The organism is Ochrobactrum sp. S1502_03 (assembly GCF_044435015.1).
GTDB lineage: Bacteria > Pseudomonadota > Alphaproteobacteria > Rhizobiales > Rhizobiaceae > Brucella > Brucella chromiisoli.
Map to the genome: position 1 here is coordinate 1 of NZ_JAYEXN010000017.1, position 56509 is coordinate 56509.

Sequence of the window (56509 nt, forward strand, 5' to 3'; positions counted from 1 at the left end):
AATTTAAAGTTACGGGCCCGCGCACGCTAAACCTTGCAACCTAAAGGAGGGGTACTTTTTGGACGCCGATAAGGGGTCCCGTTTAAACGCCGATTGACAAGCTTTCCGTGTCGGTGAACTTCACCGCCAACTCGCGTGGAGACAGATCGGCATGATCCAGCGCCATGGTGATGATACGGTCGCGGACATCGTCGGGAATGCGGTTCCACACCCGTGACGGCACGGACGTCCGGTCCTCCAGCCCCTCGACGCCATGGGTCAGGAAGCGATCATACCAACGGTAGAAGGTCGGCCTTGGAATGCCGAGCTTGTCGAGTGTCTGCCTGGCTGACAGGTGGGACTGTTCGACGAGCCGGATGATTTCCAGTTTCTCGGTGGCGGGATATCTCATTCGTCGTCGCCCCCATCCCCGATCATGCTTTTTTTGAGCAGGCGGTTTTCCAGGGTGAGGTCAGCCAGCGCCTCCTTCAGGTCCCGGCTCTCACGGCGCAGCGCCTTGACCTCGTCACTGGTCGCCGAGCGGGCGGTGTCACCGGCAAGCCGCTTCTTGCCCGCCTCGAGGAATTCCTTCGACCAGCTATAATACAGGCTCTCGGCGATCCCCTCGCGGCGGCAGATCGCGGCAATGCTGTCCTCGCCGCGAAGGCCCTCCAGCACGATGCGGATTTTGTCTTCCGCAGAATGGTGCTTGCGCGTGGCTCGGCGGATGTCCTTGATCGTCTTCTCGGCCGCCGGTGTCTGCGGCCCGGTTTTCTGTCTCATCTTCGCTTCCTTTGAATAAGCTACGATGAGCCGAAAATCCTCTCTTCTCAATTAAACAAGTTCTGTCTCAAAGGCGCTGATGTCGGACAGTGCACTTGATGCTCCTTCGTTCAAAATGAGAGCGGAGACGTTTCTCGGGGATGCTCGGAATCTGACGGTGGTCGAAAGCGACACAGTCGATTGTATCGTTACTTCTCCTCCCTATCTGAACGCGATTGATTACATGCGAGGGCATCGCATGTCGCTCGTTTGGCTGGGCTATCGCTTGGAAGACCTCCGTAAAATCCGTGGGAGTGCCATCGGGGCCGAGCGCGCTCTGAATAGCAAGCTGAGCGACGATTTCGTAGATATAATTATTGAACTCGGTCTAGACCAACTCGAAAACAAAAACAAATTTATGCTCGATAGATATTTTTCTGACCTGATGCAGCAAACCAAGGAGGCGTATCGAGTCTTGAAGAAGGGCTCCATTGGAACGTATGTAATTGGAAATTCAACAATTCGCGGAACTTACGTCCGAAACAGTGAACTTTTGAAGCGTGCCGGAACCTTGGCTGGATTTGAGATTTTGGGAGAAACAGAACGCGAGATACCCGATCACCGGCGCTACATGCCTATGAGGGTGATAGCTGGAAATAGTCTCGCGAGCCGCATGCGCACTGAGCATATCATTGACTTTAGAAAACCGATCTAGGCATTAATTTCTGGCATGTGACGTTGGATTTATTATGATTAATCCGACGCTGAAGTTTATCGTTTGCAGATGATCTGGTATGCGTGGCTTCACTAGATAATCTTCGTCTTATCTTTAATATTCGGCGTTTCTTTATCCGGCACTAGTGACTCGACATATCTATATGGTAAGGGTGGCGAAAGTGACTGGTTGACATGCTTTCAAATTTTTCCCAAATCTAATATTTGGGTGTTGGAGCTGGATGCGCAGACAGTTTCGGCAATTCGCGCTCGAGCAAGTGCAGGAATCGTTGTTTGCGCGCCCTTGTTCTGAACCTACGATAAAGCACGTTAAACTACGATAAGTTACGAATCCGGAAGATAGGCTTGTGCACCAACGGCAATGATCTGTTCCTCGCTGAGAGCCTTGTGCCAGTGCGAATGCCCTTGTTGTGCACCTGGGATAAAATCGATAATCAGTAAGCGAACTCCTTCAACCAGAATAATCTATAACACCATTCGCTGAATTAGGCTTGAGGAGTTGACATCGTATCATTCCGCTTATACGTATTAGTTATTCGTATAAGCGGAGGAGGTTTATGCGTCGTCGCCCTACACAGAGAGATGTTGCTTTAAAAGCCGGCGTTTCACAGGCAACCGTTTCGATGGTGCTGGGGGGCGCTAATACGCCATCCACCATTTCTGCTGAGACGGTCGGGCGTATTCATGAGGCAGTGAAGCAGTTGGGCTATGTTCCCAATCGTTTCGCTCAAGCTCTCAAGACGCGTAAGACCATGACGATTGCCTGCATCGTACCCGACATCACAAATCCGTTTTATCCGGGGCTTGTGCGTGGTGTTCAAAAGGTTGCGCAGGACAATAATTACGATGTCATTACAGCCAATACGGACGGCGAACAGGAGCGTGAGCAGCATTTTCTGCAATGGGCGCGGGAAGGGCGGGTGGATGGCGTCATCGGTGTGTTCTTCAGCTTGCGCGCGGTCGATTTCGTAGAGGTTCTGGATGCAGGCGTTCCGGTGGTGCGCATTGAATCTTCACTCAAGACAGGCGGTCCGCTCGCCATTGACGATATTTTTATCGACAACAAAGCCGCTTCGAAAGCGATGGTGGAATCTCTTATCCGTTCAGGACGACACCGTATTGCGATGGTGGCGGGCCGGGGTGGTCCGCAGCGCATGAGAATGGACGGCTATCTTGAAGCCGTGATGGAGGCCGCGCTCGAGCCACTCGTCATTGTCGATGACGCCTTTAACGATGCAGGTGGTTTTCGTGCGGCTGAAAAGGTTTTGGCGTCGAATTTTGATCCCAATGCCATTTTCGCAGCCAACGATCTGATGGCAATTGGCGTCATGCAAGCACTTCAGGAGCGTGGCATTACCATTCCAGATGACATTGCGGTGGCGGGCTTCGATGACATTCCGGCTGCGCGTTTGGTGTCTCCGCCATTGAGTACCGTGTCGCAGTTCCAGGAAAGAATTGGTGAGAAGGCCGCGGCAATATTGATCGAAAGACTAAACGGCAACCGCAACGGTGAAGGTGTGGCCTATGAGATGCCCTTTCAACTCGTTGAGCGAAAGTCGGTTTGAAAAATCTTCATGGAGGAGAACATGAGAAGGCGTACATTTCTGAAGGGCAGTTTTGCGGTTGTGGGTGCCGCCTATATTTCAATGCCTGCTTATGCCCAGGAACCTGTGACATGGTGGTATGAATCGGCCGATCCCAATCAGCAGCGCGCCATGCGGGAGGGTATCATTGATCCGTTCAATGCTGCGCATCCAGATTACAAACTGACTGTTGACTATCGCGGTAGCGAACTCGACAAACAAATGCGTGTCGCTCTTTTGTCCGGGCGCGGTCCCGATATTGTCTATACGGCAGGCCCGAGTTACGTCGCTCCTATGGCGCAGGCGGGTCAGCTTCTGCCGCTCGATGATTTTGCCAATGAATATAAATGGAACGACCGCATATTGCCGGTTTTCCTTGAAATGGGAAAGTATGACGGCAAGCTTTACGCCTTACCCAAGACGTATGAAACGCTTGGTCTGTTTTTTAATAAAACGCTGTTTGAAAAGCATGGCTGGAAAGTTCCTGCAACCATTGAGGAACTTGAAAGCTTAGCCGACGCCATGCTGGCGGAAAAAATCATTCCTTTCGCCTCGGGAAATGCGAACTGGCGGCCAGCAAACGAGCATTATGTTTCGATCGTGCTGAATGCGATAGCCGGGCCGGACAATGTCTATAAGGCGCTCAAAGGCGAACTCCCATGGACGGATGCGGTTTTCGTCAAGGCCATATCCAAGCTCAATGAATGGTGGAAAAAAGGCTATTTCGGGCCCAATTATTTCTCGCTCAGCGACGAGCAGGCCTTTGCGCAGATGGCCTCAGGGCAGGCAGGCATGATGCCGACGGGAACATGGCAGTTCCAGCGTGTCGAAACATATTTCCCAAGCAACAATGCACAAGCGGGTTTTGTCGGTTTCCCGAGTGCCGATGGTCGCGAACCGGTATTCCCGCTGGGGGTAGGCTCGACCTTTTCCATCGCGGCCAAGGCCCGCAACGCCAAGGGCGCTGCGGCGGCGATAGATTTTATCTTCTCATCCGATACCTACGAGAAGATGAATGAGCTCTGGCAGGGTGAGTGGAATACGCCGCTGGACAATCTTTCCGATGTCGAATTGAAAAACGTTCAGCCGCTTTATCTCGATACGATGAAGACTCTGGCTTCGGCCGTCGAAGCCAATCGTTATGGTTATACGACGTGGACTTTCCTGCCGCCGGCGACCGATGCCTATCTCGTCAACGGTATCGAGGAAGTATGGCTGGAGCGCAATACGGTCGAGGATTTCCTCAAGAAGCTGGATGAAAGCTTCAAGCAGGAACTGGAGCAGGGCAAGGTTCCCGCAATTCCCGCACGATGAAACTGACGATGTACCGGAATGGCCCATCGCCATTCCGGTCGCGAGGTTAGCATGCACAGATTGTATATATTGCCGACCATGATCATCAATGTCGTGATCATTCTTATTCCTGCCCTGCTGACGATGGCTCTGGCCTTTTTCCGCTGGGACGGGATCACGTCGCCGGTTTTTATCGGCCTTGAAAATTTCCGCGAATTGTGGACCGACCGCGTCTTCTGGACAGCGCTTGGCAACAACATCATCTGGACGGCGATTTTTCTGGTTGTTCCCGTGGCCATCGGTCTGGTTGCTGCGGCGATGCTGCTGGTGGTGCGGCGCGGACGCATGTTCTTTCAGGTGGTCTATTTCCTGCCGATGGTGATTGCGACCGCCATTCTGGCGCGGATATGGCAGGGAATGATTTATAGTCCGGTTTCGGGTGTCAACGGCATGCTGCAACGCATGGGCTTTCCGACACTCGATCCGCTGACGCAGCCATCCACAGCGCTATACGGTATCGCGACTGTCGATCTCTGGCACTGGTGGGGCTTTCTTTGTGTCATTTTCTTTGCCGCCCTGCGGCAGGTGCCGCAGGAACAGATAGAGGCGGCACGTATCGAAGGGGCAAGCTTCTGGCAAACCATGCGCTATGTGCTGCTGCCCGCTATCCGGCCGACGATCACGCTCATGATGATCATGACGGTCATCTGGTCATTCCTCGTTTTTGATTTCGTCTACATTCTCACACAGGGCGGCCCGGCATTCTCCAGCGAGGTTCTTTCCACGCTCGCCTATCGCAGCGCCTTTTACGATCTTGCCGTCGGCAAGGCAGCGGCGGTGGCAATCGTCATCAGTTTATTCGGTCTGATCGCAACCGCCTTCTATATTCGTGCGCAGTCCCGGGAGTTCGACCAATGAGGCTCGTCGAAAGCAAAGCGACTCTTTATCTGACCTATATGGCGCTGGGCATTCTGCTCATCATCACGCTTTTTCCGATTGCGCTTCTGGTGGTCAACTCGCTCAAGCCCGCAGCGCAGATCGTACAAAACCCGCTGGCCTGGCCGGAAACATTTCGTTGGGATAATTTTTCCCGCGCGTGGGTTGATGCCCGTTTCGGACAAACAATGCTGAATTCGGCGCTGCTTGCCGTGACGACAATCGTTCTGGTCTGCACCACAGCTTCCCTGACGGCTTATGTTTTGGCCAGACAGAAGATAAAATCTTGGAAGATCGTCACGTTCTATCTTCTTGGAACGACAACGGCACCGATCCAACTCTTCCTGTTTCCGCTTTATTTTGGCTTCGCCCATATGGGTCTCGTCAACAATGTCTTTGCCGTCTCTCTTATCTATACGGCGATCTATTCACCCTTCGCGGTCATGCTGCTGCGAACTTATTTTCTTGCGGTTCCTAAGGAACTCGAAGAAGCGGCGCTGATCGACGGCGCCAGCCACTGGCAGGTATTCACCAAGGTTATGCTGCCGATCGTCTCACCGGGAATTCTCACGGTAGCGCTGATCATAGGTCTTTATTCATGGAACGAATTCCTGATTGCGACAACCTTTTTGCAGGATTCGGATCAGGTAACTGCGGTTGTCTCCTTCTTCCTGCTGAGTGGACAATATTCCAGCGATTGGGGTGAGATCATGGCTGCGGCACTAATCATCGTTCTTCCCGTCGTCATTCTCTTCATCTTTCTGCAACGCCGCTTCATCGAAGGTATGGCCGGCGGCGCGGTCAAGGGCTGATAAGGGCAATACACTCATCATTATTCGGAGGCTAATGTGCAAACTCCCCACGACTATCTGGAACGCGTCTATGCGGGCGTTCTGGGCAAGCTGATCGGTGTCTATCTGGGACGTCCCTTTGAGGGATGGACCTATGAGAAGATCATGGAAACGCTGGGACCTATCAATTACTATGTTCATGAAAAGCTGGGCGATCCGCTGGTCGTGACCGATGATGACGTAGCCGGAACATTCACCTTTATCAGGGCACTTGAAGACTATGGTATTTCTCCCGATCTTTCGGCGGAAGATATCGGCAAGGCATGGCTCAACTATATAGTCGAAGAACGCTCTATCCTCTGGTGGGGCGGCAGCGGCAATTCGACGGAACATACAGCCTGGCTCAATCTGAAAAAAGGCATTCCCGCACCGGCCTCCGGTTCGATTGCCGTCAACGGCCAGACGATGGGCGAACAGATCGGGGCGCAGATTTTCATTGACGGATGGGCAATGGTTGCGCCCGGTCAGCCGAAGTTGGCGGCCCGTCTTGCCGAGCAGGCGGGCAAGGTCAGCCATGACGGAGAATCCGTTTATGCGGCAATGTTATGGGCGGCAATGGAGGCAGAGGCGTTTCATTCCCCAGATATAGGCCATTTGATCGATACGGGATTGTCGGTCATTCCTGCCGATTGCCTGATTGCGCGGTTGATCGCCGACATCCGCAAGTGGCATGGCCTTCATACGGATTGGCGTAAAACACGCCAGTTGATAGAGGATCAATATGGCTATGCCCGTTATCCGGGCAATTGCCATGTCGTCCCCAATCACGCCCTGATGATCATGACCATGCTTTATGCGCATGACGATTTTCAGAAGGCGCAGATGATCGTCAATACATCCGGATGGGATACCGACTGCAATGCCGGCAATGTCGGATGTCTGATGGGCATCATGCACGGTCTTGACGGGATCGAGGCCGGTCCTGACTGGCGCGGACCTATCGCCGACCGACTGCTGATTTCCTCCGCCGACGGCGGTAATTCGATCAACGACGCGGTACGCATCGCTTATTACATCACCAATCTGGGATTGGCTTTACAGGGTAAGGCAGCCCTGCCCGCACCGAAGGATGGCGCACGATTCCACTTTTCTCTCCCCGGAAGCCAGCAAGGATTCCGGCCGCAGGAAAGTCTGGATGCCAACAAATCCGTTCGTCTTCTCAATGAAGAAACAGCGCAAGGACGCATGCTGGCGATTTCCTATGAGGCACTTGGTCCGGGGCAATATGCGGCGGCGACAACGCCGACATTTTCACCGCGCGAAATGCTCAAGATGCGGACCTACGATCTCATGGCGACCCCTTTGGTCTATCCCGGACAGAAAGTTCGAGCCAGACTGGTTGCCGCACAGGATAATGCGGGCGAGGTAGAAGCATGTATTCGTATCCGTAGCTATAACGCCCTTGATGAACTGACGGATCATGACGGACCGGCTGTTTCACTTGGTGCTGGCAAGGATGCTATTATCGAGTGGATATTGCCGGAACTGGACGGTCAGCCGATTGCCGAAATCGGCCTTGTGCTGAAGGCGACAGGCAAGAAGGCCGATGGAAAGGTGCTGCTCGATTATCTGCGTTGGGACGGTGCTCCGAGCTTGACGCTGCACCGTCCGGCGGGCGACGGTGATTTCTGGCGCATGGCATGGGTCAATGGCGTGAGCTTCTTCTCGAAGCGGTTCCCGGCCAGTTTCAGGATATCGCAGTCGGTCGGAGAAGGCATTGTCTCGCACGGCACCCGCGAATGGACGGATTATGCCGTAAAGACGGATATTGTCGTGCATCTTGGTAATCATGGTGGTGTGGCATTCCGTGTGCAGGGGCTACGCCGGTATTATGCGGTGCGCGTCACACGTTCAAACACAGTCGAAATTGTGCGAATCCGTGACGATAAAACTGAAATTCTCGTCAGCAAAGCCTTTGACTTCGTGATGGAGGAAACCATTCCGGTTTTGCTTCATGTGAGCGGTAACTGGTTTTCGGCGCGGGTCGGCGATGTCGATATCGAAACCGTCGACGATGGTCCGCAGGCAATCGACTGTGGCGGTATTGGCCTCATCGTCCATGAAGGTGCATTGTCAGCCGATTATCTGACGATATCGCCGAACCGATGATGAAGGTTGCTGGGCGGTCATGCCGCCCGGCCATATGTTCTTTGCCCGGTTGTAAATTGAGCCGGAATGTAGAAATGGAAAAGAAAATGGCTCCAGTCTCCATCAAGAATGTCCGTAAAACCTATGGAAACGTGACTGTCATGCAGGACGTTTCCATAGAAATCGAGGATGGTGAATTCGTCGTTCTGGTTGGGCCTTCAGGATGCGGAAAGTCCACGCTTCTCAGAATGATAGCAGGACTGGAAGACATAAATTCCGGCACCATTTCAATCGGAGACAAGGTCGTCAACGATTTGCCGCCGAAGCAGCGCGACATTTCCATGGTGTTTCAGAACTATGCGCTTTATCCGCATATGACGGTTGCGGAAAACATGGCTTTTTCCCTGACTTTGGCAAAGGCCTCTGCCGAAGAGAAAAAGCGTAAGGTCGCCGAAGCCGCGGATATACTGGGCCTTACTCCGCTTCTCGAACGTTATCCCCGCCACCTTTCGGGCGGACAGCGTCAGCGTGTCGCGATGGGGCGTTCGATTGTCCGCAATCCGAAGGTCTTTCTGTTCGATGAACCCCTTTCCAATCTCGATGCCAAGCTTAGGGTCGCCATGCGCGCTGAAATCAAGGCTCTGCATAGGCGTCTGGGCACGACCATCATCTACGTGACCCATGATCAGGTTGAGGCCATGACTATGGCCGACAAGATTGTTGTTCTGCAGGCTGGGAACGTCGAGCAGATAGGCGCCCCTCTTGATTTATACGACAATCCGGCGAACAGTTTCGTGGGACAGTTTATCGGCTCACCTTCCATGAATTTGTTGAAGGCAAGAAAGTCAGGCGAGAATTTAGTTCTTGAAAACGGACTTCATACCAATCTCCCCGCGCCAGCCAGACTCGAAGAAGGGCAGGATGTGCTAATTGGCAAACGGCCTGAACATATGGCTTTCGCTCGGGATGGCGTCGAAGGCCTCGCCGTATCGGTCAAGGTCGTTGAACCGACCGGATCTGAAATATTCGCGGTTGCCGAGCAGGCAGGTACCGAGTTGACCTGCGTATTTCGCGACCGATTGTCTATCCGGGATGGCGACCTTCTGACTTTGGATCTCGCTCAAGGACCTGTTCATTATTTTGATGCGCAATCTGGCAGTGTATTGTAGATAAAATAAGCCTCTTGATCCTTTCATGGACCTCGGAGCGAACTTATTGGCTGTTATGCAACCAGTTTCGGTTCACGGTACACGAATAATCGCAGGAATCGTTGGTTGCGAGCCCCCGCAACCAGTTAGAACCCAAAACCCTCAATCAATTCAAATAGTTGGCTGAGGGTTTTTGTTTTCCAAAAATTATCATAACACACCGAAATCTCATTTTATCAGTTATAACAGTGCCTTAGCTAAAACAGGTTCAAATCGGGGGTAACGAACCACGCAACCACATACAATTGTTATGGGTGAGACATTTTGATCTCGTCGGCTCATGGTGCAACATGCCTGTTAACGACATCGCGCTGGAAATGGCCTCACCGCAGGGCGTTCCCGTGAGCGGTCCAGGCATAACCGCTTCAAATTGCAAGATAGCCCTGGGGACGTCGGCACTCAGTCACGCCGCATCGCATTGCGACATTTTCAAAACATCCCAATCTATGACAGCCCAACCGGCCCGCTTATCCTGGTTTCACAGGGAACGCGAATTATCGGGCAATATGATGCCGGCGTGCAGTTCGGGCAGCGCCGCATCCTCCTCGTCTGGAACCGCCTGATCTTGCCCAATGGCCGCTCCATCGTGTTGGAACGCTAGCCGGTGCTGACGCTTCCGGCTATACCGGGCTTGAGGATGGCGTCTATTACCATTGGTGGGATTTGAGGAAGGCAGCCGGCCTGTCAACGCTGCTCGGCATCGGCACGGAACTGGCGACTGACTACGAGGACAGGCTGATCCGTGCCATCCGCGACGGGGCACAGGACACCATCAATCAGGCCAGGCAGCAGATCGTCCAGTGCCAGTTGCAGGTCGCGCCGACGCTAACCATCCCGTCGGGCTTCCCGGTCAGGGTCATCGTGACGCGGGTTTTAGTTCTCGAACCATACAGGGACTGACCATGACAAAGCTGAAACTCGGTCTTCTTGCCGACGACAAGCCGATGAAAGTGGCGGTGGAATTGCCCGCGCAGTTCCACGGTGACCTCATCGACTACGGCGCTCTGTTGGCCGATAGCGGTGCGCCCAGCGGGCCTGCCAGACTGATCGTGCCCTTGCTGAAGCGGTTCATCGCCACGGATCGCGGTTTCGCCAAGGCGCGGAAGCAAGTCAATCCATCAAGTAACGCCACTTGACCATGCGTTCGCCCAGATCGATGGTTTCGCCATCGATGCTGAAGCGGCCATCGCCCTGATGGTGGATGAGCCGCTTTTCCTGCCGCGCATTGTCGACCGAGATGTGCCGGACCTCCAGTACGAACAGGTTATAGCGTTGCGACCAGCCATCATCTGCGATGCGGCATTCGAGATTGGCCCAGCATTCACTCACCAGCGGCGCGCTCACGGTTTTTGCTGCGACGGGTGTCAGGTCGAAACGCTCGAATTTATCGACCGTGTCCCCTGAACAATTGCCGATATCGACCACCTTTTCCGCCAGATCGACGGTTGGCACGGCCAGCACGCATTCACGGCTTTCCATAAGCGCCTCATGGCTATGATCCCACGGACCGATGACGACGCCGACCAATGCCGGATCGTGGCTTATCATCATGTGGAAGCCCATGGTCATAAGGTTGGCGCGACCGTCCACCCCGTACGTCGATACCAGCAGGATGGGGCCGGATTCGAGAATGCGATAGGCCTTTTCAGCCGGAAATTCGTCAAACATGATACAGATCCATCGTGAATTTGATGGCACGCCGCAAGCCATGCCTGCGGTGCGCCTCATTCATGCGGTCAATCGTCGAAATCTGTGGCGTCTGAAGCGCCGCGCCAAGCATCGAGATCCTTGTGTATGGCTTCCATCTTCTGTTCGGCCAAAGTGTTTGCGATCTTGCCCGCAAAGAGATGCACCGGCGGCTCGGCCACACTTGCGGCCTGCATGATCAGCGTCGCCACTTTCTCCGGATCGCCCGCCTGCTTGCCGTCCAACTCATTCATATGCAGGTCGAGCGAAGCCTGCGCTTCAGTATAATCGGCGATGGAATGCTCGGCCACCACCAGACTGTCCTTCGACAGGAAGCCGGTGCGCACCGGGCCGGGATAGACGACAGTCGCCTTGATGCCGAGTTCCGCAAGTTCAGCGGCGAGGGTTTCGGTCAGCCCTGCTAGCGCAAACTTGCTGGCGACATAGCTACCCCAGCCGGCATAGCTGCCCTGAAAGCCGACAATGGAAGCCACATTGAAGATGTGGCCGCTGCGCTGCCGACGCAGATGCGGCAATGAATGGCGCAGCACATGCAGGGGCGCGAAGACATTGACGTCGAAATTGCGCCGCAGTTCGGCGTCGGAGAGTGCCTCGACGGCTCCCTGTTGGCCGTAGCCCGCATTGTTGACCACGCGGTCGATGCGACCGAAGGTGGCGATGGTCTTGTCGATGGCGGCTTTCACTCTTGCCTCGCTGACGAGATCGACTTCCAGTGCCAGAAATTGCGCGCTGTCGTCGCCAAATGCCTGCCGCAGGCTTTCGAGCGTGCGCGAGGTGGCGGCCACGCTATCGCCTTTGGCCATGGCCTTCCGCGCCAGAGACAGGCCGATGCCGCGCGCAGCCCCCGTGATGAACCAGACCTTGTTTTGAGTTTGTTGCTGCATGAATGGATACTCCTGTTGTTTGTTGATTATTGAATGGCCACGCTCATCCCGCCATCGGCCATGACGATGGCTCCCACTATGTAGCTTGCGCGGTCCGAGGCGAGGAAAGCGACCACTTCAGCGATTTCCTCAGGGGAAGCAGCGCGACCGATTGGTGCTTTGCGGCCATGTTCGGCAAGATAGGCGCGGCCATCTGGCTGGATTGCATTCGTGATATTGGTCACTGCATCACCTGAGCCGACCGCATTGACGCGGATGCTGTGGCCGATGGCCTCAAGCGCCAACGTGCGGGTGAGTTGCGCCAGCGCGCCCTTGGATGCCGCATAGGCGGCAATGCCGGGAAAGGACTGGAAGCAGGCATAGGAGCCTATATTGACGATTGCCCCGCGTCGGGCAGGCATCATCGCCCGCATGGCTTCGCGCGAAAACAGGAAGGCACCAGTCGCGTTGACCGCAAGCACCTGGTTCCACTCATCAAGGCTCATCTCGGCCAAGGGCCGGTTGATGATGATACCGGCATTGTTAACCAGAATATCCAGCTGCCCGAATTCTGAAAGCGCTGTATCCACCGCACGTGCCGAGCTTGCTTCCTGCGCGACGTCCGCAACCAGCGGCACGATGCTGTCGCGGGCGAGGGCCTTGACATTATCGCCACGGCCGACCGCCACGATACGTGCGCCTTGAGCGTGAAGAAGCTCGACTGTCGCAAGGCCGATACCGCTGGCGGCACCGGTGACGATAGCGACCTTGCCTGCAAAGGGCAGGTCGTGTTGGGGTGATGTTGTCATTGTCTGTGACATGATAGTCCTTGTCGATTGGGATTTGTCGCTCAAAAGGGGCTGGCAGTGGGACGCACGATGATTTCGCTGACATCCACGTCGTCGGGTTGCGAGATCGCATAGGCGATTGCCTGCGCCACCGCCTGCGGGGGCAGGGCAACACGGCGAAACTCCAGCATGGCGGCGCGCGCCGTTTCATCGGTGATGTGATCCGCCAGTTCCGATTGCACGACACCGGGACTGATGACGCTCACCCGAATCTGGTCGGTTTCCTGACGCAGACCATCTGAAATGGCACGTACTGCAAACTTGCTTGCACAATAGACTGCGGCAGTGGGCGAGACGGCATGCGCGCCGATTGAGGCGATGTTGATGATGTGCCCTTTGCCCTCTGCCTGCATGACCGGCAGGACGGCTGCAATGCCGTGCAATACGCCCTTTATATTGACGTCGATCATGCGGTTCCACTCATCGACCTTTAGCGCCGCCAGAGGGGAAAGCGGCATGACGCCGGCATTGTTGATCAGCACGTCGATTTGCCCATGCCGTTCGCGCGCGAAATCGGCCATGCGCTGAAGGTCTTCAAGCCGTGTGACGTCGAGTGCCAGGGCGTCAACCTGCCGGCCTTCGGTCCGTAATTCTTCCTGCAATACTGCAAGACGTTCGGTACGGCGTGCACCTATGACGAGATGATGGCCCATTCGGGCCAGATGGCGGGCGGTGGCTTCGCCAATGCCGCTGCTGGCACCAGTCAACAGAATGACTTTGGCATCAGGTGATATATCCATGTTTTCTTCCTCCTTTCCTGCAGCAGTCGCATGCGGCACCGCAGAGGGTGTTTGAACGAGAAGGAAGTTAGTTAGACGATGCGGAACGAGCTAGACCAAGAGCTCTTGTATTATTGCCTAAAACTATTTATTTTAATGTCTATTGCCGACAGTATGTGTGTTATTGTATCCATTTTGTATGGATAACCACCACATAAATACGAGAGAATTCAAGTCGGATACCTCGCGGCAAGCCGAGATGGCGTCGCTGATCCGGCAGCTTGCTCCGCATGAGGGTCATACGAAATCGCTGCTTGATGGCGTCCGCCTCATGCGGGCGGATCGCCCGCTGGGCCGCACGCCGGTGCTGTATGAGCCCAGCATCGTGATCGTCTGTCAGGGGCACAAACGCGGCTATCTGGCCAATCAGGTCTATCAATACGATGCACAGCATTATTTGGTGCTGTCCGTCCCGCTGCCTTTCTCGACAGAGACGGATGCCAGTCCCGAAGAGCCTTTGCTGGCTGTCTCCGTTCGTCTCGACATGACCGCCGTGGCCGATCTGATCATCGAGGTCGATCAGCAGGCCAGCAGCCCGGCAAGTCCGCCCGCCGGTATCGTCTCCACACCATTGGACGCCACGCTGGCCGATACGACGGTGCGCCTGCTTCGCGCATTGTGTTCGCCGCTGGAAGCAAGGGTGCTGGGGCCTGCCATCGTTCGCGAATTGTGTTTCCGCGTTCTGGTGGGCGGGCAGGGCGGTGCGATCCGGGCAGCCTTGGCAAGCCATGGCAATTTCGGCCGCATCGCGCGTGTTCTGCGGCGCATTCATAGCGATTACGCCCAGCCGCTCGATGTGGGCTCGCTGGCAAATGAAGCGGGCCTTAGCACTCCCGCCTTCCATGCCCATTTCAAGGCGGTTACAGCAACCTCGCCCATTCAATATATCAAGTCTGTCCGCCTGCATCAGGCGCGCCTTATGATGATCCGCGACGATGTAACGGCAGCAGCGGCTGCGGCACGGGTCGGCTATGAAAGCGCGTCACAGTTCAACCGCGAGTTCAAACGGCTTTTCGGTCGCAGTCCCGGAGAGGAAGCGCGCGAAATGCGCTCCGCATTCGCGCTCATGGCGCCTGCGCAACTGGAAGCTGTCGCGGTTACGCATTGACCGAAAGATCTGGACAGACGGCGAAAGTCAGCCTGTCTTCCCATCCAGACATTGACGCAATAGCTTTGCGGCATAGTCCGTGGTGGGCGGTGTTTTCGTAAACAATATCCGGTAGATCACCGGTGCCACGACCCGGTCGAGCACGGTTTCTGCGTCGGGCGGGGTTGCGCCTTGCCGGACACCGCGAGCAATGATGCTGGCGAGGTTGCGCAGGATACATTCCGTGCATTGGCCCGCACGTTCGGTCGAGCTTCCGGCCAGCGCTTCGCGCAGCAATGCGCGTCCGGGGCCTGAACTCATCTCGTCCACGAACTGTTCAAGCCAGAGCCCAAGATCGCTTTGCCAGTCGCCGCTATCCGCCGGCAGCGCATCGGCCTGAAACTGCCGCACGGCGACATCGGCCAGCAATTGCGAAAGATCACCCCAACGGCGGTAGATGGTCGAGGGCGTGACGCCTGCGCGGGCCGCGATCATCGGCACGGTGATCTCGGATGCGGCCTTTTCCTGCCGCAGTGTTTCCACGGCTTCCAGAACGGCGGCCTGTATCCGCGCCGCGCGGCCTCCCGGTCGGCTGATTGGGGCAGGGGCTGTATCTGTCTGATCTCTCAAGGACAATTCAAGGTCTTCCACGGTACGGCGTGACGCATCAAACTGACCACTAAAGCAAATAATTTGCTTTAGTGGTCAGTTTGCGCTACAAACGCAACAAATTCGCTTTTAGCATGGAATCGCTGACATGACCACCCTTTGTAACGAGACGCGGGGCGGGGCGGAAAGTTCATCCGCCCTTGCTTTGCACGGCCTCACCATCATTCTGTTTTTCGCGGCATCGAGCATGACGACGCCGCTGTTTCCGCTTTATCAGGCAAGCTGGGGCATTTCGGCCTTTCTGATCAGCGTGATTTTCGCGATCTATGTCGGAACGCTGCTCGTCTCGCTGTTGTTTCTGGGAGCTTTATCCAACCATTATGGCCGACGGTCTGTCATCGTGGCGGCGCTCGCGGTGGAATGTGTTGCCCTTGTCATGTTCCTCGTTGCTGACAGCGGAAGCTGGCTGGTGGCGGCGCGTCTGGTTCAGGGTTTTGCCACAGGTATTGCGACCACGGCGGTTGCGGCAGCGCTTCTGGATGTCGATCACAAGACAGGCGCGGTGATCAACAGTCTGGCGCCTATGGTTGGCATGGCATTGGGCGCGATCGGGGCAGGTGTTCTGGTCCAGTTCGCGCCGTTACCCTTGCGGCTGGTCTATGCACTGACCCTGGGGCTTTCCCTGATCCAAATACTGCGCACCTTGCTTTCAGCGGAGACTTTCCAGAACAGAATCAGCAAAGGCTTATCCCTGCGTCCAAAGGTCGAGATTCCGACCGAGGTGCGAGCCATGTTTCTCCGCATCATCCCGCTGAATGTCGCGGTCTGGGGATTGGGCGCGCTGTTTCTGTCGCTGTTGCCCGGGCTTCTGCACGAAATGGCGGCAGGACCGTCGATGGCGTGGCTGAGTGGTGCTGCGGTCGGAATTCTGACTCTGGCGGGTGCGGGTGCCGTCATGCTGTTCCGCCATCATTCGGCAACAACGGCGCGCAACTGGGCGGGGCTGGCGATTATTGCCGGAACCGGGATCGTCCTGCTCGGTACGCTATTTCACAGCCCTGTCTTGCTTCTGTTCGGTTCACTGCCGACCGGCATCGGCTTTGGCGCTGGCTTCCTTGGCGTCTTGCGCGGTCTTGTGGCGCGGGCAAGGCCCGAAGAACGTGCCGGCCTGATCTCGTCCTTCTACATAGCCAGCTATCTGCCGAACGCGCTTCTGGCGATGATAGCCGGATATGCCGCAGGCCACATCGGCGTTTTCCATACCGTGCTGGGCTTTGGCGTCTTCATCATCCTTATGGCAGGCTTGTCGCTTGCCGTGAGCGTGGATGAGCCAGATTGAGCGGTGCCTCCGCACTATCGGAAAGAACGCTTCAGCCCCTCAATGAAGCTTCGGGTGCGGATGGAAAGGTGACGCCTGCTGGATAAATCGCATGGATGGCGGCTTCGCTCATAGCGGTTTTCGGCAGGATTTCCACCAGCTTGCCGTCCGTGATATCTTGTTCAACGATGAACGAGGGCAGAAGTGCGATCCCAAGGCCCGCGAGGGCGGCCACACGGATCGCGTCGCCGCTGTCAAAGCGGATATGGACACCTCCTTCAATCGTAATGGGCAGATCATCCTCACGGACCAGGTTCCATACCGTTGACGTGGTGCCCAGGCCGTAAATTAACCGTTGATGATGCCTAAGCTCATCAGTACTGGCCGGTTTGCCCCGTTTGAGGAGATAGTCCGGTGACGCATAAAGTCCCAGCCGCGTCCGGTCGATCACCTGCGTGATATACTGCCCGCTTGTCGCGACTGACCCGACCCGGATCGCAAGGTCAAAGCCCTCTTCGACCAGATCGACCATCCGGTCGGTGAAGCTCACTTCCACAGCTAGATCGGGCGCGGTTTCGAGATAAGTCGCGAGGTAAGGAATGATTTTCGCCTTTCCGTAACCTTCCGAGACCGTCAGGCGCAATGTGCCGCGAGGCTGAAGCCGGTTGGGACGAATGCTTGCCTCGGCCTCGGCAAGGTCTTCGAGCAGTTGCCTGCTTCGGTGGTAGAATTCATGGCCCTCGGTTGTCAGGGAAAGGCGGCGGGTGGTGCGGTGGAACAGCCGCGTTCCAAGGTAAGCCTCCAGCCGCGCCAGCGCCTTACCCGCCGCAGAACGGGTCAATCCCACCGCCTTTCCACCCCCGACAAAGCTGCCGGCTTCTGCCACGGCGACAAAGATGCGCAACGCCCCGAGATCAAGCTCGGAAGCAGCGGGCAGATGTTTCGCGATGTCACGGCGCTGCATTGGGGAAACCTGTTCGTCAATCGAAGGTCCATATAACTCATTGTCGAACAGATTATGAAAGGTATTTAAATGTCCTCCCAGAATACGCTTCCCGAAAATGCACAGGCGGCCCTCAACGGCTGGATCGAGGCCGCGGGTCCCGTTGTAGAAAAGATTTACGGCACGTCAGAAGCCAGTTGGGCGCAAGTCCGTACTGATTATATGAGCGGTCTTGGCCACCTGTTTCCCGCGATGAAAGACGTTTCCTATGGAACCGCGACGCTGGATTCCGTGCCGACGATGACGGCTGTTCCCGAAGGCCCGGAACCTCAACGGGTCTTGCTCTATATCCACGGCGGCGGATATGTTCATGGCGGCGTTGAAGGCTATCGCGGTTTGACCGGGCGGCTGGCAAAGGCCTTGAATGCAAAAATCTACGCACCCGATTATCGTCAGGCACCGGAATTTCCGTTTCCAACCCCGATTGATGATGTGTTTGCCGCCTATCGTGCGCTGCTTTCATCAGGCGTTGATCCGAAAAACCTCGTTCTTGCGGGCGATTCCGCTGGCGGTGCGATGGTTGTCACAATGATGCGCAAGGCCCGCGATGCGGGGATCGCATTGCCTGTGGCGGGTGCTGCTTTTTCACCTTGGGCCAATCTAACTCATAGTGGCCTGTCCGCCACTGTCCGCGACGGTATTGATCCGCTTTGCAGCGTCGAATTTTTGAATAAGCTGGCGCGGATGTTCCTTGCCGGGGAATTGCCGACACATCCTGATGCCTCTCCAGTTTTCGCAGATTTACACGATCTGGCACCGGTGCTGATCCAGATCGGTGAAAACGAGGTAATGCTCAGCGATGCAATCCGCCTTGCATCCAATCTGGGTGAGGCTCGTGTGCGCGTGTCGCTTGAAGTGTGGCCGGGTATGTTTCATGTCTGGCATCTGCTGGCCGGTGTCCTGCCTGAAGCGGATCAAGCGATTCTCAATGCCGTCCGGTTTCTTGATGATGCGCTGACTTCAAAGGCCCGTACAGGGCTTTAATCCGCGATTGGTGAAACATTTGGTAGCGCTGGCCATTCGACGGATTAGCTGCGGATTTTGCCGTGCATTCTTCGATACGTGAGCGCCTCGCCCTTGCCGATCAGACAGGTCCAGCGTCTTCAGCGCTTCGATGATTTCGTCATATGAGACGGCCTTATCGGTTCCAGGATAAAGGCGAAGGGCCGGACTGGAATCGATGGCAAAGATGTCGGATGCCCACGACGCAAGAATGGCGCGTTTCTCGTCTATGTCGATATCGTCGGCTGCAAGAACGTCTCGGGGATGACCGAAATGTTGGGCCGGATGATGCAGATGCTCGGCGCTAATTGCTGCTGGTTTCTCCGGAATCGAATTTTCCAATCTTTCCTTTCTCATAGCTTGACCCCCTTTGATGCCAGGTGGATGGTTTCGGTTGCATGTGGCGCAAGTCGTTAGTGCGCCCGGTGATCGAACACGCCTCGCGCGGCCTCGACCATTGTTTTTAGATGGCTCGGTTCGCGAACACCTTGCCTGTATAATTCCACAGTGATGGCCGCCATTCGCTCCGCTTCCTCAGTCTCCTTGGCAACGCCAGCTCTCGATCGAATGTCATCGAAAACCCTCTGACAGACAACAAGGTCTCTGGAATAGAGTGGTTGGGGTGGGCGCTTGATTGTATTCTGAACCATTTTTATCTCCTCATTGGAGGCTCGCCCCCAGCGGGGGCGAGCCTAAGACAATCGCTTAGAAATCCATGCCGGCGCTAGCCGGTAGGGCTGGAGCGGCCTCCTTTTTGGGCTTCTCCGCTATCATCGCTTCCGTTGTCACCAGAAGACCGGCAACCGAGGCTGCGTCCTGCAGCGCAGTGCGCACAACCTTGACCGGATCGATGACACCCTGAGCATAAAGATCACCATATTCGCCGGTCTGGGCGTTCCAGCCATAGGAGAAGTCGGTTTTTTCACGCAGTTTGCCGACAATGATCGAACCTTCGGCACCGGCATTTTCGGCGATCTGGCGAACAGGTGCTTCAATCGCCCGTCGCACGATCTCGACGCCGACACGCTGATCGTCGTTCGCGATCGGAAGGTCCTCGAGCGCCTTAACGGCGCGCAGGAGAGCGACACCGCCACCCGGGAGAATGCCTTCCTCTACCGCGGCGCGGGTCGCATGCAGCGCATCGTCGACGCGGTCCTTTTTCTCCTTCACTTCGACTTCCGTCGAGCCACCGACGCGGATGACGGCAACGCCCCCGGCAAGCTTGGCAAGACGTTCCTGTAGCTTTTCGCGGTCGTAGTCGGAGGTTGTCTCCTCGATCTGAGCCCGAATCTGCGCAACGCGGCCATCGATTTCCGCCTTGGAACCGACGCCATCGATAATGGTGGTGTTCTCCTTCTCGATCGCCACTCTCTTCGCCCGGCCGAGCATGTTGAGGGTGACGTTTTCCAACTTGATGCCGAGGTCTTCCGAGATCACGGTTCCTCCCGTCAGGATGGCGATGTCTTCCAGCATGGCCTTGCGACGGTCGCCGAAGCCAGGAGCCTTGACGGCAGCTATCTTGAGACCGCCACGCAGCTTGTTGACGACAAGCGTTGCAAGAGCTTCCCCTTCGACGTCTTCAGCGATGATGACGAGCGGTTTGCCGGACTGGACGACGGCTTCGAGAACCGGCAGCATCGCCTGCAGGTTCGACAACTTCTTCTCATGGATCAGGATATAGGGATCTTCCAGTTCCACCCGCATCTTGTCTTGGTTGGTGACGAAGTAGGGGCTGAGATAGCCGCGATCGAACTGCATGCCTTCGACGACTTCGAGTTCGGTTTCAGCGGTCTTGGCTTCTTCGACAGTTATAACACCTTCGTTGCCGACTTTCTCCATCGCCTCGGCAAGATAACGACCGATCTCCGTATCTCCGTTGGCGGAGATGGTACCAACTTGAGCAATTTCGGAATTGCTGGTGATCTTGCGGGCGTTGGTCTTCAACTCCTTGACAACCGCATCGACGGCGAGATCGATGCCACGCTTCAGGTCCATCGGATTCATGCCGGAGGCGACGGCCTTGGCGCCTTCCTTAACGATGGCCTGGGCAAGCACGGTCGCGGTTGTCGTGCCGTCGCCGGCGAGATCGTTCGTCTTCGATGCCACTTCGCGCAGCATCTGGGCGCCCATGTTCTCGAACTTGTCTTCCAGTTCAATTTCCTTGGCGACGGAAACGCCGTCCTTGGTTATACGAGGGGCACCGAAGGACTTGTCGATCACGACATTGCGGCCCTTTGGACCGAGCGTGACCTTCACGGCATTGGCCAGCACGTCAACTCCCCGCAGCATGCGTTCACGGGCATCGGTGTGGAACTTGACTTCTTTCGCAGCCATTTTTTCTAACTCCTCAATAGGCAGCTATGTGACTGATGGGTTGGATTGACGGGTTATCGCCTCAGGCAGCTTTTTTCTGCTCTGCCTGGGTTTCGATGATGCCCATGACATCGCTTTCCTTCATGATCAGCAGGTCTTCGCCGTTGATCTTGATCTCGGTGCCGGACCATTTGCCGAACAGGATGCGGTCGCCGGCCTTGACGTCGAGCGCCTGGATCTGGCCGGCATCGTTGCGCGCGCCGGGACCTACGGCGATGACTTCGCCTTCCTGCGGCTTTTCCTTGGCGGTGTCGGGAATGATGATGCCGCCCTTGGTCTTTTCTTCGGATTCGACCCGGCGGACGAGAATGCGATCATGAAGCGGTCGGAACGACATGTTTTCCTCCGTTGAGCAAAAATGATGACGTTGTTCCCTCTGGCCGGACCGAATGATCGGTCCGGGCGGGTGCAAAACCTCAAGTCGAGCATTTTGCGCAAAATGATCTGGTTTTGAGATTTTTCGATTTCAAGAGGGAGAAACGAAAAAATTAGCACTCGTCTTCTGATGCTACTAACATACTGGAAAGGAACAATAAACGGCGCGATTGCGTTTAAAAATCCGTTGATGGTCGTGAAATTTTGCGACACACTTCACAGTGTCATGAAACGGAGATGAAGCATGCAATTCTCATCGGATCTGGAACGTCAGCTCAATGGCTACGGCCTCACCACCGCGCACATCCTCTATCGCATTCCTGATTTCGAATCCGTGCTGCAGACCTATGTCTGGCAGGACTACGATCTGGCACCCGATTTTCCTGAGATGCACAGGTTCCTGGATTTCTGGCAGTCCAGGCTTGAAGGCCCGCTCCATTCTGTCCGCTATACGCATCAGTGCTTGATCGGACCGAATGAATGGCGCCGCGTCGAAGGCGAGTTCAAGCTTCACTGAGGTCTTGAACAGAAATTTCCTCTATCCTAGCTCTGTCGTGACCGAGGCTTGATGAGATCGGTCAATATCCCACGTCTGTTCAGAGTGAGACCGGATAGGGAAGAGAAGAGAAGATAAAACTCATCAAAGACCTCAGCATCAAGGAACGCGAAGAGGTCTTTGCCGACGTCGCGCGTGTCCTGCAGGGGACCGCTTGCGAGGCTTATGTCGAAGGCAACCGCCATTACACGCAGGCAGAGAACACGCATAGTCATTCGACCGTTCTGCATGTTGGTAGTGCTGTAGCCGTACAAGGGAACGAACAATCTCACTAAAATTCAATGCAGGCCGAGGCATTGGTATTTCAGCTAAAAATCGACGTTTCAGCAGGCAATGCTCCTGTAGAGGCACGCTTCCATCCCACTTCGATCGGGTGTCTATTGGCATTTGGGAAATCGCGAAGATCGGTGCGTCGGTGGCTTCGGGAACAGATTTGCAGGCGACAGGTCACGTCGTGGTGAGCGATCCGCAAAAAATCTCTTTTATTGACGAACAAAACATGAACATGTATCTTCGCTCATATGGTGAAAAAGAGCCTTCAGGATAAACTTGCCATTCTATCGGATGCGGCAAAATACGATGCATCTTGTGCGTCAAGCGGTGGCGAGAAGCGCGATGCAAGCAAGGGCGGTGTCGGATCGTCGGGAGGGGCAGGGATTTGCCATGCTTACACTCCGGATGGGCGCTGTATCAGCCTGCTGAAAATTCTTATGACCAACTTCTGCATCTTCGACTGTGCCTATTGCATAAACCGGGTCAGCTCGAACGTGGAACGGGCGCGGTTCTCAGTCGAGGAAGTTGTCTCGCTCACGCTGGAATTTTATCGACGCAATTACATCGAGGGCCTGTTCTTGTCCTCGGGCATCATCAAGTCCCCCGACCAGACCATGTCCGATATGGTACGCATAGCGCGGACATTGCGGGAGGGTCACGGCTTCCGCGGCTATATCCATCTCAAGACGATTCCCGATGCAAGTCCGGACTTGATCCGGGAGGCCGGGCTTTGGGCTGATCGGCTATCGATTAATGTCGAATTGCCGGAGGACGCAAGTGTGCGCAAATTCGCTCCGGAAAAACGCCCTGAAACGATCCGTGGTGCGATGGCACAAGTGCGGCTGGAAGGCGAGGCGGCAAAAGATAAGACCCATACCGGGCGTAAGCCGCGCCGGTTTGCACCGGCCGGGCAAAGCACGCAGATGATCATCGGCGCGGATGGGGCAGACGATGTGACCATCCTCAAAATGTCGACACGGCTTTACAGTGGTTACAAGCTGCGACGGGTTTATTATTCAGCATTCTCCCCGATACCGGACGCCTCCGCAGCTCTGCCCTTGATCCAGCCTCCGCTTCTGCGTGAACACCGCCTATATCAGGCAGATTGGCTTTTGCGTTTTTATGGTTTCACCGCCGAGGAAATCGCTACCGGCACGAAGGCTGGTCATCTTGATTTGGAACTGGATCCAAAACTTGCCTGGGCCATACAGCACCGTGGCCTATTCCCTCTGGATGTAAACCGTGCAAGCCGTGAATTGCTGCTGCGTGTTCCTGGATTCGGTACCCGCACGGTGGATCGCATAATCGTTGCGCGCCAGAACGGCGGTTTAAGATACGAAGATCTGGTGCGGATAGGTGCCAACATGAACAAGGCACGCCCCTTTATCATGACACCTGGCTGGTCGCCGGGGCGGCTCATCGACAACGTCGATTTACGCGCTCGATTTGCACCTCCCGCTGAGCAACTGCGGCTATTATGATCTATTCCGTTAAACTACCCGACGGCGGCACCTTCGATGCGTGGCGTGAGATGGCGCGCATCGCGATATCACATGGTATCGAGCCAAATGATATCGATTGGATCGGAGCAGACGGATTGTTTGATGGGGCGTCGCTGCCCAATGCGCCTGGTGAGCATAAGGCAAGCGTTACGCAGGGGTTTTTGAAGCTTGCGCATTCGGTCATCTGGCATTCGAATCCGGAACGGTTCGGACTGCTCTATCAGGCGTTATGGCGGCTTGACCGAAACGCGGGAGAACCTTTAAGCCATGCCGACCCGCTTGGGCGGCGGCTGCATCTCATGGCAAAATCGGTTGGTCGTGATATCCACAAGATGCATGCTTTCGTACGGTTTCGCGAATTACCTGAGACTGGATTGCGTCGTCGCTTTGCAGCCTGGTTTGAGCCGGAGCATAATATAGTCGAACCGGGTAGTTCCTTTTTTGTAAAGCGTTTCGCGGATATGGACTGGGTGATCGCCACGCCCAGGCTTACAGCTCGATTTGAGGCCGGCAGACTTAGTTACCACCCAGGCGGCACACGCCCTGACTTATCGGAAGATGTCACCGAAACGCTTTGGGGCACCTATTTCGCGAACATCTTCAATCCGGCACGGGTAAAGTTGAATGCGATGCGCGCGGAAATGCCTAAGAAGTATTGGAAGAACCTACCCGAAACGCGCCTGTTTCCAGATATGTTACGAGATGCCGAGTCGCGAGTGGAGCGAATGCGCGCGGCTGCAGAAACGTCACCAGCGGCTGGCGCAGTCGCGATTTCGACCCGTTATCGCGCTGCAATGCCGCAAGCGGCCGAACTCCCCCAGACAATGATCGAAGCGCGAGCGGCTGCCGGACATTGCCGTCGATGTGGATTATGCGAGGCCGCAACCCAGACTGTTTGGGGTGAAGGGCCGGAAGACGCTGAGCTCATGATTGTAGGAGAACAGCCGGGTGATCGTGAGGACCTGGAAGGGCGTCCCTTTGTCGGTCCAGCCGGTCGTCTCCTGCGCGAGGTGATGGTTGCGGCGCAAGTGGGAACCGAACGTGTCTGGCTGACAAATGCAGTCAAGCATTTTAAGTTCACGCCGCGTGGCAAGCGCCGCCTGCATCAAAATCCTGACCGGCAGGAAATTCTGCATTGTCGCTGGTGGCTTGGGCTTGAGCTGGCTTTCATCCGTCCACGCATGGTGGTTGCGTTGGGGGCCTCTGCGGCGTTCGCTCTGACGGATAACAACGCTCCTCTTACTTCGCGACGCGGTCAGGCTGAAATCGGGTTACATGGTGGACCGGTGCTGATCTCCTGGCATCCATCCTATATCTTGCGGTTAAACGACAGTGTCGCGAGAGAACGTGCAAGGCGTGAATTGATCGAAGATATAATCCAGGCCGCTCGCATGGGCGTATCTGTCTGACCCGTCAATGTTTCAGCTTCGATCAGGAGAGATCAATAAAAGGAAGCCGCCGGCGCGTTTGGTGTTTTAGTTCACTGACAGCAGTAGCCATTGCTGCTCCAATGTCGGCACTTGCCGTAATTCCCTGCACGAAAGGCTGGTCGTGCATCAGATACGGCAGCGCGCCGAACGCAATCTTGCCACATGCAATGTCCGGTGCCAGCAGAGTGTAGTCGTCTGAGACGTCCGGAATATCCTCCCCGACCGAAACGAGTTGCCGGCGCAGTGACGGAAACGGCAAATCCTTCGTCTTGAGTGGCTTCTGGCCACGGGCGTCGATGAACACGTCAAATGTCCGTATTTCCGAGCCAATGGCGATGATGGTGTGATCCTTCCTTACCTCCATGTCGTAATCGTGCCCAAGTTCGAGCACGTCTATCAGGCCGGCCTTGCGCAGCGCCAGCAGCCTGCGGATCGATTCCGACGGGATGGCGGCATAGTTGTCGACGAAGACCTTGCAGAGACCGGTATCAAACCGCTCGCGGTCCTCTTCATTGAGATGCGGGATGATCTCCTGCACGACCTCGTGCAGCCGAAGGATTGCATAGCGCCAGAGGACGGTATGCTTCTCCCGCTTGTTGCGCTCGACTTCTTTGAGATTGTATTCTGCCCAGCGGAACGCATCGTGGTTTTGGCGGTCGGCAAAGTAGGCATCAGCGAAGCTATCAGCGTCGAGCTTCGAAAGCGTAACACGCTCACTCCAGGCCGGATCGGCGTACTCGATTTCGCGCGCGACCAAGGCAAATATCCTGTCAAGCAAGCCACTGGCACCGCTCTCGATCTCCCTGTTGATCGCCTGCTCCGTGGCAATCTGCAAGGGCTCGTAAGGGATCGGGCAATAAAAATCCGCTTCTGGCAGGATGCCTGAACGGGACATAAGCGTTATCGTCAGACCTTTACTGTCCGGGTCAAGGTCGAAGCGCAGGCTTTCGTCTTCTTCCTCGATGAAGCTTCCATGTTGGGCAACGACCGCCATCGCTGCGTCGATGGCGCTGAGCGATGTGCCCATAATGCCCACTTTACACGCTGGTATTCTGGCTTCGATCAGTCCAGACCAGGGGCTGGGAAAATAACTGCGCGTTGCTTCGTCGTCGTCGGGCCAGACGTGGCCGGTGGCGATGACGACGAGATCGAAGAGTTTCGAAACGAGGCTGCCATCAGACCAGAGCTTTACGCCATTGGCGGCGGCTTCGATATCCGTGACCTCGCAGGATTCATGCACTTCGACTTCAAAGCCTTTTCGACGCGCTGCCTCGACAAGAGCCAGAAACTGATCCCGGAAATATTCGCCCAGCAGAATGCGGGGCAGGAATTGTCGATCGTGAAGACCTTCCTTGTCGACCCGGTATCGAGCGAGACGCGTTTCGTCCTGCTCGTGCAGCCAGTCGAGATAGGTCGAGGTAATCGGCGGTATCTCGATGCTGGCGATGTTGGCAAGCATCATGCGGCTGTTCTCATCGTCATTATAAGGCATGCCTACGCCGGCTTCATCTTCCTTCTCGTAGATCGAGATGGAAATTGGCTCTGCGAATTTAAGCAGCGAGGAGAAAGTATAGATCCCGGTCGGACCGGTGCCGACGATAGCAATGTTCTTCATGGGCGATTACCAATTTCTCCACATTCCAATATGCGCGGTAAACGGCCCGGCTGGGCCGGGCCGCTTGTGTTTGCACTTCGAACATCTCTTCACATCAGTTGTATGCCGTGAGCTCAGAGCTTTACGGTATCTTCACGCGCCCATATCCGGAGCTTGCGGCAGGACGCGACGAAATCGGTAGCCGCCCTTGCATTGTCGAGGGGGATCAGCCCTTCGTCCATTTCGGGCTCGATACCGGCCTTGGCAAGCAGCGCCATTGCGCCTGCGGTAAAGCCAATGAACTTGCAGTGGGCAAAAGCATCTGCAACAAAGTCTCTTGCCGTGGACTCGCCGATAAGCCGGTTGGCCGCTTCTTCAGATAACACAAGGGCTACAGCATCAAACAATACGGATGGACCGCCGTCAATCATATGGTCGGCCTCTATCCAGTCGCCGCTGGATGCTTCGAAACCTCCGACCGTCGGCGCAACCAGTTCCACCATTGCGCCTTCCTTCTCCGCGGCGTGCCGGATACCCTTGAGCACCTGCGCATCAGTGCCATTGGCAACAAGCACGCCGATCTTTCTGCCCTTGAAGGTGCCGGGTCCGTTCTCAATAATGCTGAGTGCAGGAGACGGAGCAAGATCGTCGCGCACGGGCACCATCGCATCCGCAGCCTTCGGCATCTTGCGGATGCCGAGCTTTCCGGCGACCGTTTCCGCAAGGTTGGCATCGATGTTGAGCAGATGAGACACAATACGCTCGCGGATCACAGGCGTTTCCACCTTCGACAGTTCGAAGGTCAGCGCCATAGCGATATGGTTCTGCTCCACAGCGGTCTGGCTCAGATAGAACTGCCTCGCCTGGCTGTAATGGTCGGCGAAGCTCTCCGGTCGGAGGCGAACTTTCTGTCCGTCTTCCTGCGCTGCAAACGACCGGAACCCGCGCGTGGGATCAGGCCTCGGCCCTTCGCCCCAGGAATTAGGCTGGTAATTTGCTCGTCCGACAGGGTTGCGCATCGCCATATGGCCGTCCTGCTGGAGATGGTGGAACGGACACTTCGGCGCATTGATCGGGATATGTGTGAAATTGGGGCTGCCCAATCTTTTCAACTGCGTGTCGAGATAGGAGAAATTGCGCCCCTGGAGCAGCGGGTCATTGGAGAAATCGATGCCGGGGGGAACGTTCTGCGTCATGAACGCGACCTGTTCAGTCTCGGCAAAGAAATTATCCGGCATCCGATCCAGCACCAGCCGTCCGACCGGTATTGGCTTGATGACTTCTTCCGGAATCAGCTTCGTCGGGTCGAGCACATCGAAATCGAAACTATCCGCGAAGTCCTGATCGAAGAGCTGCACGCACAGTTCCCATTCAGGGAAGTCGCCGGCCTGGATCGCGGTCCACAGATCGCGGCGATGGAAATCCGGATCCGCACCATTGATTTTGACAGCCTCGTTCCAGACGACCGATTGGAGGCCAAGTTTCGGCTTCCAGATGAATTTGACGAAAGTCGACTTGTCCTTGTCGTTCAGGAAACGGAACGTATGAACACCAAACCCCTCCATGAAGCGGAAGGAGCGCGGGATGGCGCGATCCGACATGACCCACATGATCATGTGCATGGATTCCGGCGTCAGGCTGATGAAGTCCCAGAAATTGTCATGGGCTGACTGGGCCTGCGGAAAAGCCCGGTCAGGCTCCTCCTTGACGGCATGGACCATATCGGGAAACCGGATGGCGTCCTGGATGAAGAACACGGGAATGTTGTTGCCGACAATATCCCAGTTACCTTCATTGGTATACATCTTGACGGCGAAGCCGCGCACATCTCGGGCAAGGTCGAACGAACCCTTCGAACCGGCGACCGTGGAGAAACGGACGAAGACTGGCGTCTTCTCGCCAGCCCGTTGGAAAATGTCTGCGCGCGTATATTCGCTGAGTGACTTTGTCGTCTCGAAATAGCCATGCGCGCCGTAGCCCCGCGCATGAACCACGCGTTCGGGAATACGCTCATGGTCGAAGTGAAAGATTTTTTCCCGGAAATGAAAATCCTCAATCAGCGTAGGACCACGCTGGCCGATCTTCAACGTGTTGAGGTCGTCTGACACCGGCCCACCCTGCGCGGTGGTCATGGCAGGTGTCTTGTCGCCGGCAATCTGATAAAGATCTCCGCCTGGGCTGGCTTCGAGCTTTTGGTCATGAATCTTGAGTGATTTCTGCACATTTGCGGCTTTGTCGGTGGCTGACATAGCTGGCTCCCGTCCGTTATGTGATCTCTATACAAATTGGCAAGGGTGCCGAGTGGCACCCTTGCTTCATGATCACGCAGCCTTGGCGCGTTGGTTGGCCGAAGCATCCGCAAGTTTCGTCAGATCGCTGTCCGTTTTCGACTCTTCCTGAAGCGTCTGATCGAGAAGCTTCGCCGCATCGCTCAGGCCAAGTTCTTTTGCCCACCGCTTCAAAGTTCCATATCGGGTGATTTCGTAGTGCTCGACCGCCTGCGCGGACGAAATCAGGCCGGCGTCGAGCGCCGCTGTATCCTTGAACTCCTCCATGATCTCCTCGCCTTCGGCGATGATCCCTTCGATCGCGTCGCAGGTTTTGCCTCTCGCTGCCTTGCCCATGATCTCGAATACCTGGACAAGTCGTTCGACATGGCCCTCCGTCTCTTCGCGATGCTTCTCGAAAGCAGCCTTCAGGTCTTCCGACTGCGCCGCACGTTTCATCTTCGGCAAAGCCTTCAGGATCTTGCGCTCAGCGTAATAGATGTCCTTGAGAGTGTCGTGGAACAGGTCTTCAAGGGTCTTTTCCTTTGCCATGGTACTTCTCCTCTCATGAATTGTCGGATCGATATTTGAAGCGCCGAAGGCCGCTAAGTTCGCGGAAAAATGTGAGAATTAGCCAGTGTTCCGGTTCAAAGCGGGCATCTTCACCCGTCTTTTAACGCAATGTGATAGCTTAAGTTCCGTGGCTGGGGCACACAGGGGGCTTGTTCGAAGGAAGATTACAGAGCAGATATTTATGATGCTGCTGTAAATGCTACAACTCGATGATCTTAAATAGACAATTCAGTATATAAGGACATCTGCCACCTTTGCTCCAAGGTCTAGGCTGACAGATAAGTTAAAACACAGCTATGTCGAATGGACGAGCGCCGAAACGCATTGTAGGTTTGAACTGAGCGTTTGATGGAGGGACAATGCCGGAGCACCTGTTCGCCCGGTTCAGTGAGGGGCATGACGAATTCGCGAACCCGAGCGTCATGGTGAGGAACATCCGTGCCTTCGACTGGTCTCGATCGTCGGCGGGGCCGATCTATATCTGGCCAGAAGAACTCAAATCAGCGGTCCGACTGATTTTGCTTTCTGCTGCACCCATGGCAGTTCTGATTGGTCGCGAGGGCCTTGTGGTTCAGAATGATGCCCTGCAGGAGATGCTCGGTGAGCGCTATGCAACTGCACTCGGGCAACCGATTACGAAAGCGTTGCCCGTAGCGGCCAGCTTTTTCCGTGATGCGATCAGTTCCTGTTACGACGGCAAAGGCGTGCGTTTCCGCGACCAGCCAGTCAAGTTGTTGCGCGACCGGCAGTTGGAAACGGCCTGGTTCAGCCTCGCGTTGACACCCATAGCCGACACCCATGCCCACATCTATGGCGTTCTGGTGGTTGCCAGCGAAACGACCGAACGAATGCGGGCGCTCAAGGCGCTGGAGTGGTCGCAACAGCGGATGGAACTGGCACTTGATGCCGGTGGTATCGTAGGAACCTGGGATCTGGACGTTCGCAGTAACAGGGTAACCACGAGCGGCTCCTTTGCCGGCCTGTTTGGTATTTCCCAGGAGGAATCACGGCGTGGCGTCAGGATTGATATGCTGTCGCCATCTGTTCACCCCCAGGATCGCGACCGAGTCTTTGAGGGTTTGCGCGCCGCAATCACGTCGGGTTCGGATTATCGCTGTCACTATCGCGCAGTAACCAGCAAAGGGGACACCCGCTGGTTTATTGTTTCCGGGCGCCCTGTCTGTGACGACAGGGGACGGATCGTCCAGTTCGCAGGTGTTGTCATTGACACAACTGAGCAGAGCGAGATGGCGGCCGCTCTCGAACAGAGCAATCTTCGGTTCGACCTTCTGGCGGAATCCATACCCCAGATAATCTGGAGCGCGGATGCGGACGGACGGCACGATTATTTCAACGGACGGTGGACGGAATTCACCGGCATCGCCCCGGAAAATATCCAGCCGACAACCTGGCAGAAACTCATCCATCCTGACGACCGGGATCGGGTTGCCGAAACCTGGCAAGAGTGTCTGAAGACTGGCAAGACCTACGACATCGACTACCGCTTTCGTTATCATGACGGCAGCTATCGTTGGCTCTGGGTCGTTGCCCTTCCGCTCCGAAATGCAGACGGCGAGATCATCCGCTGGTACGGGACGTCATCGGATATCGATGCGCCTAAGCTGCTGGAAGAACAACGCGAGATGGTATCTCAGGAACTCGACCACCGGATCAAGAATCTGTTTGCGTTGGTTAATGGGTTGATCGCCGTGTCTGTCCCAGAGCAGCCGGAACACCGGCCGCTTGCAGAAACCTTACGAGCCCGTCTGGATGCCTTGCACCGGGCCCATGGGCTTATTCGCGCCGGGATGAAGCAGAACTCCGCTTCACTGCGAGGTTTGCTGGAACAATTGCTCGCTCCCTACATGGGCGGAAGCAACAATCGAATCACTATTGATGGTCTGGACGTTACAATTGACCCGGGAGTGGCGACATCGGTTGCCTTGGTATTCCACGAACTGATCACCAATGCCGCGAAATACGGGGCGTTGTCTCGGGCTGCGGGAGCCCTTCATGTCACGGTGAGCACGGACGGCGATCACCAGATTATCGAATGGAACGAGAAGTTCAGCGGCTGCGTGAATGGCGAAGCCGGAGAGGGGTTTGGTTCGCGACTCATCAAAACCATGGTTGAGGATCAACTCCGCGGACGAATAACCCGTGACCTGTCGGCGAAGGGGCTGACGACACGCATCGCAATTCCGCGTTCGATCTTTGCTTCACCTGCTGGACGATAGCTGAGCGCATCCCGACCGATTTTTGCTTCGCATTCAATTCCCTGTGTAGCCACTGGACGGTGCGCGCGGCCCCCTTGGAAAGCAACCGCCTCGGAGTGTAATAACCATTGGTTATTTCACTGAATGGCTTTGTAGGTTATGAGGCGTCGGCGGTATTCTTCGGCTTGAGAATGACGAAACGGAGGACTGCGTCTACTCCGTAACCCTATAAATTGATGCCGCCCGCAAGTTGGGTGTCGTTGGAGGAGGCCTGCCGATTACTTCATGGACGGGGGTGTAGGGCCCAAAGTTCTTTTGAACGCCTGGGCGAACGCGCTATGTGAATGGTATCCGACAGCTTCGGCCACCGCCGCCCCTCTCTTGCCCGCCCCGAGCATGCGCTGTGCGAGGATCATGCGCCATGTGGTCATGTGGCCGAGCGGAGGTTGGCCCGCGCGGTTCAAAGGTCGAGTGCCACGTTGGCCCATTTCTCGACCTGATGGAATGTATAGAGCGCAGCGACCGCGATCAGCGTCACGGCAGCAACGACGATCCAGGCATTCCATGCGGCATAGGTTTCAGCCGCATAGCCGAGATGCCAAGGCGACAGCAGAAGACCGAGACCGGCAATGATGTTGAGGACATCGAAAGCCATCCGGTTATCGGAAGACAAAGACTTCAGCATCGTTCATTCCTCCGTGTTGGTTTGCTTGCCTCTTCAACGAACCGTCTTTCGCGAACGGGAGGCGGGTGCGGCGGCGCTTCCGCCTCCGCCATCGCGAAGCTTGGAAGCCGGATCGCGCGGAGGCAAAAGACGCCTTTCATCCGCTCCAGGCAAAAACGGTGCGAGTTCATCCAGCGTGAACGCGCCCGCCGCGATCTCGTGCAGGGCAAAATCGCCCACGGTGCGATCGACTGCGTCGAGCCTCGGTTCCGCGCCCCGGGCGAGCGCCCGGATGCGGGAGGCAGCGGCAAGCGTCAGCGCGAACCGGTTCGGCAGAACCTTCTGGCAATCGAAAACGACATGCGTATCCATCGCCGGACCTCATGCTGCCTTTCGTGTGCCTGAATCATCCCGATCATCCGCAACCTCGCGTTCAAGCGCGAGCAGCGCCTGCTCGACCTCGTCGAGGCGCGACGGCCGGTCGTTCTCGGGCATGCCTTCGTTGGTGGCCTGGTCGATCAGGTACTCGGTCCAGGCCCAGTTCATCAGAATCGCGCGCTTCGCCTCCAGCGTCAGCGTCGGATCGCTGACCACCTTCATGGGCGTCGTCCAGCTTTCAGGACCGGACGGGTCGTTGCGGTTCGCCGCGCCGTCGAGCGCACGCCCGTAGGTCTCTCGAAGGGCGGCGAGCCCGAGCCGGTCGAGCGTCGCATCCGAGAAGGCGTGCGTTGATTTTCCTACACACGCCTGCTTCTCATCGGCGCGCTGGCTGCGGCCACTGCCTGTCGTCTGCCGGGGCGGTGTTTGGACCATATAGGTCAGACCCTGTCGCTCGGCGTAGCGGATGGCCGATTGCAATGTCGGGAAGCTCAGCTCGACCTGGGTCAGCGTATCGTCGCCGCCCGTGTAGCCCATCAGCGGCTCGATGAAGGGCGCGGTGCGCCGCTCGAACACAAGTCGCCAGCCCTTCGTGCCGGCCTTGCCGGAGGTCGTCACCGCGCGGGACGGCTTGTAGATGCGCGCAACCGCGCCAGCCGGGAAGACCGAGCGCCCCATCGAAAGGGGCTTGTGCCGGTTGTCGTTCGACGGCCGCTCTTGCGGAATTGAATTTCCAGTTGATCTGTTGATCTGTCTCGTCATCTCCATTGTTCATCCCTCCCTCTCTGGCGAAGGATGCAGCCGACGGCGGCCAGGTGGCCCGCCGCCGGCGCCTGCCATGCATCAGCTCTTGATGGCGATGCGCTTCACCTGCGACTGCGCCTTTTCGCTCTTGGGCAAGGTCACGGTCAGCACGCCGTTTTTGAACCGCGCGTCGACCTGGTCGTCCTTGACCTCGTAGCCGAGCGGGATGCGACGCTCGAAGCGGCCATAGAAGCGCTCGGAGAACTGTCGGTCCTTGTCCTCCGTCTCGGAGCGCTTCTCGCCCTTCAACGTCAGCACGCCGTCGTCGAGCAGGACCTGAATGTCCTTCTCTTCGAGGCCCGGCACCTCAGCTGTCACCTTGATTTCCTTCTCGCCGTCGGAGATCTCCACGCTCGGCCAGCCGCCGCTGAAGGCGGAAGCTCCCACGATAGAGGGCAGGTTCGAGCCGAAGCCGCGGAAGACGTCGTCAAACAGCCGATTCACCTCGCGATGCAGCGAGAGGAACGGATCACGATCGCCATCGCGCAAAACACTGGGAACCTGATTGCCGTTGCTGCGGCCCCAGGGGATCAAATCACGGACACTCATTATTCTTCTCCTTTCTGTTCGTTCGATTGACAATGCTTTCCCGTCGGCGCCGGGAAGTGCCCGGCGCCTTGCGCGAATTACGCTGAGAGAGCTACCTCAGGCGGCCTGCTTGTCGGCCTCGATCTGCCTGGTCTCGACCTTGGGCAGTGCCTCTCCGGCCGCGATCTGGATCTTGCGCGGCTTCATCTCTTCGGGAATCTCACGCTTGAGATCAATCGTCAGCAGACCATTGACGAGGCTAGCGCCCACGACCTTCACGTGGTCCGCCAATTCAAAGCGACGCTGGAATGTGCGCGCGGCAATTCCGCGATGCAGATACTGGCTGTTATCCTCGCCAGCCTTCTGACCGGATACCAGGAGCATGTTCTGCTCCTGGGTGATGGTCAGTTCGTCTTGCGAGAAGCCGGCCACCGCCATGGTGATGCGGTAGTCGTCCTCGCCGGTCTTGGCTATGTCATAAGGCGGCCAGTTGTCGATGGTCTCGACACGGCTCGCAGCTTCGAGCGCGTTCAGCATTCGGTCGAAGCCGATGCTCGACCGGAACAGGGGAGTAAAATCGAAAGTGGTTCTCATAGCCACATCCTCCTTGTGAAGCAATATGGGTACAAGTTGTTATCCCGCAGGACGCTTTTGCATCCGCTCGGTTTTCCGACCCCCAATGGGGGCGTCAGACAACTACAATTTAGTTTCGCCGCAGAACTGTTCAAGGGGCAATCTTCGTGTCGATACGACTTTGATCCGGAGATGAAAATTTCCAATTAATCAACGTGCGGACCATGAGGAGGTGACGATATGCGGCCGAGAACATCAGCGCCATTTCTGGTCTGCTCCATGGCGCGCTGATCATGCAAATCAGCCAAACAGGTGTAGCCGCCGAGGTGCTTGCTTAAGCTGTGTCTTTCTCAACGAAGAGAGTTCTACAGACGATGGCTTCCCGTCAGTGCTGCGCTGTCGACTGCACTCTGCGAAAAACGGCAGGTTTCCGACCGCGACCGAGTTAAGTCGAATGGCTGAAATGGGATTGGAAGTTGACGCCTAACATTCACGATTTATCGGGTTGTAGCGTAAAAACGGCGGATTTTTATCTCTTCTGTTAGAATACGGCGATTGGCGGTGTTTTGGCGGATTCGCGTTAGGAATTCGAACTTGGTCCCCGTTAACAAATTAAGCCGCGAATTTCGATATAGTCCGTTCAACTAAACGCAGGAATCGTTTGTTGCGAGCCCCCGCAACCAGTTAGAATCTAAAGCCTTCAACCAATTCAAGCAGTTGGCTGAGGGCTTTTGTTTGATAAAGTCTCCCAAGACGAATCAAAATCACGTTTTATAAGTCATATCAGTGCCTTACCGGAAACAGGTTCAAATCGAGAGGCAGCCAACACGCAACCAGCCACACAAAGATAGTATATGGTTTAATGAGTAATAAGTTATCAAGCTAAGCGGATTTATCCCACTTTTGATTACTGTTTCGAACAGTTGATACGATCGCGAAACATGCGAGGGCGCATGATGCGATAGCAGTTGCCAAAACAATGAACTGAATCTGGATTCAGTTGAATCGGTTCACGGTGATTTAGTGTTTCGGCTTTGAGCCGATCATGTCATACGTACACCGTATTTCATCAAGGGGCTGAGATGGCTCAAAAATCCATAACGCTGAAGGACGTGGCTGCTCTTGCGAATGTGTCGCGGGCGACGGCTGCGCGGGCGCTCAATAGTTATGGATATGTCGGCGGAGAGACGGCAAAAAAGGTGCGTGAAGCCGCAGAAACACTCGGCTATCGCGGCAACCGGCTGGCGCAGGCTTTGCGCAACGGCCAATTGCCGATCATCGGATGTGTACTGGGCGACATACAGAATCCGTTTTTTGCGCGGATCGCGCATGATGTCGAGGTGGTGGCCCGGCAGGAAGGATATAATCTCATCATCGGCAGCAGCGAGGAACAGGCAGGGCAGGAAAAATCCCTGCTTTCAAGCCTGCACTCGCTCAGCATTCGCGGTTTCATCGTGGCGCCGACTTCGGCCAGCGACGATGTTCATCTGAAGGAATTGATCGATGACGGCATTCCGGTCGTACTGGTCGACCGCGAGGCGCGTGGTGTCAGTTGCGACAGTGTGGTCGTGGATAATGAAGGCGGCGCGCGCAAGGCCATCGAATATCTGATCGCAATGGGCCATGTCCGTATCGGACTTTTACAGGACGATACCCGCATTTTCACATCCCAAGAGCGTTTCAACGGCTACAGAAATGCTTTGAGCGACAATGGCATAGACGTCGATGAGCAACTGATCTCGGTGTCTAAATCGACGGTCGAACACGCTATCGACGCAACCATCCGTATGTTTAGCCGCAAGAATCCCCCCACCGCGCTCTTTACGGTCGATAGCCTCATGACGCAGGGCGCGCTGCTCGCCTTCCGCTCGATGGGCATATCGATCCCCCGTGACGTTTCGTTAATCGGTTTCGATGATTTCAATCTGGCGACTTTCACGGATCCACAAATTACAGTCGTGGCTCAGCCAGTATCCGAAATCGGTTTCGCCGCAGCCCGCCTCCTGCTGGAGCGTCTCGCCGGCAATGACGATCCTCCAAAGCATTTTCGCTTTGAAACCAAGCTGATAGTGCGAGGTTCGGTCAGCCGTAGAATATCCGGCTGAGTTTGATGCTTCGATTCAAAACAGTTGAAGCGGCCCTCGTGCGTGCGGACGGGAGCGCTGCGCGCTAACAGCGTCTGTCAAAGAAACTTCAAAAATCTTCTTGTCATTGAAAAAATCTTGTGCGCTAAATGAGTATGAGATCGATCTCATATCGTCTCAAGGGAGTTTTACGCAGGTCGGGTCGCCGCGAAGGGAAGGTTCCAGCGCTCGTGGAAATGGAAAGGCTTTTGATGCTCAATTTCGACAAAGATCGCTTTGTGAAGATCCAAAGCGGCGCGGTTTCGATCGCGAACGATGCGCGCGCCCTGATGGGCAAGCTCCTGGCCGAAGGATTGGAACGTGTGTTCTTCATGGGCACGGGCGGCGTGCAGCTTCTGACGCTACCCGCCGTCGATCTGGCATGTAATTCGACGATCTTTCCTGTCGCGACCGCGTTCCCGGCGCAAGTCGTCCTGCAACCGCCAGCGGGACTGAATGAGAAGGCTCTGGTCATTATTCCGTCTTTGTCGGGCACCACCAGGGAAAGCGTGCAGCTTCTTTCCTTCCTGAAGGAAAAGGGCGTCAGGACGCTTTCCCTAACCGGCCACAAGGACACGCCGCTTGGACTGGAGGCGGATTATAATTTCACCAATTTCGCCGAGGACGACACCTCGTCCGAATCCTTCTACCTGCAAACGCTTTTGATTGTTCTGGCGCTTCTCGCTGAACGCGGCGAGTATGACGATTTCGATGCCACGGCGAATGAATTGAAGCGCCTGCCGGAACTGCTGGTCGGGGTCAAGCAAGGCTATGAACAGGCCGCCGCCGCTCTCGCCCATGAAATCAAGGACGAGACCTATCATATCTTCACCGGCGCGGGTTCGGTCTGGCCGCAATCCTATTATTACGGCATGTGCATTCTGGAAGAAATGCAGTGGATACGCACTCGTCCGGTCCATGCGACCGATTTCTTCCACGGCACGCTCGAACTGGTGGAGCCGGGTGTCAGCGTCTTCGTCTTCAAGGGTGAGGATGCCTACCGTTCCCTGTCGGAACGGGTTGAGAATTTCTCCCGCCGCTACACCGATAAGGTGCGGGTGCTGGATGCGGCTTCGGTCGAGCTTCCGGGCATTTCCGCCAAAACGCGCGGCCTGATTTCCCCCGTCATTCTGGCAACTATGCTGGAGCGCCTGAGCGCGCATCTGGAGGTGCTGCGCGATCATCCGCTGACGACGCGCCGTTATTACAAGCGCGTCGAATATTGATACCGGCGGCCCGGCTCCGCGCTTTGGGTTCCGGGCCTCCACATAAAAGCAGGCATGATAAACAACCGACAGAGAGGGACTGCAAAATGAACAAGAAGACGTTTCTTAGCACCACAGGTCTGGCTTCCCTGATGGCAGGCGGCCTGCTGTTCGGCGGCGTGAATGTCGCACCGGCGAAAGACCCGGTCGTCGCCGAGCCGGGCGCTTCGGTCGAATATTCCGGCAAGCTGGGCATTCTGACAAAGTTCGGATTACAGCAGCTTTCGCCTTTCTTCGTCAACGTGGCGAAGGAATATGAAAAGCTCCATCCGGACGTCAAGATCGAGCTGATTCAGGAAAGCGACGACAGCGTCAAGGGCAAGACGAAGGCGCTGGTCGCATCCAATTCCCTGCCCGACATCTATTTCAGCTGGACGGGCAGCTGGGGCGAGAATTTCATTCGCGGCAACCGCGCGGTCGATCTGAGCAAGGTGATCGGCCCGGATAGCGAATGGGGCAAGCAACTTGCCCATGCCGCCGTTTCCGCCTTCCAGTATAACGGCAAATATTACGGCATTCCGCTTTATCTCGACGCCAAGTTCATGGGCTACAACAAGGCGATGTTCGAGAAGGCGGGTGTGGCCGCTCCGAAGGATTTCGACGAATTGCTGTCTGCCTGCGCGGCCTTGCGCAAGTCCGGCGTCACACCGATTTCCTTCGGCAACAAGGAAGGCTGGCCCGCCGTCCATTTCGCGGGACAACTGCTTTCCTATAATGTCCCCCAGGCGACGCTTGAAAAGGATTTCAATCCGGCAACAGCGGAATATTCCGATCCGGGCTATGTCGCGAGCCTGACGCAGTTGAAGCAGTTGGTCGATCAGTGCACCGATGGCGCGGCGACCAATGGTTCGTCCTATGCTTCCGCCTTGCAGGCTTTCAGCAATGCGAAATCCGCCATGTATTATCAGGAAATCATCGAGTTCGACCAGAGCACGGCGGAAGGCTCACCTCTCAAAAGCGCGGACTTCGGCTTTTTCAAGCTGCCCGCGCCGAAGGACGCGAAGGGCGATGCCAAATCCATCGAAGGCGCGCCGGAAGGCTACATGATCAATGCGGCGTCGAAGAACGTTCCGCTCGCCATCGATTTCATGAAATTCGTGACATCGGCGGAAAACGGCAAAATTCTTTCCGCGCCGCCTTACGGCCAGCCGAGCGCGACCGTGGGCGGCTATTCCGAGGAAAACATGAACCCGGCGGTCGTGGGCGGCCTGAAGGAAATCGCGGCCTCGTCCTATCTGATGCCGTGGCTCGATACCGCCAATCCGCCGCGTGTCGCGTCCGTCTGGCTTTCCGGTCTTCAGGCTCTGATCGGCGGCTCCATGACGCCTGAACAGGTCATGGAGAAAGTGAAAGAAGCAGCAGCTTCATCGAAATAAGGGTGTGGTTCTTCCATGGCCGTCAGCAAGTATGAACCGAAAGGCGAAGCCGCTCAAAACGGCTTCGCCCCGCCGAACCGGCCGGAGCCGGTCGCGTTCGGCCTATTCGCGAAACTTCTGTCGTTCCGCTGGGTCTTGGCCGCTTTTGTCCTGATCCTCTGGTTCGTCTATTATCCGATCATCGACAATTTCATCGTCAGCACGACCAATCAGGATATTTTTACCGGCGAAACGTCCTTTATCGGACTGGATAATTACCGGCGTCTGGGAGACGATCCCATCGTCTGGACCGCGATCTGGAACAACATGCTCTATGCGGTTCTGTCGGTGGCGTTCCAGGTGTTCGGCGCTTTCGTTCTCGCCGCGATCATCGAAGGTCTGCAAGAGGAAAAGTGGCGGAGGTTCTGGCGCGCGGTCTATTTCGTGCCTTCGGCGATCTCGATCACCGTGACGGGGCTTCTGTTCTATTTCATCTATCAGCCGGATATCGGCCTGCTGGATAGCGCGTTGAAGGCGGTCGGCCTTGGCGCATGGTCGCGCGCCTGGCTCGGCGAGGAGGGCACGGCGATCTATGCGATCATCGCCATGAGCCAATGGCAGGGTTTCGGCTATTCCACCCTGCTGTTCGCCATCGCGATCCAGAAAATCCCGCGTGAACTTTACGATGCGGCGATCATGGACGGAGCCGGTATGTGGCGGCGTCTGTGGAACATCACCTTTCCGCTTACCCGCGAAATGACCGGCCTGATGGTCATCGTCACGATTACCGGCGCGTTTCAGGTATTCAACGAGGTCATGGTCATGACCGGCGGCGGGCCGAACAACAGCAGCCAGGTGCTGGGAACGTGGCTCTATCAGCAGGGATTCATCGAGAACGATTTCGGCTATGGCGCGGCCATAGCGTCGGTCATCTTCGTCATTACCTTGCTGACCGGGTTTGCCCAGCTCTGGTACACGAAGCGGCGGAGGGTGCATCTATGAATGCCTCATACCAACCCCGTGAGGCGGAGCGCACGGATTTCCTGCATGTATTGGGTAAAACCTGCCTCATGACCTTTCTGGTTACGCTTGGAATTGTCGTAATCTATCCATTGCTCTGGATGGCGCTCAATGGTTTCAAGACCAATTCGGAAATCTTCGGCAATCCTTTCGCGCTGCCGTCCGGCTTCACGCTGGAAAATTATAACGCGGCGTGGAACCAGGGTATCCGCAATTATATCGCGACGAGCATCATCGTAACGCTGCTGTCGGCAGTCTGCACGGTGCTGATCAGCGCGTGGACGGCCTATGGGCTGACGCGCTCGCGACTTCCCGGCAAGCCGCTTTTCGTCGGCATCGTTCTGGGCGGTCTTATGCTCAGCCCGACGGTGGCTGTCATTCCGCTGGTGCGCATGATGCAGCAGCTTGGCCTCTACAACACCTATTGGGCGCTGATCCTGCTTTATACGGCGTTCCGCATTCCTTTCACCACCTTCCTGATCCGCGCCTATATGCTCGGTCTGCCGCGCGATCTGGACGAGGCGGCGGTTATGGACGGCGCAAGCGAAAGCCAGATTTTCTGGCGCGTCACCCTGCCTCTATGCAAGCCGATACTGGTTTCCTGCGTCATTCTCCACGTCCTGTTCGCATGGAACGAATATCTGTTCGCCATGATTTTCACCAGCGGCGCGGATGTGCAGACGCTTCCCGTGGGACTGACCTCCATCATGGCCAAGCACGGCACCAATTATGCGGTCGTCTTTGCCGCTATGACCCTGTCGGCCCTGCCCATCCTCATCGTGTTCTTCGCTGCCCAGCGTTTCTTCATTCGCGGGCTGGCCGAAGGCATCGGCAAGTAACAGCGAAAGATCGATCGAAATGCTGAAACGTGAGCAACTTCTAGGCGCGAATTTCTCTTTCCAGCATCATCCGTTTCGCTGGACGGCGGAACGCCTGAGCGGACTGGGCTTCCGGCGAATGGAGCTTTGGGGTATCGCGCCGCATCTGGACCTTTTCCACGACAATCGCGGGCGGTTGCGTGAAGTCATCTCTATTCTGGACGATTGCGGGCTTGCCGTTCATTGCTTCACGCCGGAGCAGGTGCTTTATCCCATCAATATCGCGTCGGGCGACAAGCCCTATCGCGAGGCCAGCGTGGAACGCTTCATCCGCGCCGCCGATATGGCTGCCGAACTCGGCGCGAAATATCTGTTCCTGACGCCGGGGCGCGGTTTCGAGAACGAGGAACGCGAGCGCGGCTGGGCGCATGCGGTCGAATCCATAGACCGTATCGCAAGCCATGCCGGGCAGGCTGGTTTACGCTGCCTGCTGGAGCCGCTGCAACGGCTGGAAAGCAATCTCGTCAACGATGTCGCCGATCTGGAGCGCATGTGGCGGGAGCTTTCCGCCGGCAATGTCGATTTGGTGCTTGATCTCGTGGCCATGGCGACGGCGGGCGACAGCGTTGCCGACTATTTTGCAAGGTTCGGCGAACATCTCGCCCATGTCCATATCGTCGATGGCACGCCAGCGGGACATCTGGTCTGGGGCGACGGCAATCTGCCTCTGAAGGACTATCTTGCGGCGCTCGGCGCAGCGGATTTCAAGGGCACTTTTACCTTCGAGCCGTTCGGCAACGGCTCCTATGCGCTCGATCCCGTCACCGCATGGAAGCGGTGCCTCACGGCGATTGCGCCTCATCTCGGTTCAATGGAATGACAATGACAAACTTTGCTCCAAATCTCATCGCCGTCGGCGATAATTGCCTCGACGTCTATCTGACCAAGGGTTTCGTGACGGTCGGCGGCAACGCCCTCAATGTCGCGGTGCAATGGAAACGCAATGGCTGGAATGCGCGCTATTTCGGTGCGCTGGGTGATGATCAGGAAGCGGAACTCATGCTTGCCGCGATCAAAGCCACGGGCCTCGATCCGGCCGATGTGGAAATCCTGAAAGGTTCGTCCGCCGTCACCTTGCTGATGGACGAGGCGGGCGAACGACGCTTTCTGCTGGAATCGCTGGGCGTGGGCGAGAATTATTTCCCCGAACCGCAGCGCTATCGTGAGTTGCTGGCCGCTGACTGGGTGCATCTGGGCACCCATTCCAGCGACAGGCTTGTCCGTCAACTGGTTGCGGACGGTGTGCCTTTCAGCCTCGATGTTTCGACCGAGCCGTTCGCCATATCGCTCGAAGGCGTGCCGCTGGTGTTTGCTTCCGGCCCGGAAGACCCTTCCGTTCCGGTCGAGCCGTTCATCGCGCAGTTGAAACAGGCGGGCGCGAAAAAGGTCGTGGTCACCTGCGGCAAGCGCGGTTCTTTCTACGATAACGGTGTTCATGACTTTTCCGCCGGGTCCGTTCCGGTTTCGGTCGTTGACACCTGCGGCGCGGGCGACAGTTTCATCTCTTCGTTTCTGTCCGTTCTTCTGTTCAAGTCCTACGACGAAGCCGCCGCGCTCGGTTATGCGGCGGGGCAGGCCTCGCAGACCTGCACGCATCTCGGCGGGTTTCCGCAGGACATCCATCCGGTCCCGCAATGGCTGCTGGAGAAATATGACAGCGTGATTCATGCCGCACACGGGGCCGCACACGGGGCCGAACAGGGAGCTTGAGCATGAGCACTATCAGGATGACGCCGCCAATCGCCGCGGCGCGGCTGGACCGCTCCTTTTGGCTGCAAAGCATCGATGCCGATGCGGCGACGCCGCCCTTGCAGGGCGACGAAACATGCGATGTGGCGATCGTCGGCGGTGGCTATGCCGGACTGTGGACGGCGCTGCGGCTCAAGGAGCAGGCGCCTGACATGCGCGTCACCATCCTCGAAGCCGATTTTTGCGGCTCCGGCGCATCGGGGCGCAATGGTGGGCAGGTTCACAGCTGGTTTGCAGAAATCGACCTTTTGCGCGCAATTATGGGCGATGACGATGCGCTCATGTTGTGCCGCGCGACCACTGACGCCATCGATGAACTCAAGGCATTGCAGGATGCGGGGACCATCGATATGGACCTTCGGTTCGACGGCTGGTTGTGGACCGCGAGTTCCATCGCTCAGGAAGGGGCATGGACAAAGGCCTGTGAGGACTGCCGCAAGGCGGGCGAAGACCGTTTCAGGCAACTCGGCGCGGCGGACATCCTGCGCCGCACCGGCTCCAGCGCATCCTATCTCGGTGTGGCTGAGGAAAAGGCCGGGACCGTCCAGCCTGCCAAGCTTGCATTGGGCCTGCGCAAGCTCGCTCTCGACAAGGGTGCGGTGATTCACGAACAAAGTCCGGTGCTGGAAATCACACCCGGAACGGACGTGAAATTGCGCACGGAGCGGGGTGCTTTGTCAGCGCGAAAGGTCGTTCTGGCCGCAAATGCGTGGCTTGCCGCTTTGCCGGAACTGCATCCCTATCTTTATGTCGTGAGCAGTCAGGTTATCGCCACAGCGCCTGCGCCGGACGAGCTTGCCCGGATAGGCTGGACCGATGGCGCATCGATCTGCGATGCGCAGCATCATGTGCTTTATTATCAGCGCACTCCGGCGGGACAGGTGATATTCGGTCGTGGAACTGGCGCTATCGCCTATCGGGACCGGATCGGGCCGCAATTCAATCGCAGCGGCGATCATGGCTTCGACAATATCCGCGAATTGCATCGGGTCTATCCGGGTTTAAGAGGCGTGCCGGTTCTTTACGACTGGTGCGGGCCCATCGACTGCACGGCCCAGCATCTGCCGGTCTTCGATCATTTGAAGGATCATCCGAACATTTTTTACGCCATGGGCTTCAACGGCACCGGGATTGCACAGGCACCCGTCGCGGGGCGCATCGTGGCAAGCCTTGTCTTGGGCAAGCAGGATCAATGGAGCCGGTGCGGTCTGGTCGGCATCGAAAAGCGCACGAAATTGCCGCCCGAGCCCTTGCGCTATGTGGGTGCGCGGATCGTGCGCGGCGCGATCCGATGCAAGAATGATGCGGAAATCGTGAACCGCAAGCCGGGCCGGACAGTGAAATTTCTAGCAAGCCTGGCTCCGTGATCATGTCTGGCTTCAATGCGATAATATTATAAAATCAAGGAACGGGAACCATGGCCGAACTGGCATTGAGAAATATCCGCAAGTCCTATGCCAATCTTGAGGTTCTGCATGGCATCGACCTCGACATAAAATCAGGCGAATTCATCGTTTTCGTCGGGCCTTCGGGGTGCGGAAAATCGACATTGCTGCGATCCATCGCCGGGCTGGAAACCATCACATCCGGCGATTTGGTGATCGACGGCAAGCGTATGAACGATGTGGCGCCCTCCAGGCGCGGAATTTCCATGGTGTTCCAGTCTTATGCGCTTTATCCGCATATGACGGTCTATGAAAACATGGCCTTCGGTCTGCGCATTGCGGGCGTGGCCAAGGCTGAAATAGATACGCGCGTGCGCAAGGCGGCGCAAATCCTGCAACTGAGCGATTATTTGCAGCGTTTGCCCAAGGCCCTGTCGGGCGGACAGCGGCAGCGCGTGGCGATCGGCCGGGCCATCGTGCGCAATCCGCGTGTGTTCCTTTTCGATGAGCCGCTGTCCAATCTCGATGCGGCCCTGCGTGTCGCGACGCGTATCGAGATAGCGAAACTCAAGGAAAGCATGCCCGATGTCACGATGATCTATGTGACGCACGATCAGGTGGAGGCCATGACGCTGGCCGACCGTATCGTCGTCTTCAGGAATGGCCACATCGAACAGGTTGGAACACCGATCGAACTGTATAAGAATCCGGCGAATATATTCGTCGCGCAGTTCATCGGATCGCCGTCGATGAACATTCTTGGCGGTGTTCTTTCGGGTGAAAGTCGGGTGGCGCTGGATTGCGGTGTGACGCTTGATGTGAAACCGCAAAATGCCTCCGCATATGCCGATAAAAGGGTCAGCATCGGGATCAGGCCGGAGGATGTTCGCATCGTCGAAAATGCGGATGTCGCAGGAGCGGTATTTGAAGGTGTTATCGATTTTATCGAGCATCTGGGAGAGATTCAGATTCTCTACGTGAACATGCCGAATGTTCAGCAAAAATTCCTGATAAAGGCGCACGGCAACATGAAATTCGGCAGGAAAGAAAAAATATTTTTCACTTCAAGCGCCGGTTGCATTCACCTTTTCGACGATGAAGGAAATAAATTTCCGCAATATGTTTGATATTTCAATATATTATCATGCCTTATTTTCTGACGAAGCTGAATGAGAATGCTGAACCTCTATGGTAGTCTTTTGCAAAGATGACGCGGCTGCCATCGGAGGAAAAGCATATTTCTTCGATCAGAAGGGCTGGTCCGAACTCTTCGAGTTCATGTAATTTTCTTGCTTCTTCGGGGATTTCGACGGAGGATACGCTGGCCGTTGAAGCAACCGGCGCCTTGTCGATGCGCGCCAGCAATTCCACGATGGAGCCATTCCAGTCCGTATCGGCTTCCGACAGGATGCCTGCGATTGTCTTGGGAATCCAGTCGATGGAATAGATGAGGGGTTGCCCGGAGCTTTTGCGTAGTCGTTCCACTTTCACCAATGGCGAACCGGCAGGAACCGCCAGTTTATTGGCGATCTCCTGAGGAGCCGGCACGGTCGCGAAACTCAGCAAATGGGTTTGCGCGCGATATCCATGGCTGCGGACCATCTCGGATACACTTTCAAATTTGGTGATGGGACGGGCGATAGACAGGGCAGCCCCTGCCGCAACGAACCGGCCTTTGCCCTGATGAACATCGATCACGGCTTCCTGCTCGAGCAGCTTGAGCGCTTCGCGAAGCGTCGGGCGAGAGACATGAAAACGTTCCGCCATGACCTTCTCTGTCGGCAATTTATCTCCCAGCGAGAGATTCATTTCCTGTATCAGGTCGAGGATGCCGGTTCTCAGTCGTTCAATGCCAGTCTCCTTGGGGCGCTCCATGTCTGCTCCTCTGAAAAACATTACAATTCAAACAACGCTGGAATGCGGTCATGATGCAAGCCACAGGAAAGGGCTATCTGCAATAGGATGCGCGCTTTTTGTGGAAGATAAGGACCGGAGGGGATGAAGCCGTGTCCACGATTTCTGGTATTGGGAACAACCGGACCATGCGTTCTTGTAGATGAAACGACGATTCCACCTTCTTCGCGAATCCACTGTTCGAGCCGTTCCGCCTGCGGGCTTGTCACATAGCCGGGGGCGAAACCTGCGGTGACGATCCCTCTGGAGCCGGCTGCGATAAAGGCGTCGATGGCTACGGCATCCGCTCCGCTATGGGTAGCGACGATATCGACCCGAGGGAGCATCTCCAGCCTTCGCCAATCCAGTTCCAGGAAGCTGGCGCGCGCGATCGGACGGCGATGGAAGCTTGGCTGTCCGCCGATGACCTGCGCGATCGGTCCAAGGTCTGGCGAGCGAAATGCGTCCAGGCCGAAGGTGGTGGTTTTCGTGACTTCGGACGGCAAGTGGACTTCGCCGTGCATGACCACGGCGACACCGATCTCCCGCATGGCGGGATGCGCCGCGACGCAGGCAGCCTGAAAGAAATTCATGTAGCCGTCGCTGCTTATCGCCGATGCCGGTCTTTGCGCGCCGGTCACGACAAGCGGAACAGGGAAATCCCATATGAGCGACAGGAAAAAGGCCGTTTCTTCCAGCGTGCCGGTGCCGTGGGTGAGAACGAAGCCGTCGATATCCGGTGCCTCCCGCAAGGTTCTCTCGCAAAGACGGCAGAGCGCGATCCACTGAGGCAGAGCGATATCGAAGCTTGGTGCGGACGGGAATTCGGTCGGCACGAAATTGAAACGGTCCGACAGCGCGCCGCAACGCTGGATCAGATCATTGGCGTTCAGGCTGCCGGCCTCGCCGTAGTCCCGGATTTCAAACGGATCGTTCGAGAGTGCGGTCAAGGTGCCGCCGGACGAGATGATGGCGATTCTGAGCCGTTTTGCTGTCATGTCGTCATTCATGGTGGTGGGCCTGATAGCGGGCGGTTGTCACAGGGAAAGGCGGCGGCTTGCCGTGTGATCCCGGATATGCAGCGCGCCGCGCGTTTGCTGAAGCTTTCCTATGTTGTTTGACATTAGTGACGGTGTCAAGTGGGGTGCTGACGTAAAATTATATAATAAAATCAATAGATAAATTATTTGAATGTCAATTTTTGAAAATGTATTGACAGATATCTATTCCGCTGTTTCTATAGTTGTCAAACAAGTTAAACCCAAAAAGTTGGCTCTCCAGCAGGGATGACGGCATGATGCAAGCGAATGCTGACGGCCACGGTGTCGTGTTCGACAAGGTGAACAAATGGTATGGCCAGATGCATGTCCTTCAGGACATCAGCTTCACGGTCGCACCGGGAGAAAAAGTCGTGGTGTGCGGTCCTTCCGGGTCGGGAAAATCCACGATGATCCGTTGCATCAACCGGCTTGAGGAATACCAGTCGGGTCGGTTGACGGTTAACGGAATCGAGGTGAACGGCCAGCGCCGTAATATCGAGCAGGTCCGGCGTCAGGTTGGAATGGTATTCCAGAACTTCAACCTTTATCCGCATCTCACGATCCTGGAAAATTGCACGCTCGCGCCTCGCTGGGTTCAGGGATTGCCGCGTGCCGAGGCCGAAGAACGCGCCATGCATTTCCTCAAGCGGGTCCGCATTCCAGATCAGGCCGGCAAATATCCAAGCCAGCTTTCCGGTGGACAGCAGCAGCGCGTCGCCATAGCGCGCTCGCTGTGCATGCAGCCTGACATCATCCTGTTTGACGAGCCGACCTCCGCCCTCGATCCCGAACTGGTGCGTGAAGTCCTCGATACCATGGTGTCGCTCGCCGAGGACGGCATGACGATGATCTGCGTTACCCATGAGATGGGCTTCGCGCGGCAGGTCGCGGACCGGGTCGTCTTCATGGACCGCGGCAGCATCATCGAGAGCGCGCCGCCGGAAGAGTTCTTTTCAAATCCGAAGGAAGAGCGCTCGCGCCTCTTTCTCAGCCAGATTCTGCACTGACTCCGAAGATGAGCAGGCGGGTCCGGGATTTCCCGGTTTCTGAAACCAACAGTGGGGACGTTACTATGAACATGAAAAGTTTGCGAACCGGAAAAGCTCTTCTTGCAGCGGTCATGCTGATGTCGGCTCTTGGCGGCGGCTCGGTGCGGGCTGCGGATATGCCGCCTCTTCCCGACAGCATCAAGAAGCAGGGAATGATCCGTATCGGCGTCAAATGCGACAGCCCGCCTTTCGGTGCATCCGCCGCGGATGGCTCGCCGAAGGGCATCGAGGTCGAAATGGCCAAGAAAATTGGCGAATTGGCCTTCGGTTCAGCCAAGGGCGCGGAACTGTCCTGCGTGACGAGCGAGGCGCGCATTCCATCGTTGAACTCCGGTAAGCTCGATCTGATACTGGCCACTCTCGGTCGCACGCCGGCCCGTCAGGAAGTCATTGATTTTTCCAACATCTATTTCTGGGGCACCTCCAATGTGCTCGTGCCCAAGGATAGCAAGGTCGAAAAGCTCGCCGATCTTTCCGGGAAGACTGTTCTGGTGGTGAAGGGCGCCTCGCAGATCAAATGGCTGAACGCCAACATCCCCGACATCAAGATTCTTCAGCTCAATACCACGGCGGATGGCATTCAGGCCCTGAAACAGGATCGCGCGGATGGCTTCGTCGGCGATGGCGGCCTGATCTATACGCTGGGCGCGAACTATCCTGAATTGCGCATTGTCGAAGAAGGGCTGGACCTTGGCGTCAACGCCATCGGCTTGCGCAAGAACGAACCCGAACTCAAGGCTTTCGTGGATGCTGCACTCGACCAGATGCGCAAAGACGGGTTTTACGAAAAAGTCATTCCGGAATTCGTCGATAATCCCGCCGTCGTCGGCGTCATGAAGAAAGGCTTCCTCGAACCCGCACCCAATCTCTGACTTTTTTGCGGGAAGCGGCATACTGCTTCCCGCGATTTTCTTTTCATTCGTAGATCGGAAGGGCCATGCTTTCCATTGACTGGGCCTATATCATCGCAGCGATCCCGGACCTCATGCGTGGTCTTGGCATGACGCTTGTCGTCAGCCTGCTGGCGATCCTGTTCTCGTTGGTAGTCGGCGTTGTCGGTTGTGCCATGCGTGTCAGCCGGTTTCGTCTGCTGCGTTATTTCGCGATCTGCTATGTCGAGTTCATCCGGGGCACGCCCTATCTCGTGCAGATATTCTTCATTTTTTATGGCTTGCCGAGCCTCGGGTTGAAAATGTCGATTTTCTGGTCGGGCGTGATCGCGCTGACGATATGGGCAAGCGCATTCCACATCGAAAGCTTTCGGGCCGGGCTTTCCTCGGTCAGCAAGGACATTCACAACGCTTCGGCGTCGCTGGGCCTGCACAACTGGCATCATCTGATCCTTGTCATATTGCCGATTGCGCTGCGGACCGCCCTGCCGTCCATGCTGAATACCATAGTGGGTACGATCAAGAATTCCGCCTATCTTCAGGCCATCGGACTGGTCGAACTGACATTCGTCGCCGTCGATCGCATCGCGCAGGATTATCGATCGGTCGAGATGTTCCTGTCCATCTGCGTGATCTATCTGGCGGTGATCCTGATCGCTTCCGGTGTCGGGCATCTGTTTGAGCACCGTCTCAACCGCCCTTATGCGGGGAGGTGACAATGGAATTGCTGTTTGAATACCGCCCCCTCTTGCTGAATGGTCTTCTCGTGACGTTGGCGCTGTCACTGGCCGTCGCCATTGGCGGCACGCTCTGGGCCATCGTGCTGACGGCGGGCGTCCTGTCACGCTATACGATCGTCAGCCGGTTTTTCTACATGGTGATGGAAGTGACGCGCGACATTCCGCTGATGGTCACGGTGTTGCTGATCTATTTCATCATGCCTCTGACGGGGATCAATCTCGACCCGTTCTGGTCCTGCTGGCTTGCCGTGTCGCTTTGGGGCGGGGCGAACGGAGCGCAAATCCTGCGCGCCGGTCTGGCTTCAGTCGGCAAGGGGCAACGTGAAACTGCCGAAGCCTTCGGGTTCAGCCCGCTCAAGGGATTGTTTCTCATCACCTTGCCCCAGGCCATGCCGGTCATCATCCCGCCCTATGTCGGATTGCTGACCTCGCTGGTACAGGCGACGTCGCTTGGAGCGGTCGTCGGAGCGACGGAGTTGTTTCGCGCCGGGCAGATCATCATCGAACAGACGACGATCCTTCAAGGCGGCAGCCCGGCATATCTGATCTATGGCACGATTCTCGTGGTCTATTTTTGCCTCTGCACGCTCATTTCCATGATTGGCGCACGGATCGAACAGATTTTCCTACGCCCTTATCGGGGCAGCGTCGCCAAAACCCGTGTCGAGGCCCGTGTGCACGATATCGAAGCCAACATATCGACGAGTGCGTAACCATGGACATCAAGGCACCTTCTCAAGCTCCTGATCAGGATATTTCGGCAAAACTACTGGCGGTTCTGGCTGACCAAGCACATCTGCCGGTGTCCCAGGTGGAACGCCGTGCTGCGGTCACGACGATTGGCGATACGATCGGCGTGATGCTGTCCGGCGCTGCCGATGTCCGTTCCCGGCGGTTGCTTTCCACGATGGCGACAGTCCCGCATGGCGCTTCCGGGCTTTCTCGCTTGCCGGGAGGCAATATGTGGGCCTCACCAACCGATGTTGCATTGGCGCTCGGCTTTTCCGCGCATCTTCTCGATTTTGACGACGATGAAACCGAGATCGCCATGGCGCATCTTTCGGCGCCATGCCTGCCGGCAGCTCTGGCTATCGCGGGACAAGCGGGCGGCGAGGCGGATGGGGCCGCTTTGATCGACGCCTATGTTGCCGGATGCCAGACGATGCTGGCACTGGGCCGCGCCGTCAATCCGGCGCTTTACAAGGCGGGCTGGCATGCGACTTCGGTGCTTGGCGCGTTCGGTGCGGTATCGTCTGCCGCACGGCTTCTGGCTTTGACGAAAGCGCAGACGGTTCACGCCTTTGGCCTTGTCGCTTCCCTCGCCTCCGGTCCGAGAGGGGCTTTCGGCGGGGAAGGCAAGCCGCTTCAGGTGGGGCAAGCGGCGGCTTCCGGCGTACGAGCGGCGCTGCTTGCGCAAGCCGGCTGGGCTTCCGCGCCGGGTGCTCTGGCTGGAATGCGGGGCGTGCTAACGCGCATGGTAGGGGATTTCAATGTCGCCGCCGATGAGGCGCTTGCACCGTTCCCGCCCATGGGCTTCGTCACCAAACCCTATCCAAGCTGCACGGCCACGCATGCCGCCGTGGCGGAAGTGCTGTCTCTAATGGCGCAACAGACCAAAGGGCGCGATGCGTCCGCCATCCGCAGCCTGCATTGTGCTGTCGATCCATTCGTCCCGCAGATATTGATAGGGCATGTCCCGGCCTCTGCGGATGAGGGGCGGTTTTCGTTGCCCTATTGCCTCGCGGTGGCAGCGGTCCATGGAAGCCTTGGCCTTCCGGCATTCACGACGGATGCCTTCTCAGTGGATGGACCCGGGGATGTGGCCGTCAAAGCCCTGATGTCCCGCATCGTTATCACCTCTACCGACGATCTTCCGAAGGGACCGAGCGGTATTTCCACGGGGGCGGTGATACGTATCGAGTGGCAGGACGGCCTTTCCGTGGAAGGGCGTCGCGATGCGGGGCCGGGAAGCGCCATGTCGCCGCTTTCAGATGCGGATTTGCGCGCGAAATTCGGCCTTTGCACCGCAGGCTTCCTCGAAAACGAACATCAGGATGCGTTATGGCGGCACATTCTGACTTTGGCTGAAGCGCCGTCAGCGGGGGCGTTCATCGACACGCTGCCCGCAATATTCACATTGCAAGGACAAGACTGATGAAAAATTCCGTGAGTGCGCGCTTGACAGAGCGAACCGCCGTGGAAGTCGCGCGAACGATTTACGAACCTCCCATGCAGGGCTTCGATGATGCCGCGCTGGACCGTATGTGCCGCTTGAACGAAGCCCATGCCGTCATGCTGGCCGACAAAGGCCTGATCAAACCGGAAATCGCTGGCGCACTTTTGCGCGGGATAGAGCAAATTCGAGCTGAAGGTGCTGCCCGCATCGACCTCGATCCGCAGTTTGAAGACAGCTATTTCGCATTTGAAAACCGTCTGGGTGAGGTTGCCGGAAAAGCCGTTGCGGGATGGCTGCATATTGGCCGAAGCCGCAACGATATCGGCTCCACACTTGACCGGATGGCGACCAAGGATGTCTGTCTCGAATTGCTTGATGCGATGAATGAGACGCGCAAGGCCTGCCTCGAAGCTGCCCGGCGTCATATCGAAACCGTCATCCCGGGCTACACGCATCTCCAGCCTGCCCAGCCGATCACATTCGGCTATTATCTCGCCAATGTGGCGCGCGGGATGGAACGGGAATACGAGCGTATCGCCGCCGTTTATCCTCGTGCCGATTTCTGTGCTCTTGGCTCGGCGGCATTGGCGGGCACTTCCTTCCCTATCGATCGCGACTGCGTCGCGCAGTTTCTCGGATTTGCCGCGATTGCCGCGCCGGGGCTGGATGCGGTTGCTTCGCGAGACTTCGTGAACGAGTTGCTTTGGTCGGTGACTAGCACCAATGTCCTGTTTTCGCGCGTGGCGCAGGATCTCTATACATTCACCACATGGGAATTCGGCACATTGTCCTTCCCGGATCGGGTGGCCGGAACCTCTTCGATCATGCCGCAGAAGAAGAACATGCTGCCGCTGGAATATTTCCGCGCCGAAGCCGGACGCAGTATCGGCGCGCTCGCGGGCAGTCTGTCTGCCGTGAAAGGCTCGAACTATTCAATCGGGCTTGATAGCGTGCGCGAAGGTGTCGCGGATGCCTGGCCCGCCTTTGCCCGTTTCAAGGCATCACTGCCGCTTTTGCGCCTCGTGCTTGAAACCGCAACGCCCAACGCGGAAAAACTGCTCAAGCGCTGCAACGAGAATTTTTCAACCGCCACCGATCTGGCGGATGGTCTGGTCCGCGATTTTGGCATTTCTTTCCGCGATGCGCATCATGTGGTTGGCCATGCCGTGCAGATCGTGATCGCGCAGGGAGGAGATGCGACGAAACTGACGGTCGAAGTGCTCAATCAGGCCGCCGAGGCCGAGATGGGCCGCAGCTTTGATCTCGCTGAAAAAGTGCTGCGCCAGTGGATGGACCCCGCTTCGGCGGTTGCGGCGCGCAAGGTTGCGGGTGGCACGGCACCGGAAGCAGTCGATGCCATTCTGGCCGATATGCGAAAGCGCCTCGAAGATGATGAAAGGACCGTGACGGAAAGGAAAGCCGCGCTTATGCGTGCAGCAGAAAATCTGGCTGGGCGTGTTGCCGGGGCGATCGCGTCAAGCACCTGAAACTACAAACTATTTGTTCTCTAAAGAACATTTCCCCTGTGCATGATCGTGCATGGAACAGATGCCGCATGCCTTCTTTTAACAATCCTTGAAAGGAACCGATATGTTCAATTTTGATGAAGCCCGCTTCTTGCGCATTCAGAAGGGCGCGGTGGATCTGGCCCCGCGCATCGATGCGGAAATTGGCGCTGCGATTGCCGATGGCGCGAAGAACATCTATTTCCTCGGTACAGGTGGTGTCGCCTACCTGATGGAACCAGCGGTTCAATTGCTGCACCGCAAATCGTCTTTCCCGGTTTACAAGGATTATCCGGCTGAAATCATTCTGACGGGTACGGCGAATCTGACCGAGAAATCGATCGTCATCATGCCTTCGCTGTCCGGCACCACGAAGGAAAGCGTGGCAATGCTGGGCAAGTTGAAGGAGATCGGCGCGAAGATCATCACGCTCGTCGGACATGCGGACACCCCGCTCGGTCTTGGCGGCAATCCGGCGCTGGTGAACTTCGCCGAAGACGATACCTCGTCCGAATCCTTCTATATCCAGTCGCTTATGGTCGCTTTGTCTGTCATGAAGGCGCGCGGTGAGATTGACAATTATGATGCGCTGGTGAACGGTCTTCAGACCATTCCGCAAGCGATGGTCGATGCCAAGGCCGCATTTGAACCGCGCGCCAAGGAATTTGCCGGCATCATTGCAGCTTCGGATTATCACATGTTCACCGGTGCGGGGAACATGTGGCCGGAAACGCTCTATTATGCGACTTGCATTCTGGAAGAAATGCAATGGATCAGGACGCGTCCCGTTCATGCCTCGGACTTCTTCCATGGTCCTCTCGAACTGATCGAAAAAGGCGTAAGTCTGATCCTGTTCCGGGGCGAGGACGCCTATGATGTGGTCGCGGAACGGGTCGCCCAGTTCGCCCCGCAATATACGGACAAGTTCACGATTATCTCGACGAGTGATTACTGTCCGCGCAGCCTTTCGCCCGAGTTGCGGGCATTGCTGTCGCCTGCTTTCATGGCGACACTGATGGAGCGCCTCAGCGCCCATCTGGAAGTAATGCGTGATCACCCGCTGGTGACGCGCCGCTATTACAAGCGCGTCGCTTATTGATAGCCATCTGCCGGACCCGGCGAACATGTCGGGTCCGGCGGAAAGATTATTCGATCAGGCGTTAGGGTCCACGATTTTGGTATCGGTCTGGCGATAGCGGAAGCGCACATCCGTCAGGCCAGCAGCGTCCGACAGTTCAGCGGCCAGAAGCTGCGCGGCCAGAATGTCGATAATGCCACGGAAAATCAGATCATCGCTTGCCGGTACGTGGAAGACGGTGAGCTTGCCGCTGTCCTTGATTTCAGTGTTGCTAGTAACGAGCAGTGCCGGAACGCCAATCGTGTCGAGGAACTGCGCAAGGCTGACTTCACGCGCATCACCGAACAGAATGACGCCTGTCGTCGCGTCCATGGCTTCCATCGGCCCGTGCAGATAATGGCGGGTTTCATAGCCGGAAGCAGGCAGACGAGCAGCTTCACGGATCAGCAGCGAAGCGCCATCGGCCGTACCGACAGACGCATAGGCACCCACGCAATCAATTGCGCGGCGCTCATGAAACAATTCGCCAAGGCGCGGCATTTTTTTGGTAGCGCGTGCCTGAATTTCTGCTGTTAGCTCGGCAAGCCTGTCCCATTCCGCGCCGCCTTTGCCGTAGATCGCATCGATCGCAAGGCCCGCGGCCAGCAAGGTTGCCGTGTAGCCGGTACTGGAAGGTGTTGCATCGGAGCCATTATTCAACTGGAGATGATAGGTGGCAGCCTGAGCGAGAGGGCTTTCGGCGCTGTTGGTGATGGCGAGGCTTTTTGCCTTCGGCAATTTTTGCAGCGCTTCCACCGTTTCGATGCTGCGTCCGCGATGGGATAGCGCCAGCACCGTATCGGCAATATCATATCCAGCCATCATCTCGCCCGAACGCACGGCGAAAGCCCTTTTGCCACGGCGTTGCAATTCTCCGGCAGCAACCACGGCGGCGGCGTAGCTGGCACCAATGCCGGTAATCGCTGTCACGCCTGCGTTCAATGGTGACAGGTCAAGCGTGGTGAGCTCGGAACGCGCCGCAGCCAACGTATCGGACAGGGCTTCGGGTTGTCTTGCAACTGTGGAACGATAGCTCATTTCTATGCCTTTTCTGGGGTTGATGCGGAAGAGGTTGTTGTGTGTCTGTCTGCCAGCCGTTCGGCCAGCACGATTGCGCCTTCGACCGGCGGACCGTCATGCAGGAAGACGGAGAAGTCATCGCCGACGATTTCGGTAACGCCCATTCGGAAGGCGTCCCATAACCGTGGTTGGGAAACGATCACGCTGCCGCCTGCAACCGCTGAAGTCGCCGTAGAACCGCGCGACTTGAGCCGGTGTACAAGATCGGCCAGCGCGCGACCGCCGTCGCGGATAACACCATCGGCAAGCGCAGATCCGGCATCCGCAGCATCGAAAACGAGACGGGCGTGTTTGCCGACTTCGCGTGCCGTGCCAAGCGCGGCCAGCCGGCTGCCGATGCGTGTGGGAGCGGGGATTTCAAGCGCCTCGAACAAAAGCGCAATCAACGGATCATCGAGTGTTTCACCGAGATCAAGGTGAAGTGCGACCGCCCGTGCGGCATCCCTTACGAGACTGGCGGCGCTGCCTTCATCGCCGATGATCCAGC

At 56.6% G+C, this 56509-nt stretch carries 54 protein-coding genes and 2 pseudogenes (1 of these 56 cut by a window edge); 32 read left to right on the top strand and 24 right to left on the bottom strand.

Annotated features, from left to right (window positions below; genetic code table 11):
* Positions 1-109: 109 nt before the first annotated feature.
* Positions 110-762 (bottom strand): annotated as a pseudogene (locus VBH83_RS12235) (helix-turn-helix domain-containing protein); the annotation flags it as partial.
* Between the two features lie 79 nt (positions 763-841).
* Between VBH83_RS12235 and VBH83_RS12240 the strand changes: the two are divergent.
* The 9 genes and pseudogenes from VBH83_RS12240 (at position 842) to VBH83_RS12280 (ending at position 10571) form a co-directional block, all read left to right on the top strand.
* On the top strand, positions 842-1456 hold the full coding sequence (locus VBH83_RS12240; protein WP_396997906.1) for a hypothetical protein: 615 nt from the start codon (positions 842-844) through the stop codon (positions 1454-1456).
* Positions 1457-2033: 577 nt separating this feature from the next.
* The gene (locus VBH83_RS12245; protein WP_138725124.1) at positions 2034-3041 is read left to right on the top strand and encodes a LacI family DNA-binding transcriptional regulator; all 1008 of its coding nucleotides are present in this window, start codon (positions 2034-2036) and stop codon (positions 3039-3041) included.
* Positions 3042-3062: 21 nt separating this feature from the next.
* Positions 3063-4373: an ABC transporter substrate-binding protein gene (locus VBH83_RS12250; protein WP_119040863.1), complete on the top strand. Its 1311-nt coding sequence runs from the start codon at positions 3063-3065 to the stop codon at positions 4371-4373.
* A gap of 51 nt (positions 4374-4424) precedes the next feature.
* Positions 4425-5270, top strand: a complete 846-nt coding sequence (locus VBH83_RS12255; RefSeq protein WP_167836742.1) for a carbohydrate ABC transporter permease — start codon at positions 4425-4427, stop codon at positions 5268-5270.
* Complete coding sequence (locus VBH83_RS12260) at positions 5267-6100, top strand: carbohydrate ABC transporter permease (RefSeq protein ID WP_119039470.1); 834 nt, start codon at positions 5267-5269, stop codon at positions 6098-6100. Before VBH83_RS12255 ends, VBH83_RS12260 begins: the two co-directional genes overlap by 4 nt.
* A gap of 36 nt (positions 6101-6136) precedes the next feature.
* Complete coding sequence (locus tag VBH83_RS12265; protein ID WP_119039472.1) at positions 6137-8248, top strand: ADP-ribosylglycohydrolase family protein; 2112 nt, start codon at positions 6137-6139, stop codon at positions 8246-8248.
* Between the two features lie 86 nt (positions 8249-8334).
* Positions 8335-9396, top strand: a complete 1062-nt coding sequence (locus tag VBH83_RS12270) for an ABC transporter ATP-binding protein (protein WP_119040865.1) — start codon at positions 8335-8337, stop codon at positions 9394-9396.
* 481 nt (positions 9397-9877) lie between these two features.
* Positions 9878-10335: pseudogene (locus tag VBH83_RS12275) on the top strand (TrbI/VirB10 family protein); the annotation flags it as partial.
* 2 nt (positions 10336-10337) lie between these two features.
* Positions 10338-10571, top strand: a complete 234-nt coding sequence (locus tag VBH83_RS12280; RefSeq protein ID WP_109987542.1) for a DUF2274 domain-containing protein — start codon at positions 10338-10340, stop codon at positions 10569-10571.
* Here the strand turns inward: VBH83_RS12280 and VBH83_RS12285 are convergent.
* The 4 genes from VBH83_RS12285 to VBH83_RS12300 form a co-directional block, all read right to left on the bottom strand.
* Positions 10546-11103, bottom strand: coding sequence for a flavin reductase family protein (locus VBH83_RS12285; RefSeq protein ID WP_109987541.1), 558 nt, complete (start codon positions 11101-11103; stop codon positions 10546-10548). The genes VBH83_RS12280 and VBH83_RS12285 overlap by 26 nt on opposite strands.
* Before the next feature lie 68 nt (positions 11104-11171).
* Positions 11172-12026 carry an SDR family oxidoreductase gene (locus VBH83_RS12290; RefSeq protein WP_109987540.1) on the bottom strand — a complete coding sequence of 285 codons (855 nt, stop codon included), beginning with the start codon at positions 12024-12026 and terminating at the stop codon, positions 11172-11174.
* Positions 12027-12052: 26 nt separating this feature from the next.
* On the bottom strand, positions 12053-12826 hold the full coding sequence (locus tag VBH83_RS12295) for an SDR family NAD(P)-dependent oxidoreductase (RefSeq protein WP_109987539.1): 774 nt from the start codon (positions 12824-12826) through the stop codon (positions 12053-12055).
* Between the two features lie 29 nt (positions 12827-12855).
* The gene (locus tag VBH83_RS12300; protein ID WP_109987538.1) at positions 12856-13593 is read right to left on the bottom strand and encodes an SDR family oxidoreductase; all 738 of its coding nucleotides are present in this window, start codon (positions 13591-13593) and stop codon (positions 12856-12858) included.
* A 238-nt stretch (positions 13594-13831) separates the two neighbouring features.
* Between VBH83_RS12300 and VBH83_RS12305 the strand changes: the two genes are divergently transcribed.
* The gene (locus VBH83_RS12305) at positions 13832-14740 is read left to right on the top strand and encodes an AraC family transcriptional regulator (protein ID WP_109987537.1); all 909 of its coding nucleotides are present in this window, start codon (positions 13832-13834) and stop codon (positions 14738-14740) included.
* Between the two features lie 27 nt (positions 14741-14767).
* Here the strand turns inward: VBH83_RS12305 and VBH83_RS12310 are convergent, their stop codons facing one another.
* Positions 14768-15349 (bottom strand): TetR/AcrR family transcriptional regulator, encoded by a 582-nt coding sequence (locus VBH83_RS12310; protein ID WP_162995101.1) that lies wholly within the window; start codon positions 15347-15349, stop codon positions 14768-14770.
* Positions 15350-15476: 127 nt separating this feature from the next.
* Here VBH83_RS12310 and VBH83_RS12315 point away from each other — a divergent pair, with 127 nt between their 5' ends.
* On the top strand, positions 15477-16667 hold the full coding sequence (locus tag VBH83_RS12315) for an MFS transporter (RefSeq protein WP_109987535.1): 1191 nt from the start codon (positions 15477-15479) through the stop codon (positions 16665-16667).
* A gap of 31 nt (positions 16668-16698) precedes the next feature.
* On the opposite strand, the gene VBH83_RS12320 is transcribed toward VBH83_RS12315, so the two are convergent.
* Complete coding sequence (locus tag VBH83_RS12320) at positions 16699-17610, bottom strand: LysR family transcriptional regulator (protein WP_396997913.1); 912 nt, start codon at positions 17608-17610, stop codon at positions 16699-16701.
* Between the two features lie 69 nt (positions 17611-17679).
* Between VBH83_RS12320 and VBH83_RS12325 the strand changes: the two genes are divergently transcribed.
* A complete protein-coding gene (locus tag VBH83_RS12325) occupies positions 17680-18633 on the top strand; it encodes an alpha/beta hydrolase (protein ID WP_109987534.1) in 954 nt (317 codons plus the stop codon).
* Here the strand turns inward: VBH83_RS12325 and VBH83_RS12330 are convergent.
* From VBH83_RS12330 to groES, 4 genes are all read right to left on the bottom strand, one after another.
* On the bottom strand, positions 18610-19008 hold the full coding sequence (locus VBH83_RS12330; protein ID WP_109987533.1) for a hypothetical protein: 399 nt from the start codon (positions 19006-19008) through the stop codon (positions 18610-18612). The two genes, VBH83_RS12325 and VBH83_RS12330, sit on opposite strands and share 24 nt — an antisense overlap.
* Before the next feature lie 56 nt (positions 19009-19064).
* Positions 19065-19301, bottom strand: a complete 237-nt coding sequence (locus VBH83_RS12335; protein WP_109987532.1) for a hypothetical protein — start codon at positions 19299-19301, stop codon at positions 19065-19067.
* Positions 19302-19356: 55 nt separating this feature from the next.
* Positions 19357-20985 carry a chaperonin GroEL gene (gene groL / locus VBH83_RS12340; RefSeq protein ID WP_109987531.1) on the bottom strand — a complete coding sequence of 543 codons (1629 nt, stop codon included), beginning with the start codon at positions 20983-20985 and terminating at the stop codon, positions 19357-19359.
* 61 nt (positions 20986-21046) lie between these two features.
* The gene (groES, locus tag VBH83_RS12345; RefSeq protein WP_006471526.1) at positions 21047-21361 is read right to left on the bottom strand and encodes a co-chaperone GroES; all 315 of its coding nucleotides are present in this window, start codon (positions 21359-21361) and stop codon (positions 21047-21049) included.
* Positions 21362-21643: 282 nt separating this feature from the next.
* Between groES and VBH83_RS12350 the strand changes: the two genes are divergently transcribed.
* The 3 genes from VBH83_RS12350 (at position 21644) to VBH83_RS12360 (ending at position 25139) form a co-directional block, all read left to right on the top strand.
* Positions 21644-21916: an usg protein gene (locus VBH83_RS12350; RefSeq protein WP_006469958.1), complete on the top strand. Its 273-nt coding sequence runs from the start codon at positions 21644-21646 to the stop codon at positions 21914-21916.
* 563 nt (positions 21917-22479) lie between these two features.
* Complete coding sequence (locus VBH83_RS12355) at positions 22480-23709, top strand: putative DNA modification/repair radical SAM protein (RefSeq protein WP_198517584.1); 1230 nt, start codon at positions 22480-22482, stop codon at positions 23707-23709.
* Positions 23706-25139, top strand: a complete 1434-nt coding sequence (locus VBH83_RS12360) for a UdgX family uracil-DNA binding protein (RefSeq protein ID WP_109987529.1) — start codon at positions 23706-23708, stop codon at positions 25137-25139. Before VBH83_RS12355 ends, VBH83_RS12360 begins: the two co-directional genes overlap by 4 nt.
* A 22-nt stretch (positions 25140-25161) precedes the next feature.
* Here VBH83_RS12360 and VBH83_RS12365 read toward each other — a convergent pair whose 3' ends face one another.
* The 3 genes from VBH83_RS12365 to VBH83_RS12375 all read right to left on the bottom strand — a co-directional run bounded on the left by VBH83_RS12365 (position 25162) and on the right by VBH83_RS12375 (position 29573).
* A complete protein-coding gene (locus VBH83_RS12365; protein WP_109987528.1) occupies positions 25162-26775 on the bottom strand; it encodes an FAD-NAD(P)-binding protein in 1614 nt (537 codons plus the stop codon).
* Between the two features lie 113 nt (positions 26776-26888).
* Positions 26889-29003, bottom strand: coding sequence for a catalase (locus VBH83_RS12370; protein ID WP_112672646.1), 2115 nt, complete (start codon positions 29001-29003; stop codon positions 26889-26891).
* Positions 29004-29075: 72 nt separating this feature from the next.
* Positions 29076-29573: a ferritin-like domain-containing protein gene (locus tag VBH83_RS12375; protein ID WP_109987526.1), complete on the bottom strand. Its 498-nt coding sequence runs from the start codon at positions 29571-29573 to the stop codon at positions 29076-29078.
* 380 nt (positions 29574-29953) lie between these two features.
* On the opposite strand from VBH83_RS12375, the gene VBH83_RS12380 reads away from it, so the two are divergent.
* Positions 29954-31831: a PAS domain-containing protein gene (locus tag VBH83_RS12380; RefSeq protein ID WP_396997919.1), complete on the top strand. Its 1878-nt coding sequence runs from the start codon at positions 29954-29956 to the stop codon at positions 31829-31831.
* 257 nt (positions 31832-32088) lie between these two features.
* Here the strand turns inward: VBH83_RS12380 and VBH83_RS12385 are convergent, their stop codons facing one another.
* From VBH83_RS12385 to VBH83_RS12410, 6 genes are all read right to left on the bottom strand, one after another.
* Entirely contained in the window at positions 32089-32376 is a 288-nt protein-coding gene (locus tag VBH83_RS12385) for a helix-turn-helix domain-containing protein (protein ID WP_151682376.1), read from the bottom strand.
* Positions 32271-32495: an SPW repeat protein gene (locus VBH83_RS12390; RefSeq protein WP_235925443.1), complete on the bottom strand. Its 225-nt coding sequence runs from the start codon at positions 32493-32495 to the stop codon at positions 32271-32273. The genes VBH83_RS12385 and VBH83_RS12390 overlap by 106 nt, the downstream gene beginning before the upstream one ends.
* 33 nt (positions 32496-32528) lie before the next feature.
* Entirely contained in the window at positions 32529-32846 is a 318-nt protein-coding gene (locus VBH83_RS12395) for a DNA-directed RNA polymerase subunit omega (RefSeq protein ID WP_109987524.1), read from the bottom strand.
* A 9-nt stretch (positions 32847-32855) separates the two neighbouring features.
* Complete coding sequence (locus VBH83_RS12400) at positions 32856-33620, bottom strand: NADH dehydrogenase ubiquinone Fe-S protein 4 (protein ID WP_109987523.1); 765 nt, start codon at positions 33618-33620, stop codon at positions 32856-32858.
* 75 nt (positions 33621-33695) lie between these two features.
* On the bottom strand, positions 33696-34205 hold the full coding sequence (locus VBH83_RS12405; protein WP_109987522.1) for an Hsp20/alpha crystallin family protein: 510 nt from the start codon (positions 34203-34205) through the stop codon (positions 33696-33698).
* A 96-nt stretch (positions 34206-34301) separates the two neighbouring features.
* Complete coding sequence (locus tag VBH83_RS12410) at positions 34302-34778, bottom strand: Hsp20 family protein (protein WP_151682375.1); 477 nt, start codon at positions 34776-34778, stop codon at positions 34302-34304.
* 1061 nt (positions 34779-35839) lie between these two features.
* Between VBH83_RS12410 and VBH83_RS12415 the strand changes: the two genes are divergently transcribed.
* The 9 genes from VBH83_RS12415 to VBH83_RS12455 all read left to right on the top strand — a co-directional run bounded on the left by VBH83_RS12415 (position 35840) and on the right by VBH83_RS12455 (position 45659).
* Complete coding sequence (locus VBH83_RS12415) at positions 35840-36862, top strand: LacI family DNA-binding transcriptional regulator (RefSeq protein WP_119039530.1); 1023 nt, start codon at positions 35840-35842, stop codon at positions 36860-36862.
* 230 nt (positions 36863-37092) lie between these two features.
* A complete protein-coding gene (locus VBH83_RS12420; RefSeq protein WP_396997924.1) occupies positions 37093-38106 on the top strand; it encodes an SIS domain-containing protein in 1014 nt (337 codons plus the stop codon).
* A gap of 86 nt (positions 38107-38192) precedes the next feature.
* Positions 38193-39521, top strand: a complete 1329-nt coding sequence (locus VBH83_RS12425) for an ABC transporter substrate-binding protein (RefSeq protein ID WP_396997926.1) — start codon at positions 38193-38195, stop codon at positions 39519-39521.
* A 15-nt stretch (positions 39522-39536) separates the two neighbouring features.
* On the top strand, positions 39537-40502 hold the full coding sequence (locus tag VBH83_RS12430; RefSeq protein WP_396997928.1) for a carbohydrate ABC transporter permease: 966 nt from the start codon (positions 39537-39539) through the stop codon (positions 40500-40502).
* Positions 40499-41359 (top strand): carbohydrate ABC transporter permease, encoded by an 861-nt coding sequence (locus tag VBH83_RS12435; protein ID WP_396997930.1) that lies wholly within the window; start codon positions 40499-40501, stop codon positions 41357-41359. Before VBH83_RS12430 ends, VBH83_RS12435 begins: the two co-directional genes overlap by 4 nt.
* Before the next feature lie 19 nt (positions 41360-41378).
* Positions 41379-42218: a sugar phosphate isomerase/epimerase family protein gene (locus VBH83_RS12440; RefSeq protein ID WP_396997932.1), complete on the top strand. Its 840-nt coding sequence runs from the start codon at positions 41379-41381 to the stop codon at positions 42216-42218.
* A gap of 2 nt (positions 42219-42220) precedes the next feature.
* Entirely contained in the window at positions 42221-43108 is an 888-nt protein-coding gene (locus tag VBH83_RS12445; protein ID WP_396997934.1) for a PfkB family carbohydrate kinase, read from the top strand.
* 2 nt (positions 43109-43110) lie between these two features.
* Entirely contained in the window at positions 43111-44514 is a 1404-nt protein-coding gene (locus VBH83_RS12450; protein WP_396997936.1) for an NAD(P)/FAD-dependent oxidoreductase, read from the top strand.
* 50 nt (positions 44515-44564) lie between these two features.
* A complete protein-coding gene (locus VBH83_RS12455; protein WP_396997938.1) occupies positions 44565-45659 on the top strand; it encodes an ABC transporter ATP-binding protein in 1095 nt (364 codons plus the stop codon).
* Between the two features lie 22 nt (positions 45660-45681).
* Here VBH83_RS12455 and VBH83_RS12460 read toward each other — a convergent pair whose 3' ends face one another.
* Together VBH83_RS12460 and VBH83_RS12465 are read right to left on the bottom strand one after the other, a co-directional pair.
* Positions 45682-46407 carry a GntR family transcriptional regulator gene (locus VBH83_RS12460; RefSeq protein ID WP_119039546.1) on the bottom strand — a complete coding sequence of 242 codons (726 nt, stop codon included), beginning with the start codon at positions 46405-46407 and terminating at the stop codon, positions 45682-45684.
* A gap of 20 nt (positions 46408-46427) precedes the next feature.
* Positions 46428-47435, bottom strand: a complete 1008-nt coding sequence (locus VBH83_RS12465; protein WP_396997941.1) for an asparaginase — start codon at positions 47433-47435, stop codon at positions 46428-46430.
* A gap of 287 nt (positions 47436-47722) precedes the next feature.
* Between VBH83_RS12465 and VBH83_RS12470 the strand changes: the two genes are divergently transcribed.
* The 7 genes from VBH83_RS12470 to VBH83_RS12500 all read left to right on the top strand — a co-directional run bounded on the left by VBH83_RS12470 (position 47723) and on the right by VBH83_RS12500 (position 54924).
* Entirely contained in the window at positions 47723-48472 is a 750-nt protein-coding gene (locus tag VBH83_RS12470; RefSeq protein WP_396997979.1) for an amino acid ABC transporter ATP-binding protein, read from the top strand.
* 65 nt (positions 48473-48537) lie between these two features.
* On the top strand, positions 48538-49386 hold the full coding sequence (locus tag VBH83_RS12475) for a transporter substrate-binding domain-containing protein (RefSeq protein WP_396997943.1): 849 nt from the start codon (positions 48538-48540) through the stop codon (positions 49384-49386).
* Between the two features lie 65 nt (positions 49387-49451).
* Positions 49452-50120 (top strand): amino acid ABC transporter permease, encoded by a 669-nt coding sequence (locus tag VBH83_RS12480; RefSeq protein ID WP_396997945.1) that lies wholly within the window; start codon positions 49452-49454, stop codon positions 50118-50120.
* A 2-nt stretch (positions 50121-50122) separates the two neighbouring features.
* Complete coding sequence (locus tag VBH83_RS12485; RefSeq protein WP_396997947.1) at positions 50123-50857, top strand: amino acid ABC transporter permease; 735 nt, start codon at positions 50123-50125, stop codon at positions 50855-50857.
* Between the two features lie 2 nt (positions 50858-50859).
* Positions 50860-52299, top strand: a complete 1440-nt coding sequence (locus VBH83_RS12490) for an MmgE/PrpD family protein (protein WP_396997949.1) — start codon at positions 50860-50862, stop codon at positions 52297-52299.
* Entirely contained in the window at positions 52299-53807 is a 1509-nt protein-coding gene (gene argH, locus VBH83_RS12495) for an argininosuccinate lyase (protein WP_396997951.1), read from the top strand. The genes VBH83_RS12490 and argH overlap by 1 nt, the downstream gene beginning before the upstream one ends.
* Before the next feature lie 103 nt (positions 53808-53910).
* Positions 53911-54924 (top strand): SIS domain-containing protein, encoded by a 1014-nt coding sequence (locus tag VBH83_RS12500; RefSeq protein WP_396997953.1) that lies wholly within the window; start codon positions 53911-53913, stop codon positions 54922-54924.
* 54 nt (positions 54925-54978) lie between these two features.
* Here the strand turns inward: VBH83_RS12500 and VBH83_RS12505 are convergent, their stop codons facing one another.
* On the bottom strand, positions 54979-55980 hold the full coding sequence (locus tag VBH83_RS12505; protein ID WP_396997955.1) for an SIS domain-containing protein: 1002 nt from the start codon (positions 55978-55980) through the stop codon (positions 54979-54981).
* 2 nt (positions 55981-55982) lie between these two features.
* Positions 55983-56509, bottom strand: partial view of an N-acetylglucosamine kinase gene (locus VBH83_RS12510; protein ID WP_396997957.1) — the 3' portion only. 400 nt of this gene lie beyond the right edge of the window; the window shows 527 of its 927 coding nt (coding positions 401-927); its start codon lies beyond the right edge, outside the window; the stop codon is at positions 55983-55985.

What these genes read in the sequence shown, in the direction of transcription:
- VBH83_RS12240 (WP_396997906.1), top strand. Translation starts at nt 842, where the DNA reads ATGTCGGACAGTGCACTTGATGCTCCTTCGTTCAAAATGAGAGCGGAG.
- VBH83_RS12360 (WP_109987529.1), top strand. Translation starts at nt 23,706, where the DNA reads ATGATCTATTCCGTTAAACTACCCGACGGCGGCACCTTCGATGCGTGG.
- groL (WP_109987531.1), bottom strand. Translation starts at nt 20,985, where the DNA reads ATGGCTGCGAAAGAAGTCAAGTTCCACACCGATGCCCGTGAACGCATG.
- argH (WP_396997951.1), top strand. Translation starts at nt 52,299, where the DNA reads ATGAAAAATTCCGTGAGTGCGCGCTTGACAGAGCGAACCGCCGTGGAA.
- VBH83_RS12450 (WP_396997936.1), top strand. Translation starts at nt 43,111, where the DNA reads ATGAGCACTATCAGGATGACGCCGCCAATCGCCGCGGCGCGGCTGGAC.
- VBH83_RS12260 (WP_119039470.1), top strand. Translation starts at nt 5,267, where the DNA reads ATGAGGCTCGTCGAAAGCAAAGCGACTCTTTATCTGACCTATATGGCG.
- VBH83_RS12420 (WP_396997924.1), top strand. Translation starts at nt 37,093, where the DNA reads ATGCTCAATTTCGACAAAGATCGCTTTGTGAAGATCCAAAGCGGCGCG.
- VBH83_RS12315 (WP_109987535.1), top strand. Translation starts at nt 15,477, where the DNA reads ATGACCACCCTTTGTAACGAGACGCGGGGCGGGGCGGAAAGTTCATCC.
- VBH83_RS12395 (WP_109987524.1), bottom strand. Translation starts at nt 32,846, where the DNA reads ATGGATACGCATGTCGTTTTCGATTGCCAGAAGGTTCTGCCGAACCGG.
- VBH83_RS12370 (WP_112672646.1), bottom strand. Translation starts at nt 29,003, where the DNA reads ATGTCAGCCACCGACAAAGCCGCAAATGTGCAGAAATCACTCAAGATT.
- VBH83_RS12300 (WP_109987538.1), bottom strand. Translation starts at nt 13,593, where the DNA reads ATGGATATATCACCTGATGCCAAAGTCATTCTGTTGACTGGTGCCAGC.
- VBH83_RS12485 (WP_396997947.1), top strand. Translation starts at nt 50,123, where the DNA reads ATGGAATTGCTGTTTGAATACCGCCCCCTCTTGCTGAATGGTCTTCTC.
- VBH83_RS12445 (WP_396997934.1), top strand. Translation starts at nt 42,221, where the DNA reads ATGACAAACTTTGCTCCAAATCTCATCGCCGTCGGCGATAATTGCCTC.
- VBH83_RS12295 (WP_109987539.1), bottom strand. Translation starts at nt 12,826, where the DNA reads ATGTCACAGACAATGACAACATCACCCCAACACGACCTGCCCTTTGCA.
- VBH83_RS12480 (WP_396997945.1), top strand. Translation starts at nt 49,452, where the DNA reads ATGCTTTCCATTGACTGGGCCTATATCATCGCAGCGATCCCGGACCTC.
- VBH83_RS12375 (WP_109987526.1), bottom strand. Translation starts at nt 29,573, where the DNA reads ATGGCAAAGGAAAAGACCCTTGAAGACCTGTTCCACGACACTCTCAAG.
- VBH83_RS12270 (WP_119040865.1), top strand. Translation starts at nt 8,335, where the DNA reads ATGGCTCCAGTCTCCATCAAGAATGTCCGTAAAACCTATGGAAACGTG.
- VBH83_RS12410 (WP_151682375.1), bottom strand. Translation starts at nt 34,778, where the DNA reads ATGAGAACCACTTTCGATTTTACTCCCCTGTTCCGGTCGAGCATCGGC.
- VBH83_RS12380 (WP_396997919.1), top strand. Translation starts at nt 29,954, where the DNA reads ATGCCGGAGCACCTGTTCGCCCGGTTCAGTGAGGGGCATGACGAATTC.
- VBH83_RS12350 (WP_006469958.1), top strand. Translation starts at nt 21,644, where the DNA reads ATGCAATTCTCATCGGATCTGGAACGTCAGCTCAATGGCTACGGCCTC.
- VBH83_RS12290 (WP_109987540.1), bottom strand. Translation starts at nt 12,026, where the DNA reads ATGCAGCAACAAACTCAAAACAAGGTCTGGTTCATCACGGGGGCTGCG.
- VBH83_RS12280 (WP_109987542.1), top strand. Translation starts at nt 10,338, where the DNA reads ATGACAAAGCTGAAACTCGGTCTTCTTGCCGACGACAAGCCGATGAAA.
- VBH83_RS12385 (WP_151682376.1), bottom strand. Translation starts at nt 32,376, where the DNA reads ATGGAATGCCTGGATCGTCGTTGCTGCCGTGACGCTGATCGCGGTCGC.
- VBH83_RS12430 (WP_396997928.1), top strand. Translation starts at nt 39,537, where the DNA reads ATGGCCGTCAGCAAGTATGAACCGAAAGGCGAAGCCGCTCAAAACGGC.
- VBH83_RS12505 (WP_396997955.1), bottom strand. Translation starts at nt 55,980, where the DNA reads ATGAGCTATCGTTCCACAGTTGCAAGACAACCCGAAGCCCTGTCCGAT.
- VBH83_RS12455 (WP_396997938.1), top strand. Translation starts at nt 44,565, where the DNA reads ATGGCCGAACTGGCATTGAGAAATATCCGCAAGTCCTATGCCAATCTT.
- VBH83_RS12415 (WP_119039530.1), top strand. Translation starts at nt 35,840, where the DNA reads ATGGCTCAAAAATCCATAACGCTGAAGGACGTGGCTGCTCTTGCGAAT.
- VBH83_RS12460 (WP_119039546.1), bottom strand. Translation starts at nt 46,407, where the DNA reads ATGGAGCGCCCCAAGGAGACTGGCATTGAACGACTGAGAACCGGCATC.
- VBH83_RS12365 (WP_109987528.1), bottom strand. Translation starts at nt 26,775, where the DNA reads ATGAAGAACATTGCTATCGTCGGCACCGGTCCGACCGGGATCTATACT.
- VBH83_RS12330 (WP_109987533.1), bottom strand. Translation starts at nt 19,008, where the DNA reads ATGAGAAAGGAAAGATTGGAAAATTCGATTCCGGAGAAACCAGCAGCA.
- VBH83_RS12325 (WP_109987534.1), top strand. Translation starts at nt 17,680, where the DNA reads ATGTCCTCCCAGAATACGCTTCCCGAAAATGCACAGGCGGCCCTCAAC.
- VBH83_RS12465 (WP_396997941.1), bottom strand. Translation starts at nt 47,435, where the DNA reads ATGAATGACGACATGACAGCAAAACGGCTCAGAATCGCCATCATCTCG.
- VBH83_RS12400 (WP_109987523.1), bottom strand. Translation starts at nt 33,620, where the DNA reads ATGGAGATGACGAGACAGATCAACAGATCAACTGGAAATTCAATTCCG.
- VBH83_RS12255 (WP_167836742.1), top strand. Translation starts at nt 4,425, where the DNA reads ATGCACAGATTGTATATATTGCCGACCATGATCATCAATGTCGTGATC.
- VBH83_RS12440 (WP_396997932.1), top strand. Translation starts at nt 41,379, where the DNA reads ATGCTGAAACGTGAGCAACTTCTAGGCGCGAATTTCTCTTTCCAGCAT.
- VBH83_RS12285 (WP_109987541.1), bottom strand. Translation starts at nt 11,103, where the DNA reads ATGTTTGACGAATTTCCGGCTGAAAAGGCCTATCGCATTCTCGAATCC.
- VBH83_RS12245 (WP_138725124.1), top strand. Translation starts at nt 2,034, where the DNA reads ATGCGTCGTCGCCCTACACAGAGAGATGTTGCTTTAAAAGCCGGCGTT.
- VBH83_RS12250 (WP_119040863.1), top strand. Translation starts at nt 3,063, where the DNA reads ATGAGAAGGCGTACATTTCTGAAGGGCAGTTTTGCGGTTGTGGGTGCC.
- VBH83_RS12390 (WP_235925443.1), bottom strand. Translation starts at nt 32,495, where the DNA reads ATGCTGAAGTCTTTGTCTTCCGATAACCGGATGGCTTTCGATGTCCTC.
- VBH83_RS12305 (WP_109987537.1), top strand. Translation starts at nt 13,832, where the DNA reads ATGGCGTCGCTGATCCGGCAGCTTGCTCCGCATGAGGGTCATACGAAA.
- VBH83_RS12435 (WP_396997930.1), top strand. Translation starts at nt 40,499, where the DNA reads ATGAATGCCTCATACCAACCCCGTGAGGCGGAGCGCACGGATTTCCTG.
- VBH83_RS12335 (WP_109987532.1), bottom strand. Translation starts at nt 19,301, where the DNA reads ATGGTTCAGAATACAATCAAGCGCCCACCCCAACCACTCTATTCCAGA.
- VBH83_RS12470 (WP_396997979.1), top strand. Translation starts at nt 47,723, where the DNA reads ATGCAAGCGAATGCTGACGGCCACGGTGTCGTGTTCGACAAGGTGAAC.
- groES (WP_006471526.1), bottom strand. Translation starts at nt 21,361, where the DNA reads ATGTCGTTCCGACCGCTTCATGATCGCATTCTCGTCCGCCGGGTCGAA.
- VBH83_RS12500 (WP_396997953.1), top strand. Translation starts at nt 53,911, where the DNA reads ATGTTCAATTTTGATGAAGCCCGCTTCTTGCGCATTCAGAAGGGCGCG.
- VBH83_RS12475 (WP_396997943.1), top strand. Translation starts at nt 48,538, where the DNA reads ATGAACATGAAAAGTTTGCGAACCGGAAAAGCTCTTCTTGCAGCGGTC.
- VBH83_RS12425 (WP_396997926.1), top strand. Translation starts at nt 38,193, where the DNA reads ATGAACAAGAAGACGTTTCTTAGCACCACAGGTCTGGCTTCCCTGATG.
- VBH83_RS12405 (WP_109987522.1), bottom strand. Translation starts at nt 34,205, where the DNA reads ATGAGTGTCCGTGATTTGATCCCCTGGGGCCGCAGCAACGGCAATCAG.
- VBH83_RS12320 (WP_396997913.1), bottom strand. Translation starts at nt 17,610, where the DNA reads ATGCAGCGCCGTGACATCGCGAAACATCTGCCCGCTGCTTCCGAGCTT.
- VBH83_RS12490 (WP_396997949.1), top strand. Translation starts at nt 50,860, where the DNA reads ATGGACATCAAGGCACCTTCTCAAGCTCCTGATCAGGATATTTCGGCA.